The following is a 54385-nucleotide window of genomic DNA, read 5'->3' as shown; positions in this document are numbered from 1 at the left end:
CCGCCCACTCTCGACGCAACAGGCCGTAGAGTGCCGTGTCCTGCCATTCGCCGTCGTTGTACTGCTCTTCGAGGATCGTCGCCTCGCGTCGCATGCCGAGCCGTTCGCACAGCGCCGCGGACGCCGCGTTGCGCGCGTCGAGGAACGCCTGGATGCGGTGCGGATGGAGCGTCTCGAACGCGAAGTCCCTGATCGCGACGGCTGCCTCGCGGGCATAGCCCTTGCCCTGGAAGTCGGGGTGCACGACCCATCCCAGCTCGAGCTGCGCGTGCTTGGCGCTCGAGACGCGCACCATCATGTCGCCGATCACCCGGTCGCGAGCGGTAGCGGCAGCGGAGGCCGACGCGTCGGACCCGGCATCGTCGACCGACGGGGTGCCCGGCAGCGTCATCGCGAGCACGAAGAAGTCACCGTCGCTCTCCAAGACGCGCGCTGCGGCCCGCTTCGCCGTGTGCTCGTACGCCTCGGCCCGGTCGCGCAACGGCCAGGGCAGGTATTTGAGCACGTCGGGGATGCGCTGGTACTCGAAGACGTCGGCGGCGTCGGATGCCTCGAGCGGGCGCAGCACGAGACGCTCCGTGGTGAGCGGGGTCTCGGTCAGCGCAGCAGCATCGAACGGGAACCGAAGTGCGGGCGGGCCGTCGGCGGCTGCCGCGGCAGCGCGGTCGGCTGTGATCGGGGTCGTGGTCGCGAGGTCAGGCGTGGCGTTCTCGTGCATCGTCACGAAGCGTATCGCGCGCCCCCGACGTGCGCGCCGAGGCATCCGCTTCGGGGGTGACGCCGAAGATCGCGGCGATGCCGTCGATCCAGGCCTGCTGCTCGCCGGCTCGGGCGAGCTCGCGCGAGCGCACCATGGGGGTGTGCAGCAGCACGCCCGCCATGTGGCGCAGGGCCTCTTCGGTGCGTCCGTCGGCGTCGCCGCGTGCACGGGCGCGCGCGATCTCGCCGTCGAGCAGGTCGAAGACGTGACGCCGCAGGGCGACGACGGCGGGCGCGACATCCTGCTCTTCACGGGCCTCGCCGAATGCACGGGCCGCGCCGCCGACGATCGCGCGCGCGGCATCCGTCGCACCGAACTCCTCGAGCGGGGCGTGGATGCGGATCGTCTCGAGGTCGAGCAGTTCGACGCCGTGCACCTCGACGACGTCGGGCGCCACGTTGCGGGGGAGCCCGAGGTCGATCACGAGCTGGCGTTCGACGGCGCCCGTGGCGGGTTCGGCGACGAGGCCGAGCGGTCGAGCGGCAGCTGAGGCAGCATCAGCGCCGGCCGTGCCGGCGGAAGTCGAGGCACCGGCAGCGGATGCCGCGAAGCCCGCCCTGCCCGCTTCGAGCAGGGCGCGGTCGACGACGTGGTGCTCGGCCGTGGTGCACGTGACGATGACGTCGGAGGAGGCGGCTGCAGCAGCCACATCTCCACGCCCCACCGCCTCGATGTCGTGGTTCGCCGCGAACTTCGCCGCGCGGCCCGACGGGGAGTAGACGCGCACGTCGGTGACTCCGCGATCACGGAGTGCGGCGAGCGAAGCGCCGGCGAAGCGTCCGGTGCCGACGAGCAGCACCTTCGTTTCAGCCCAGTCGGTGACGCGGCTCTCGGCGAGCTCGAGCGCGAGGCGCACGACCGAGCGGCCCTCGTTGCCGATGCCGGTCTCGTTCTTCACGCGGCGCGAGATCTGCGAGGCGCGCTGGAAGAGCCGTTCGAGGTCGGGTGTCGTGGTGCCCTCGGTGCGGGCGCGCTCGAGCGAGCGGCGCACCTGGCCCGCGATCTCGCCCTCGCCGACGACGACCGACTCGAGGCCCGACGCGACGGCGAACAGGTGGCCGGCGACGGCGTTGCCGTGCACGAAGCCGAACGTCGAGCGCAGTTCTTCGGGTTCGAGGCCGGCGACGGCGCCCACCGAACGGATCGCCTCGTGCACTGCCGGCACGGGTGAGTCGCCCTCTGCCGCGTCGAGGTCGAGGTAGGCCTCGAAGCGGTTGCAGGTGGCGACGACGACGGCACCCTGCACGGAGGGATGGCCCTCGCGGATACGGGGACCGGCGGCGTCCGCGGTCACTGAGAGGCGCTCGAGCATGTCGAACCCGGCGTTCTTGTGACTCGCGGTGAGGCAGATGAGCACGAAGGGATTCTACTCGCCGCCGAATCGGAGTTCGCCCGGAGCGACTCTGAGGGAAACTCAGCGACCGGAGAGCACTGCGTTCTGCGGGATGATCTGGATCGGCGCGGTGAGCGGCGGCAGCTCGAGTCCCTCGGCCGCGAGCGCCTCGCGGTGCTTGGCCTTCCAGCTGCGCACGACGGCGAAGAAGGGGGCGTCGGAGAGCGCGTAGCGGCCCGGTCGCTCCGCCGCGAGCACGATCGGCAGCTCGACGCTCACGCCGCCGCGACGCACGCGCAGCACGAGTACCGAGAGCACCGTCTCGCCGGCGATGATCGAGTCGCTGCGGATGCCGCGGACCTCGCGCCACGCGAAGTGCGCGGCGCGTTTGGGGCGGCGGCCGCCGTTCCAGAACGCGACGCCGAGTTCGTCGGCCACGATCGAGTAGCGGGCCGCGAGCTTGATGTGCTGCGCGTCATCCGCGGTCAGTTCACCCAGTCGCGCGACGAGCTCACGGCGACGGATGCCGCAGCTCACCTCGCCGCGAACGCTGGCCTCGAGTGCTCGGCGACGCGACCGGGCACGGCCCAGTTCGCCGAGGCGCACGAGGAGCCAGATCAGCGCGGCGAGTGCGGCGAGCACCGCGACGCCGAGGGTGATGCGCTCGTCGCCGGGGATCTCGGGCAGTCGGAACATGAAGCGGTCGAGGAATCCGGAGCCTGCGATGAGCGCGCCGATGACGATCGCGGCGGCGGCGGCGACCATGAAGGTGACGCCGGTGCGATGCCTCGCCACCGGGTTCATCGGGCGGCTCGGAGGGACGGGGTGCAGCGCGACGGGTGTGACGAACGCGACGGGTGTGACGAACACGACGGGTGTGACGAACACAGTGGGGGCATGGGCTTCTCCGTGGGTGCGGAGGCGCACGGGCTGGGGGACTCGCGCGTCGTCGTGCTCGGGGGCGCACAACGTCTCGACCTTAGCGCCGATGGGAGCGCGAATGTAAGGCTTCCGAACGAATCGGCCGAGTGGTTCGCCCGGCGCGGGCGAACGCCACCGCGCCGGGCGAACCGCGTGGACCGCGCCTATCCCTCCGCCGCCGCCTTGATCGTGCGCAGCCGGCGCTCCCAGCCCTGGGCGAGGGTGTCGAGGTCACGGGCGAGAGCGCTCAGGCGCGATCCGATCGCGCGGTAGCGCACCTCTCTGCCGTGGATCTCGGTCTCGACGAGCCCGGCCTCGCGGAGCACCTCGAGATGCCGGGCGACGGCCTGCCTGCTGATCGGCTGGTCGGCCGCGAGTGCCGTGGCCGAGGCGGGCGCGGTGCCGAGTCGCTGCAGGAGCTTCCACCGCGTGTCGTCGCCCAGGGCGGCGAACGCGGCGGGGAGGCTCTCGGTGCCCAGGCGCTCGGTGCTCGGCGTCATCGGCCCGCCGCGAGCTCGTTCGCGATGTGGTCGCGCGCGAACCCGAGCTCGATGGCCCAGCCCTCGGTGTTCTCGTCGAACATCCGGCGACGCTCCTCGGAGCTCCGGTCGAGCCCCTCGAAGCCGCTCTCGGCGACGCGCAGCACGACGCCGCCGTCGGCGCGCTCCTCGATCCAGAACTCGACGATCGTCGAGACGCGCGGGTCGCGCTCGGCGTCGGGTTCGGCGGCTGTCGGCGTCGCGTTGAACCAGCGGAAGGCGGCGTACCGCGGGGCGTCCAGCGACTCGATCGCGAGCGTGAACGCGCCGTGCTTCTCGTCGTGCACGACGACGCGCGAGCCCTGCTCCTCGATGCGGTGCTCGACGATGCGGTCGTCGTTGATCCACCAACCGGCGGTCGACACGAGTTCCCACACGCGCTCCGCCGAGGCGTCGATGTCGATCTGCTGTTCGATCCGGTCGAGTGATCCGGTGGTCGTGCCGTTCATGCGTCCTCCTCGAGTGCCGTGCGCGGTGATGTGCAACGCATGTGCAACATGAGTGTTGCACCGATCAGCGAGAAGTGCAATAGATCTGTTGCACGTCGCGTGGGTTCCCCCGCCTGATACGCGACGATGTCAGTTGTCGTTGGTGCTGCATCCGATCGCCGATCTTCACTCAGCCCGATGCGAGACAATGTCAGGCGTGATCCTCTCCCCGCAGCATCCGCTCTCCGCCGGCCTGACCTCCGACTCGCGACTCGTGCGCGCATACCGGGGAGAGCGCGCCGACGCCACTCCCGTCTGGTTCATGCGCCAGGCCGGTCGCTCGCTGCCCGAGTACCGCGACCTCCGCGTCGGCACCCGCATGCTCGACGCCTGCCTCGACCCCGCGATGGCGAGCGAGATCACCCTGCAGCCCGTGCGCCGCCACAAGGTCGACGCGGGCATCTTCTTCAGCGACATCGTCGTGCCGCTGAAGCTCGTGGGAGTCGACGTCGAGATCCAGCCGGGTCGCGGGCCGGTCTTCGGCCGGGCCTACGCGGATGCCGCGGGCGTCGCCGAACTCACGGCGATCGACCCTGCACGGCTCGAGGAGACATCCGCCCCCATCACCGAGGCCGTCGCGCGCACGGTCGCCGAGCTGAACACGACGGTGCCCGCCGGGTCGGTCTCGACCGGCTCGGCCAGCAGGGGGAGCACCCCGCTCATCGGCTTCGCCGGCGCGCCGTTCACACTCGCGGCGTACCTCACCGAGGGCGGCCCCTCGAAGGATCACCTCGCCGCCCGCACCCTCATGCACGCCGACCCCGGAGCCTGGCGTGCGCTCATGGACTGGACCGCCGAGCTCACCGGCCGCTTCCTGCGCACGCAGGTGCTGGCCGGGGCATCCGCCGCGCAGCTCTTCGACTCCTGGGCGGGCGCGATCTCGCTCGCCGACTACGAGACGCACGTCGCCCCCGCATCGGCGGCGGCCCTCGCCCACGTGCACGACCTCGCCTACGAGACGACGGATGCCTCGGGCGCCCCGTCCACCCGCAGCGTGCCCGTCGTGCACTTCGGCGTCGGCACCGGCGAACTGCTCGGCGCGATGCACGGCATCGGCGTCGACACGGTCGGCGTCGACTACCGCATCCCGCTCGACGTCGCCGCGGCGCGCGTGGGCGAGGGCGTGCCGCTGCAGGGCAACCTCGACCCGGCGCTGCTCGCCGCCCCGTGGCCCGTGCTCGAGGCCGCCGTCCGCGACGTGCTGCGACGCGGCGAGGCGGCCCCCGCCCACGTCTTCAACCTCGGCCACGGCGTGCCGCCCGAGACCGACCCGACCGTGCTGACGCGCGTCGCCGAGCTCGTGCACGAGGCCTCGGCATGAGCGACGCGATGACGCCGGGGACGGCACCCGGCGCCGTGCCCGCAGCCGACCCGGCCGCAGCGCCCGTCGTCGAACGCGCGACCGCCGACGTCGTCGTGATCGGCGGCGGCGTCGCGGGCCTCGTCGCCGCACTCGAGTGCGCGAAGGTCGGCCTGCAGGTCACCGTGCTCGAGCGCCGCGACGAACTGGGCGGATGCGTCGGCCGCATCGAACTCGACGGCCTGAGCCTCGACAGCGGAGCCGAGTCGTTCGCGACCCGCGGCGGCACCGTCGCCGAACTGCTCGGGTCCCTCGGCCTCGAGGCCGAGGTCGAGAACCCGAACCCTGCGGGCGCCTGGCTCGTGATGCCCGGCAAGGAGGGCCTCGACGCGGCGCCCCTGCCGAAGACGGGCATGCTCGGCATCCCGTCGAACCCGCTCGGCGACGACGTGCGCCGCATCATCGGCTGGAACGGAGCGATCCGCGCCTACGTCGATCGGGTGAAGCCGATCCTCACCATCGGCCGGGCCCGCAGCCTCGGCGAGCTCGTTCGCTCGCGCATGGGCCAGGCCGTGCTCGACCGGCTCGTCACCCCGATCTCCGCCGGCGTCTACTCCGCGAATCCCGACGACCTCGACCTCGACATCGTCGCCCCCGGACTCAACGAGGCGATGACCCGTACCGGCTCGCTCTCCGGCGGCGTCGGGCAACTCCTCGAGGAGCGCAAGGCCGGCACCGCCGTGCGGGGCATCCGGGGCGGCATGCATCGCCTCGTCGACGCCCTCGAGCGGGAGCTCGCCCGTTTCGACGTCACGATCGTGCGCGGCGCCGAGGTCACCGGGCTCGAGCGTGATGCCGCGACCCGCGAACGCGACACCGCGTCGTCGGACGCGGCATCCGGATGGCGCGTCACCGCGACGACCGAGGCGGGCGGACTGCTCGTGACCGCTCCCGACGTCGTGCTCGCGGCCTCCGGCCACGCGGCCCTCGCCCTCGTCGACGACGCGCTCGACGGCTGGACGCACACGAGCGACTCCGACGACGGAGCGTGGCCCCCCGCGGCATCCGTCGAACTCGTCACCCTCGTGCTCGACGCCCCCGAGCTCGATGCCGCCCCGCGCGGCACCGGCGTGCTCGTCGCCGCCGACGCGCCCGGGGTGACGGCGAAGGCCCTCACGCATTCGACCGCGAAGTGGTCGTGGCTCGCCGAGCAGGCCGGCGGTCGCCACGTCGTGCGCCTCTCATACGGGCGTGCAGGTGCGGCGAACCCGCTCGACGGGCGCTCCGACGCCGAGGTCGCCGAGCTCGCGCTCGCCGATGCCGCACTGCTCCTCGGGGTGCCCCTCGATGAGCGGATGCTCCGCGCCTCGGGTCGCACCGTGTGGCGCGACGCCATCTCGCAGGCGACCATCGGCCAGCGCGAGCGGGTGCACGCCCTCGAGGACGCGCTCGCCGCGGAGCCCGGCATCGAGGCGACCGGATCATGGGTCGCCGGCACCGGTCTCGCCTCGGTCGTGCCGCACGCGCTCGAGGCGGCGCGCCGGATCAGGCACCGTCGCGTGCAGCCCGACGGCAACGCATAGCCGAAACGGAATATTTCGACGCAACCCCCTTGCGCGGCCTCGTGCGGGGTCTACGCTTGAAAGGTCGCTGTGGTGAACCACAGGGGGAGATGGGGTGCACATGAAAGGCAAGATCCTCTTCGTCGTGGGGCTCGGGGTCGGTTACGTGCTCGGTACGCGTGCCGGTCGAGAGCGCTACGAGCAGATCCGCAAGGCGGCTGAGGGCGTGTGGAACACGCCGGCGGTGCAGCAGGGCGTCGACACCGTGAAGGGGTTCGCGGCCGACAAGGTCGGCGACCTCTCCGACACCGTGCTCGACGGCGTGAAGTCGTTCATCGGCAACGCGACCCGCGGCGCGGGCGCCACCAGGAACGACGTCAGCGGCGCGGCGAAGACCGCGAAGCAGAACGTCTCGAAGACCGCTGCCGCAGCGAAGTCCGCCGTCGACAGCGCGGCCTCCGCGCTCGACGACGCGATCGACGACGCCGCAGAGGTCGCTTCCTCCGCAGCATCCGGTGCGAAGAGCACCGCGAAGAGCACGGCGAAGCGCGCCCCGGCGAAGCGCAGCACGACGGGCAAGGCCAAGCCCGCCGCATCCGACTCTTGACCACCGGTGGTGATTTGCGATGACCGCGCCCTCGAACGACGACCGCTCACTCTTCACGCTGATCGGCGACCTGCCCGACACGATCTCGTCGCTCGTGCGCGCCGAGATCGACCAGATCAAGGCCGAGGTCTCCTACAAGGTCAAGCACTTCGGCATCGGCTCGGGGCTCGTGGCGGGCGCCGCCGTCGTCGGCGTCTTCCTGCTGTTCACGCTCATCACCACCGCGATCTTCGCGCTCGCACTCGTGATGCCCGCGTGGGCGGCCGCGCTCACCGTCTCCGGCGTGCTGCTCCTGATCATCGCGATCCTGCTGTGGATCGCCTACGTCAACTTCAAGCGGGGTTCGGAGCCCCTCGAATCGGTCGAGAGCCTGAAGGCCGACCTCGACGCCCTGAAGGGAACGGGTGACTATGACCGCCGCTACTGACGCCCCCGGCCCCCGCCCTTCGAAGCGCGACACCGCCGCCCGTGAGCGCAACCTCACGCGCGTGCAGGCGAAGGTCGCCTCGCAGCAGGCGCGCGCCGAGTTCGCCGAGACGCTGAACGCCCTCGAAGACAAGCTCAACGTGCCGAAGCAGGTCGGCATCCGCACCGAGCGCGCCAGGCGGAAGCTCCGCCGGTTCGCCGACGAGCAGCCGGTGGCGGCGGTCGTCGTCGCCGTCGGCGTCGTGGCCGCCGTCGGCATCGGCGTGTGGCTCGTCGTGCGGTCGAAGCTCGACTGATCGAGCCGACGAGCCGGTACAGAGCCAGAGCGAGCGGATGCCGCGATGCCGATGCCAGCACAAGACCCGGGTGACCCGGGGATGAGCGGGGGCGCCGGGGCGCCCGTGGCAGCCGGCACCGGCACCACCGTGGACCGCGTCGCGGGGCTCATCCGGGCCGAGATCCTGAGCGGGGTGCTCGCCCCCGACACGCCCCTCCGCGAAGAGGCGGCCGCCGAGCAGTTCGGGGTCTCCCGACACACCGTGCGTGCCGCGTTCCAGCGCCTCGTCGCCGAGCGGCTCGCCGTCGCGGAGGCGTATCGCGGTGTGCGGGTCGCGAGCTTCGATCGCGCCCACGTGATCGCACTGCAGCAGCTCCGCGCCGCGCTCGAGGTCGAGGCCGTGCGCATCGCGGGCGAGCGCCACGGCGAAGCTTGGCCCGACGGTGTGCTGGCGCCGGCGCGAGCGACGCTCGACGCGCTCGACCGACTCGCCGCCGCCGACGGCCCCGACGACGCAGGCGGGGGCATCGACTGGCTCGAGGTCGAGCGCCTGCACGCCGAGTTCCATCACGCGATCGTCGCGGCCTCGGCGAGCCCTCGCATCATCGAGGCGCACGCCGCGCTCGGCAGCGAGCTGCTGCTCTTCCTGCTGCACGTGCGCCCGCACTACACGCTCGAGAGCCTCGTCGCCGAACACCGAGCGCTGCTCGACGCGCTCCCGGTGCGGGGACCCGAGGCGGTGCGCGAGCATCTCGAGCACTCCACGAAACTCCTCATCGGCGCCTGACGCGACCGCGCCGGGCCGGAAGGAAGGAGCCGTCGATATGACGGAACAGCCCGACACGACGCCCGCGCCCGGAGACGGCGATGCGACGACGGCCTTCGCGGAACGTGTCTTCGGCGACATGCTCGGAGCGTTCGAACTGCTCAGCATCCACCTCGGCGATCGGCTCGGCTGGTACCGTGCGCTCGCCGACGGAGGGCCGCTCGACCCGCCGACGCTCGCCGAGCGAACGGGAACCCACGAGCGCTACGCACGCGAGTGGCTCGAGCAGCAGGCGGTGTACGGCATCCTCACCGCCGACGACGCCGAGCCCGGGGCATCCGCCCGCCGATTCGCCCTGCCGCCGGCGCATGCCGATGCCCTCGTGAATCCCGACTCGCTCGACTACGTCACTCCCCTCGGACGCTTCATCGCCGCGGTCGGCGCGCAACTCGGGCCGCTGCTCGAGGCGTACCGGTCGGGCGGGGGCGTCTCGTGGGCGCAGCTCGGCGATGAGGCGCGATCGGCGCAGGGCGACATCAACCGGCCGTGGTTCCTGCACCGGCTCGGCGACGCGCTCGCGAGCGTTCCGTCGCTGCATGACGTGCTCTCGCGGCCCGGCGCGCGCATCGCCGACATCGGAATGGGGCACGGCTGGTCGTCGATCGCCCTGGCACGGGCGTACCCGTCTGCGCGGGTCGAGGGCTTCGACGTCGACGCCGAATCGGTCGTCGCCGCTCGCAGGCACGCCGATGAGGCGCACGTCGGAGACCGGGTTCGGTTCCACCACGTCGCGGGCGAGGGGATGCCGCAGGAGGCCGTCTTCGACGCGGCGTTCGTGTTCGAGGCGCTGCACGACATGCCGTTCCCGGTCGAGGTGCTGACTTCGATCAGGCGGGCCGTGAAGCGCGACGGCGAGGTCGTGATCATGGACGAGGCGGTGGCCGAGGCGTTCGCACCCGACGGCGACGACGTCGAGCGCATCATGTACGGGTACAGCGTCTTCATGTGCCTGCCCGATGGGCTGTCCGTGCCCGGGTCCGTCGGCACGGGAACCGTGATGCGCCAGTCGACCCTCGAGCGATACGCCCGCGAGGCCGGGTTCTCCGGCATCGAGCTGCTGTCGATCGAGGAGTTCGCGTTCTTCCGCTTCACGCGGCTGCTCCACTGAGCGGATGCTGCGGCATCGCGGGGTCATGCCGTGATGGCGGCGTACCAGATGAGCAGCATGGTCACCAGGAATCCGACGACGTAGTTGATGGCGAGGAACCATCGCCACCCGGCGTTCGCCCGACCCGACGAGGCATCGGTGACGCCGGCGAACGGCGCGGCCGCGGCGATGTACGGCACCACGAGCACTGCGGCGAGCGGGCCGGGCCATGTCGTGGCGAGCATGAGCACGCCGGCCATGACCCACATGGCGATCGCGAACCGAACGGTGCGGGGCGCCCCGAGCACGGTCGCGATCGAGGCGATGCCCGCGGCCCGGTCGGGTGCCACGTCCTGCACGGCGCCGAAGGCGTGGCTCGCGATGCCCCAGGCCAGGAACGCGAGGAGCAGGGCGAGCAGGGGCGGGGTGAACGCGGCGCCCGCGAGCACGAGCCCGTAGACCGCCGGGCTCACGAAGTGCACGCTCGAGGTGAGCGAGTCGAGGAACGGCACCTCCTTGAAGCGCAGCCCGGGCACCGAGTAGGCCGCGACCGCGAAGAGGCTCACCGCGAGCACGGCCCACGACGCCGGGTCGCCGAGGGCGAGCAGCACGACGACGAACGGCGCGCAGGTCGCGATGGCGGCGACGATCGTCATGCGATGCCGATCCGGCACGAGGAGTGCTCCCTCGACACCGCCCTTGCGCGGGTTCGCGGCGTCGGAGGCGTAGTCGAAGACATCGTTCACGCCGTACATCGCGAGGTTGTACGGCACGAGGAAGAAGAGCGTGCCGACGATGAACGCGACGTCGATCTCGCGGGTCGTGAGCAGGTACGCGGCTGCGAAGGGGAACGCGGTGTTCACCCAGCTCAGCGGACGGGACGCGGTGAGGAGGTCGCCGATCGCGCTGCGGCGGCTGGTCTCAGTCGACATCGGTTCGTGCCCCCACCAGGTTCCAGAGTCCGCTGAGGAGCAGGACCCCGGCGATCGGGTAGGCGAGGTCCTCGACCGGGGCGAGCCAGAGGCGAACGCCCCAGATGTGCGCATCGGCGTAGTCGAACAGCCCCGTCGCGATCATGATCGAGTCGAACGCGATCGTGAGGACGACGAGCACGAGCGCCGAGACGAGCATGGCGCGCCCGTGACCGTGCGGAGCCCGACGCCACCCGAGGGCGGCGACGACGGCCGCCGCCGCGAGGAAGGCGGCCGAGAGCACTGCGTAGGTCACGGGCGCACCTCCCTCGCCGCGATCAGGCGCAGTGCGCCCGTGTAGAGCACCAGTGTCAGGTAGCAGAGGAACCCGAGGAACACGAGCTCCTCGAGCGGCAGCTCGGGGGCGAGCAGGATGCCGGTGCTCACCGCGTTCTCGGCACGGTGGAAGATGCCGAGGCCGATGCCGGCGACATCCCACGCGAGGAAGAACGCGAGTCCGGCGGCGAGCACGACGATGGCCCGCACGCGCCGACCCGACGCCCCGAACACCAGGTGGAATCGGGCGTCGAGCAGTGCCATGCACGCGATTCCGGCGAGCAGCACGCCGAGGTAGACGAGGTTCATGCCGGCACCCGCCGCACCTCGGGCTCGGCCATCGGGCCGGCACCGCGCTCGCCGCGCAGCGCCTTCGCCACGAGCTCGGCGCTGATGAGGCACATCGGCAGGCCGATGCCGGGCACCGTGGTCGCTCCGGCGAAGTACAGGTCCCGCACCGTGCTCGATGCGGTGCGCCCCCGCAGGAAGGCGCTCTGGCGCAGCACGTGCGCCGGTCCGAGCGCCGAGCCGCGCCACGAGTTGAAGTCGGACTCGAAGTCGCCCGGGCCGATGGTGCGGCGCACCACGACTCGGTCCGCGAGGTCGGGCACGCCCGCCCACGCTGCGATCTGGGCGATCGCGGCGTCGGCGATGCGCTCGACCGAAGCATCACCGCCGCCGTCGATGCCCCCGCGGCCGATGGCCGGGTCGGCGGGCACCGGCACGAGCACGAAGAGGTTCTCGTGGCCCCGCGGCGCAACCGACGGGTCGGTCGCGCTCGGCCGGCACACGTAGAGGGAGGCCGGGTCGGGCACCGAGGGCGAGCTGCCGAAGATGCGATCGAAGTTCGCCGCCCAGTCCTCGGTGAACAGCAGCGAGTGGTGCAGCAGCTGCGGGAGCTCGCCGCGCACGCCGAGCATCACGAGCACCGCGCCCGGCCCCGGGTCGCCCCGGCGCCACGAGGCATCCGATCGGCTTCGCGACTCGGGAGGCAGCAGGGCCGTCTCGGTGTGATGCACATCAACCGCCGAGACGACGAGGTCGACCTCGACCTCGTGCGCCGCGCCATCCCGATCGACGTGGACGATGCCGCGCGCCCCGCCCGACTCCACGGTGATGCTCGTGACGCGGGCGTCCGTCACGATGCGGGCCCCGGCCCGCCGCGCCAGTCGGGCGACGCTGTCGATGACCTCGCGGAAGCCGCCCTGCGGGTAGAAGACGCCGTCGTCGAGGTCGAAGTGGCTCATCAGGTGGTAGAGGCTCGGAGCGGCCGACGGGGAGGTGCCGAGGAACACGGCGGGGTAGCCGAGCACCTTGCGCAGGCGATCGTCGGCGAAGCTGCCGGCGATGAAGCGGTCGAGCGGCTGCAGCAGGAGGCGGCCCAGGCGGCCGAGACGCCGCAGCACCGGCGGCACGAGCAGGGTGCCCGGCGAGGAGAAGTCGTTGTAGAGGAAGTGGTCGAGCGCGAGCCGCGTCGTCTCCTCGGCGGAGTCGAGGTACTCCTCGAGGCGTCGCCCGGCGCCCGGCTCGATCGCCTCGAACGACGCAGCGGATGCCTCCCGGTCGGCCACGAGATCGAGCGGCTCCGCCCGGCCCTCGAAGAACACCCGGTAGCCCGGCTCGAGCCGTACGAGGTCGAGCTCGGCAGCGGCGCTCGTGCCCATCAGCCGGTAGAAGTGCTCGAACACCTCGGGCATGAGGTACCACGACGGCCCGGTGTCGAAGCGGAAGCCTCGGGCGTCCCACCGTCCGGCGCGACCGCCGACGCCGTCGTGCGCCTCGTAGACCGTGACCTCGTGCCCGTCGCGGGCCAGCAGCGCCGCGGTGGCGAGGCCGGCGATGCCACCCCCGACGACCGCCACCCTGCTCATGCCGGTGCCCCGGGCAGCGGTGCCCGATCGGCCGCGGGCGTGGGCGTGGTGGCCGGGCGTCGCGGCCGCGTGCCGGCGGCTCTGGCGAGCAGCACGAGCTTCTGCGGCGTCGGCACCCTGATCCTGGTCGTGAGCAGCTCGCGCGCCGGTGTGCGGCGGAGCCGCGCCGACAGGGCGGAGAACAGGGCGTGCGCGGCGGCGACGGCCCTGCGGCATCCGCTCGGCAGTTCGGCGATCACCTCGCCGGCGATCGCGAGGTCGCGATCGAGGTCGTCGAGCAGCCGCAGCTTGTCGGCCTCGCTCAGGTGTGCCGGGTCGATGCCGGGGAAGTAGCGGCGGCCGAGGGAACCGTAGTCGTCGGCCAGATCGCGCAGGAAGTTGACCTTCTGGAACGCGGCGCCGAGGTGGCGGGCGCCGCGCTGCCAGCGCGCGTCGCGCTCGGCGTCGTCGGGAAGTCCCTCGCTGAAGGCACGCAGGCACATCAGCCCGACGACCTCGGCCGAGCCGTGGATGTACTCGCGGAGTTCGGCCTCGTCGAAGTCCACCGGGTCGAGGTCGCGCCGCATCGACGCGAAGAACGGTCGGGTCAGCTCGCGCCCGAACCCCGTGGTGCGTGCGGTGCGGGCGAAGGCGTGCACGACGAGGTTCGAGCTGTACCCGCGCGCGATCGCCTGCTCGGTCTCGACCTCGAGGGCGTCGAGCATCGCGCGCCGCTCGACGGGCGCGAGTCCCGCCTCCTCGGCGGGGCCGTCGACGATCTCGTCGGCGATGCGCACGAGCGCGTAGATGTCGGCCAGGTGGTCGCGCACCGGGCGCGAGCACAGCCGGCTCGCGAGCCCGAACGATGTCGAGTAGTGCGAGATCACCTGTGCGGAGCCGAGGTGCGCGGTGCGGTCGTAGAGGGCCAGCCCGGTCGCCGCGGTCATCGCGCACGCTCCGTGCAGGTGCGGGCCGTCACGGTCAGCGTCTCCCGCAGGCCGTGCGGCAGGCCCGCCGCCGCGATTGCGTCGGCGGCGGCGGCGCAGCGCGCATCGATGAGGCGCTCGACGCGGTCGCGGGCGCCGCTCGACTCGATCGCACGTCGGAGCCGGGCCGCCCCGGCGTCGTCGAGCTCGGGGCTCCCGAATCCGGCGGCGGCGCGATCCCAGTCGGGGTGCACGCGGGCGTAGGCGACGAGCAGCGTCTCCTTGCCCTCGCGCAGGTCGGAGAGCGAGGACTTGCCGGTGACCGTCGCCGAGCCGAAGACGCCGAGCACGTCATCGCGCAGCTGGAACGCGACGCCGAGGTGGCGGCCGACCTCACCGAGTCGTGCGACCGAGGCCGCGGATGCCCCGCCGAGCACCGCCCCGGCCTGGAGGGGCGCGCTGAACGAATACGACGCGGTCTTGTTCTCGATCATGGCGAGGATGTCGCGCTCGCCGGGGGCAGCACCGGCGTGCCGCACGTCGGCATGCTCGCCGGCCGCCGCGAGGAAGACGCACTCGTCGACGATCTCGAGCAGCGTGGCACGCACCGAGCGCGGTGCCTCGAGCTCGGCGACCACCCGCAGCGCGCCGGCGATGAGCAGGTCGCCGGCGAGAATGGCGGATGCCTCGCCGTAGTCGTTCGCCCGATCGACCGGCAGCCCCCGGCCGACCCCGTCGAGCGCGAAGCGGCCGGCGACGTTGGGTGCGCCCCGACGCACGAGATCGTGGTCGATCACGTCGTCGTGCATGAGGAACGCGGTGTGCAGCAGCTCGAACGCCGACGCCAGCCGCACGGACTCCGCCGTGCCCGTGCCGGCGAACGCGGCGTGGGCGGCGAGCACGAGCTCGGGACGGATGCGCTTGCCGCCGGCGGCGCCGTCGCGGGCGGCCACCCAGAGCTGCACGTAGTCGTCGCCGTGCCGCGCCGCGCGTTCGAGCTGTCGGGCGAAGTAGTCGTCGAGGAACTCCGAGACGGCGATGGCGTCGCCGCCGATCCGTCGATCGAGGGTCGTGCCGATCATGATGCGATGGCCTCGCGCCGCTCGAGGGAGCCCCCGAGGAACGGCAGCAGTTGCGCCTGCAGCACGAACCACGGGCTGAACGCCCATGGCGCGTGCTCGATCGCCGAGGCGAGGCGTCGCGGCGGCACCCAGGCGAAGTCCATGACCTCGCCGGGGTGCGGCTCGAGTTCGGATGTCGCGTACGCCGTGTAGACGGGGCAGAGTTCGTTCTCGACGAGCCCCGAGGCATCCGTCGCCCGGTAGTGGAAGAACGGGAGCACCGGCTCGATGCCGTCGAGCGAGAGCCCGAGTTCGAACTCGCCGCGTCGACGGATCGCGTGGACCAGTGTCTCCGCCGGGGCCGGGTGGCCGCAGAACGAGTTGGTCCAGACGCCCGGCCAGGTCTGCTTCGAGAGGGCGCGTCGGGTAACGAGGAGTTCGTCGCGCTCGTTGAAGACGTGGCACGAGAAAGCGAGGTGGCGCGCGGTGTCCGCGCCATGCACGCTCGACTTCGGTGCCCGGCCGATGGCTCGGCCTTCGTCGTCGAGGAGCACGACCTCTTCGATGTCGATGAGGGTCATGGGGACTCCCTCCTTCGCTGCTTTGGCTAGTAGTTAGCTTAGCGAGAAATATACATGACTGGCTAGAATCAACCCATGGCAACCGAGCGGGAGGGGCGGCACGACATCGCGGCCGCGATGCACGACCCCCGCATCTCCGACCACGACGAAGAGCTCGTGAACCGTTCCGGACTCGACGACGAGCAGGTCGACCAGATCGTGCGCGTCATGCAGAGCCTGCGCGGCTGGCACGAGGCGGAGCGCCGCATGAGCGAGGCGTCCAGCCGCTACATGAAGCTCAACCCCACCGACATGCGCGCCCTGCGCTTCCTCATCGCCGCCCGCAACCAGGGCGAGATCGCCACCCCCGGCGCGATCAGCGAGTACCTCGGCATCTCGAGCGCGTCGACGACCAAGCTCCTCGACCGCCTCGAGCGCGGCGGCCACATCGTGCGAGCACCGCACCCGAGCGATCGCCGCGCGCTCGCCATCTCGGTGACCGACGCCACCCGCATCGTCGCGCGCGAGTCGGTGGGCCGCCTCCACGCCCGGCGCTTCGACGCCGCGGCGGCGCTGGCCCCCGACGAGCGCGAGGTCGTGATCCGTTTCCTCGACGCGCTCACCGCGACGGAGCGCGATCACGACTGAGCGAGTCCAGCGATCAGCGATCACGACCGCGTCGATCAGCGCCGGGGCGGTACGCCGTCCGCGGTCGGCGGGGCCGCGCGCTCCCATGATGCGACGGGCCCATCGACGACCGTGAAGAGCGGATGCGGGTCGGGCAGCTCGATGCCCGACCACTGCGCAGCCAGTTCAGGGGTCCTGACCGACAGCTTCCTGAACAGGTGCTCCCACTCGAGCGCGAGCTGCCCGGTCGTGACCTCGAGCTCCACCCGGGGCTCGCTCCGCCGGTGCACCTTGCTCCCGTCGAAGCGGTAGCCGCGAGCGGTCGCCTCCTCGGCGATGCCGGCGAGGTGGTCGCCGATCGCACCGAGCGGGTCGGGCGCAGCGCGGAACCGCTCGAGCTGCGGGTGCCGGGTGTAGCCCCGGGTCGCGCCCTCGAGCACCGCCTGCGCGAGCAGGGTCTCCCGCCAGCAGGCCGTGAGCCCCTGCCGATCGAGGTAGCGCGGATGCAGCGACCAGATCCTCATCCGACGAGCGTACGTCGCCCCAATCCTCCGTGGCGGCTCCTCGGGCCGCGGCGCGTGGAGTCTCTGCGCGTGGACTCTCTTTTGGCCGATCACGCGGAAAGGGGGAGACTGGAGGCATGTCTTCCCCCGCTGCCGAAGCGGCAGCCGACGCGCTCCGTCCCGAATCCGAAACCGCCGATTCTCCCGAGGGCTTCACGGTTTTCGCCGTGCTCCGCCGGGATCCGGCAAAGCCCGACGACTACGACGGCCACGACGTGCGCCGTGTCGTCGAAGAGCTCGACGGCGTCATCTCGCTCGTCGAGAACGAAGGGGTCACCCTTCGCGGCATCTACGACGTCTCGGGCCTCCGCGCCGACGCCGACGTCATGCTGTGGCTGCACGGCCCGACCGCCGAGGGCCTGCAGTGGGCGCTCCGCGAGCTCCGCCGCGCGCGCATCCTGAAGCACCTGCTGCCGACCTGGAACGCCATGGGCGTGCACCGCGACGCGGAGTTCAACAAGTCGCACGTGCCCGGCTTCCTCCGCGGCATCGAGCCCAAGTCGTGGCTCACGGTGTACCCCTTCGTGCGCAGCTACGAGTGGTACCTCCTGCCCGCCGAGGAGCGCAGTCGCATGCTCGCCGACCACGGCCGCAAGGGCGCGGCGTTCCGCGGGGCGATCGCCAACACGGTCAGCGCCTTCGCGCTCGGCGACTACGAGTGGCTGCTGCCCATCGAGTCCGACGAGCTGACCGAGCTCGTCGACCTCATGCGCGAGCTCCGCGACACCGACGCCCGACGCCACGTGCGTGAAGAGGTGCCCTTCTACACGGGCCGCCGCATCACGACCGCCGAGCTCGTGGAGGTGCTGCAGTAATGGCCGCGGTCAACCTCGGCTCGGACGCCGCGCCGGCACCGTCCCGCGGACGCAAGCCGGCCCCCGCAGCATCCGCACCGTGCGCCCTCGGGGCGATCGTGCCCGGTGCGACCCCGGCAGCGCAGGCCGGGCCGGAGCACGTCACCGAGCCCGTCGCCTACGACGGCATCCTGCTCGCCGGCTTCGGCGGACCCGAGGGACAGGACGACGTCATCCCGTTCCTGCGGAACGTCACGAGCGGCCGCGGCATCCCCGACGAGCGCCTCGAGGAGGTCGCCCACCACTACCGCCACTTCGGCGGCACGAGCCCGATCAACCAGCAGAACCGCGAGCTGAAGGCCGCGCTCGAGGCCGAGCTCGCGAACCGTGGCATCGACCTGCCCGTCTACTGGGGAAACCGCAACTGGGACCCCTACCTCAACGACGCGCTCGCCGAGGCGAAGGCCGCGGGCCACGCCCGGCTGATCGCCATCGCGACGAGCGCCTACAGCTCGTACTCGAGTTGCCGGCAGTACCGCGAGGACTTCGCGGATGCGCTCGCCGACACCGGACTCGGCGACGAGGTGCAGATCGACAAGGTGCGGCAGTTCTTCGACCACCCAGGTTTCGTCGCCCCGTTCGTCGAGGGTGTGCGCGACGGTCTCGCGGGCCTCGAGGCATCCGGCGACCTGAATCGCACCACCGAGATCGAGGTGCTCTTCGCGACGCACTCGATCCCGTCGACCGATGCCGCCAAGTCCGGGCCCGCTGAGCGCGGCTTCGGCGAGGGCGGCGCGTACGCCGCGCAGCACCGTGCGGTCGCCGAGGTCGTCATGACCAAGGCGGGGGCGGCGGATGTCCCGTGGCAGCTCGTCTACCAATCGCGCAGCGGCCCCCCATCGATGCCGTGGCTCGAGCCCGACATCAACGACGCCATCGAGGAACTGCCCGCGGCGGGCCGCAAGGCCGTCGTGATCGTGCCGCTCGGCTTCGTGAGCGACCACATGGAGGTGCTCTGGGACCTCGACAACGAGGCGCTCGAGACCGCCGAGCAGCAGGGCCTCGCGGCCGTGCGGGTGCCGACGCCCGGCACGCACCCGGCTTACGTCGCCGGACTCGTCGACCTCGTGCTCGAGCGTGTCAATGGCACGCCGGTCGCCGAGCGCCCCGCCGAGACCGAGCTCGGTCCCTGGTACGACGTCTGTCGCCCCGGGTGCTGCGAGAACGTCCGCCTCGGGTTCCGACCCGCGCTCGCCGGGATCGCGCCATGAGCCAGGTCATCCGCGTCGGAACCCGTGGCAGCGCGCTCGCGATGGCCCAGACCCGCCAGATCTCCGAGCGGCTCGCCAAGGCCGCGAACGCCGAGATCGAGCTCGTGCCGATCACGACGCAGGGCGACACCTCCCGCGCCTCGCTCGCGTCGATCGGCGGCACGGGCGTGTTCGCCGCCGCGCTCCGCGAGGCACTCCTCGCCGGGGAGTGCGACGTCGTCGTGCACTCCCTGAAAGACCTGCCGACCGCCGAGCACGAGGGGCTCCGCCTCGGCGCGGTGCCGAAGCGGGCCGACGCCCGCGATGCGCTCTGCGCCCGCGACGGGTTCACGATCGCGACGCTGCCCGAGGGCGCGCGCGTCGGCACGGGGTCGCCGCGCCGCATCGCCCAGCTCGGCGCCGTGCGCCCCGACGTGATCGCCGTCGACCTGCGCGGCAACATCGACACCCGCCTCGGCAAGGTCGAGTCGGGCGAGCTCGACGCCGTGCTGCTCGCCGCAGCGGGCCTCGGCCGACTCGGTCGCTCCGACGCGGTGACCGACCTGCTGCCGCTCGGCGACTGGCCGACCGCACCCGGCCAGGGCGCACTCGCGATCGAGGTGCGCCGCGAGGTGGGCGATCGCGCGCTCGAACGCGCACTCGACGCCGTCGACCACACGATGACGCGTGCGACGGTGCTCGCCGAGCGGCTCGTGCTCGCCGGTGTCGAGGCCGGTTGCTCGGCCCCCATCGGCGCGACGGCGTTCATGGAGGACGAACTTCTGTTCCTGTCGGCGAGCGTGTACAGTGCCGACGGGGCCCGGCGACTCGTGAGTTCGCACGCGGCCACCCCCGACAGCCGCTCGGCCGCCGACCTGGCGGATGCGGCACGCGACCTCGCCGAACGCGTCGTCGCGGAACTCCTCGGCAACGGCGCCGCTGATCTTGCACCACCAGAGGAGTCGCTGTGAGCGAATTCGAATCGATGACGGGTGCCATCAACCTGCCTGCCTCCGCCGGCAAGCCGCTCGCCGGTTGGCGGGTGCTCGTGCCGCGCGGCGGGCCCTGGGGTGACGGCGTCGCCGCCGCCCTGCGCGCCCGCGGCGCCTCGCCCGTGGTCGCCCCGCTGATCAACTTCGCACCGAGCGACGACCAGCCGGCCCTCGAGGCGGCGCTCGCGAAGCTCGCCGCGGGCGGCTTCGACTGGCTCACCGTCACGAGCGCGACGACGGTCGACGTGCTCTCGACGTACAGCGCCGTCATCCCCGAGACGACGAAGGTCGCTGCGGTCGGCGAGACCACCGCAGCCGCGCTCATCGCAGCGGGGTACCAGGCCGACATCGTGCCCTCCGAGGACAACTCCGCCCGCGGCATGCTCGAGGAGTGGGAGGCCGCGACCGACGGCGCACCCGGACTGAAGGTGCTCGCCCTGCGTTCGGCCATCGCCAAGCAGGTGCTCTCGATCGGCCTCGAGCGCATGGGCCATCACGTCGAGGCCGTCGTGGCCTACCGCACGATCGGCGTCCCGGTCTCCGCGAAGGTCGCCGAAGACGTGCGCTCCGGCCGGGTCAACGCGGTGCTCGTGACCTCGGGCAGCGTCGCCGAGCAGGTGCAGCAGCAGCTCGGCCCGATTCCCGAGTCGATCCTCGTGGCCGCGATCGGCCCGCAGACCAAGAAGGACGCGGCACAGGTCGGCCTCCGGGTCGACGTCGTCGCGCGCGAGCGCACTGCAGAGTCGCTCATCGACGCAGTGGTCGACGCCGCCACCGCCAAGGCCTGACCCGCAGCCGGGTCATCGGCGCCTGACCGGCAGCCAGGTCGCAGCGTCAGCCGTGTCACCGCGCATGCGCCGCGGAGGCCCCGGATGCCGGTTCCGTGTCGCCAGCCTTCGCGACGACGCCACGCATCACCGACCAGTACCAGACGGGGGCGAGCCGCGTCGCGATGTCGGCGAGTCGTGCGTCGCGTCCGATGAACACCCGCGGTCGGCGTCGTTCGATGCCGTCGACGATGCGCGCGGCGGCCTCCTGCGCCGTGGTGCGATACAGCGATGCCTGTGCGTCGGCGGCTCGCGCTGCGGTGTCGGCAGGTACTCCCTCCGCGACCCGTGCGTTGTGGATGATGGCCGTCCGCACTCCTCCCGGGTAGACGGCGGACATCGTGATGCCAGTGCGCTCGAGCTCGTGGCGCAGCGCGTCGGTGAAGCCGCGCACGGCGAACTTCGAGGTGACGTACGGCACCCGACCGGCCGGAGCGCCGAGCGCGTAGAGGCTCGCGACGTTGGCGATGTGCGCTGCGGGCCGCCGCGCGAGCGCTGGCAGGAACGCCTTGTTCATCGCGACCGTGCCCCAGAGGTTGATGTCGACGACCCAGCGGAACTCGTCGAGGCTCAACTGCTCGAAGCGCCCGAGCATCGAGACTCCAGCGCAGTTCAGGAGGACATCGACGCGACCGTGGGTGGCGAGCACCGCGGCCGGCAGCGCCTCGATCGCGTCGGTTTCGCGCAGGTCGATGACGTGCATGCTGACCGTGGTGCCGCCCGCCCGCAGTTCGACGGCGAGGTCGTGCAGCGCCGCGCCATCGCGGTCGACGATCACGAGTTCGGCGCCGCGCTGGGCGAGGAGGCGGGCGGACTCGAGCCCCATGCCGCTCGCCGCGCCAGTGACGACGCAGACGGCGTCACGGAGCTCGAGGCGCGCGCGGCGGGAACGGTAGGCGGGGTTGATGCGTGGCATGGTCGGGTTCCTTCGTGGCGACGACCTCGGCGCCGGTTCGATCCGGGAATCTATCACGTCAGCGACCGTCCAGCGGGGCGGACGTAGGCTGGTCTGGTGAGCTCCACGCCCGTTCCCCGTGTCCGCCCGCGCCGACTGCGTGAGACCCCGGCGCTGCGCCGCCTCGTCTCCGAGACCCGGTTGCACCCCGCCGAGCTCGTGCTCCCGATCTTCGTGCGCGAGGGGGTCTCCGCCCCGGTGCCGATCGGCTCGATGCCGGGTGTCGTGCAGCACTCCCTCTCGAGCCTGCCCGAGGCGATCGAGCAGGCCGCGGCCGCGGGCGTCGGCGGCGTGATGCTGTTCGGCGTGCCCGAGGTGCGCGATGCGCGCGGCTCGGGTGCCACCGACCCCGACGGCATCCTCAACGTCGCGACGACGGTCGCCGCCGAGGCATCCGCGGGCCGGCTCGTCGTGCAGACCGACCTGTGCCTCGACGAGTTCACCGACCACGGGCACTGCGGCGTGCTCGACGAGCGGGGCCGCGTCGACAACGACGCCACCCTCGAGCGGTACACCTCGATGGCGCTCGCGCAGGCCCGGGCGGGCTCCGAGCTGCTCGGCCTCTCGGGCATGATGGACGGCCAGGTCGCCGCGGTGCGCGACGCCCTCGACGACGCGGGGCATCACGACACGGCGATCCTCGCCTACTCCGCGAAGTACGCGAGCGCCTTCTACGGTCCGTTCCGTGACGCCGTCGAGTCGACCCTCGAGGGCGACCGCCGCTCGTACCAGCTCGACCCCGGCAACCGCCGCGAGGGGCTCCGTGAGGCGATGATCGACATCGACGAGGGCGCCGACGTCGTCATGGTGAAGCCCGCGGGCAGCTACCTCGACGTGCTCGCCGACGTCGCCGCGGCATCCGAGGTGCCGGTCTGGGCCTATCAGGTGTCGGGGGAGTACTCGATGATCGAGGCCGCCGCCGCGCACGGCTGGATCGACCGCAAGCGCGCCGTCGTCGAGTCGGTGCGCGGCATCCGCCGGGCGGGCGCCGACGCCGTGCTCACGTACTGGGCCGTCGAACTGGCCGAGTGGATCCGGAACGGAGACGCGGCATGACCCTTCGACAGGCTCAGGGCGGCGCCGCCCCCACGAACGACGAGCTCTTCGCCCGCGCGCAGGCCGCGATCCCGGGCGGAGTGAACTCGCCCGTGCGCGCGTTCCGCTCGGTCGGCGGCACGCCGCGCTTCCTCGTGAGCGCCCGCGGCCCGTACGTCACCGATGCCGAGGGCCGCGAGTACGTCGACCTCGTTGCCGGCTGGGGCCCCGCGATCCTGGGTCACGCCGATCCGCGGGTCATCGAGGCGGTGACGGATGCCGCGGCGCGCGGCCTCTCGTTCGGTGCGTCGACCCCGGCCGAGACCGAGCTCGCCGAGCTCGTCGAGGCGCGCGTCGGCCCGGTCGAGAAGCTGCGCCTCGTCTCCACGGGCACCGAGGCGACGATGAGCGCGATCCGGCTCGCCCGCGGGTTCACGGGGCGCGACCTGCTCGTGAAGTTCGCCGGGCACTACCACGGCCACTCCGACGGCCTCCTCGCCGAGGCCGGTTCGGGCCTCGCGACCTTCGCGCTGCCGGGTTCGGCGGGCGTGCCGGCCGACATCGCAGCGCTCACCCTCGTGGTGCCCTACAACGACCTCGACGCGCTCGCCGCGGTGTTCGCCGAGCACGGCGACCGCATCGCTGCGGTCATCACCGAGGCGGCTGCGGCCAACATGGGCGTGGTGCCCCCGGTGGCCGGATTCAACCGCGCCGTCGTCGAGCTCGCCCACGCGCACGGCGCCCTCGTCATCTCCGACGAGGTGCTCACGGGCTTCCGCGTCTCCGCCGCCGGCTGGTGGGGCCTCGAGGACGGCACCGACACGGCGTACACGCCCGACCTCATGACCTTCGGCAAGGTCATCGGCGGCGGCATGCCGGTCGCCGCGCTCGGCGGTCGCGCCGAGATCATGGAGCAGCTCGCGCCGCTCGGCCCCGTCTACCAGGCCGGCACGCTCTCGGGCAACCCCGTCGCGGTCGCCGCCGGCGTCGCCACCCTCAGGGCGGCGGATGCCTCGGTGTACCGCACGCTCGACGCCACCGCCGAGGCCATCGGCGACGCGGTCTCCGCCGCCCTCGACGCCGAGGGGGTCGCGCACCGCGTGCAGCACGCGGGCAACCTCTTCAGCTTCGTGTTCGGCGAGGAGGCCGCGGCCGCACCCGTGCGCGACTACGCGACCGTGCAGCGCCAGGAGTCGTGGCGCTACGCCCCGTTCTTCCACGCGATGCTCGACGCCGGCGTCTCGCTGCCGCCGAGCGTGTTCGAGGCGTGGTTCGTCACCGCGGCCCACGACGACGCCGCGATCGCCCGGGTGTTCGAGGCCCTTCCGGCAGCGGCGCGCGCCGCGGCATCCGCTCGGCCGCGGTAACCCCTCTTGCGGGTTGAGCCTGTCGAAACCGCCCGGGAGAGGTTTCGACAGGCTCGCCCCACCGAGTGTCCGAGCAAACCGTTATGGCTTTGTGGGGCGTCGACTGGGCACCCGGCGCGCGACTCGGGCAGGATGGAGGCATGGCGAAACTGCGCGTGCACACCGACCGGATCGAGGTTCACCTCACCCCGGCCGAGAAGTCGCTCGCGCTCCGCAGCGCCGACCTCGTGGTGCAGCGCGACGACATCCGTTCGGCCACCATCACCGACGACCCGTGGATCTGGATCCGCGGCATCCGTCGTCGCGGCACCGAGGTGCCGCTCGTCGTCGCCGTCGGCGTGTGGAAGTACCACGGCGGCAGCGACTTCGTCATCGTCAAGGGCAAGCGTCAGGCGGTCGTGCTCGAGCTCGCCGCGGGCGAGTTCACCCGCATCATCCTGAGCACGAATCACGCCGCAGAGCTCATCGACCGGTTGAAGCTCACGGCGACGCCTGACATCGTCGAGGGCGACTGACCGCTCACGCCCGGCGAGCACCGCGGCAACGGCTCGCTCGGTCCTCTGCTCAGGCGAAGGCGAAGAGCACGAAGCCGATGAGCGGCAGCGTGCCCTGCACGAGCGCGGGCTTCAGGTACCCGCGCCCGGTCGTCGTGAGCACCGCGGCCGCGAGGAACATGCACGCCGTCGCGAACAGCACGAGCGTCTTGCCGACCGGCATCGCGCCGGCCCAGTAGAGCACGAGGCCGATCGCGGCGCCGAGGCCCAGGAAGAGGTTGTAGAAGCCCTGGTTGTAGGCCATGGGCTTCGTGATGTCGGCCGCGGCCTGGTCGGCGACGCCGAAGCGCTTCCAGGTCGAGGGCCGGGTCCACCAGACGCTCTCCATGAGGAAGATGTAGCCGTGCAGCAGCGCGGCGAGGGCGACGAACACGGTTCCGATGACGGCCATGCCGCGATCGTAGCGGGGCAAGCCCTCGGGCGCCGTCAGCTCACGCCGCGAACCGCTCCGCCGTCGTGAAGCGGCGCGCCGCCGCGAGTGTCGCGTCGAGCGCCGCCCGGTGAGCGCCGTCGACATCGACGCCCACGACCGTCGGTGCGAAGTGCACCTCCTCGACGTCGGTGATGCCGACGAAGCCCAACCAGTCGCGGAAGAACGTGGTCGTGAAGTCGGCGCCGAACGACGGCGGCAGCCCCTCGGCGTACACGCCGCTCGTGTAGACGACGAAGGCCCGCTTGCCCTCGAGCAGCCCGCGGTACCCGGACTCCGGCGAGAACGCGAAGGCCCAGCCCGGCTGGGTGATGACGTCGACGAGCTGCTTCAGGGGATACGGCACTCCGGCGTTCCAGAAGGGCACGTTGAACACATAGGCGTCGGCGGCGGCGAAGCGGTCGAACACGGCGCGCGCCTCGGCCCAGGCCCGCTCCTCTTCGGCGGTGCGGCCCTGGCCGGCGAACGTGGCCATCTTCGCGCCGGCCGCGACCGTGCCGAATTCGGGCAGCGAGCCGTCGAAGACGTCGAGGCGTTCGACGGTCAGCCCGTCGTCGATCGTCTCGAGCTCGCCGATGAAGCGGGTCGCCAGCTCGAGCGAGCGGCTGGCGTCGCCCCTGGCGGAGGCGTTGACGTGCAGGAGGTGGGTCATCAGGGTTCCTTCACTGGTGTTCGGCGCGGGATCCGGGAATGGATGGCGCCCCGTGGCGGTTTCGATCGTCACATCGCCCGGAATCCGGCACCAGCAGGCACTTCTAAGTGCCGTGGGATACCGGAGGTGCCCATCCGCCCGTCGCCGACCGAGAGCTTGGAGCCCCAGTGACCCTGACCGCCGACCAGCAACGTGCCGCCGCGAAGGACGCCTACGCGTCGTACCTCGCCGAATGCCCCTCGCGCCAGGTGCTCGACATCCTCGGCTCGAAATGGACGACGCTCGTGCTCCTGCCGCTCGAGGAGGGACCTCAGCGGCACTCGCAGCTGCGCGCCCGGGTCGCGGGCGCCAGCCAGAAGATGCTCACCGAGACGCTGCGCCTGCTCGAACGCGACGGGCTCGTCACCCGAGAGGTGAAGCAGGTCTACCCGGCCCACGTCGAGTACTCGCTCACCGCCCTCGGCGCGAGCCTGATGGCGATCGTGCACCACATGAAGGACTGGGCCGACGCGAACATGGCGGAGGTCGAATGGCACCGTCGCGCCGCCGGGTCGTGACCCCGATCGCGACCCCGGGCGGCGCGCCCCGGGTCAGTCGGCCGCCGGTTCGCGCTCGACGGTCACGGGCGCGCCGAGGAACCGCTCGACCTCGGCGACGGATGCCTCGAGCCCGCGTTCCTCGCGGGCAGAGAGCGCGCGCCACGGCACGAGCCTGACGACCGCCCTGCGCCCCGAGGTGACGGGCGCCCAGCGGCCGCCCATCACGCCGTCGGCCATGAGCGCGTGCATCGGGAACTCGGGGTGCACGGGGTCGCTGCGCCCGGGCGGCTGCAGGAACGAGCGGGGCGCGGCGTAGCCCATGATGTATTCGTCGAAGGCCTGCAGCAGGTCGACGACGCCGGCCGGAGGGGTGGGAGCATCCATCGCGCTCGCCGTCACCTCGGTGTCGTGCCAGTACGTCGCGCCGTCGATCTCGAGGGTCTCGACCGGGCCGCCGCCACCGGCGCCGTCACCGTCGACGACCGCCGCGAACGCCTGCCGCGTGTCGCCGAGCGTGAACCCCGACCATGCCGCGAAGTCACGGTCGGTCACCGGCCCACGCGAGCGGATGAATCGCGCGGCCAGTTCGACGAGCGCCGCCTCGCGCGATTTCGGGGCCGACGCGGGCACGCGCTCGTCGAATGCCGCGTAGGTGCGCTGCTTGCCGACGTTCGCCCCGCTGATCGCGACCCGTTCGAGCTCGGCGAGCATGAGCACGTAGGTGAAGCCCAGCCCGGTCGACGGCTGCCCCGCGGCGTCGAGCGCCGCGGCGAGCTCGGCCCGCGTGCGGTGGCCGCCCGCGAGCGACGCGGCGACGACGTCGAGTGCGCGCGCTCCGGCCTCGCCGTCGACGCCCGTGCGGCGGTAGTAGGTCGCGTTCGCCCGGTGCACCCGCTCTGCCGAGAGTTCCATCAGCCACCGGGCATCCGCAGGGTCGACGAAGTGCCACGTCGGGCGCAGCACGTGCGTGCGCAGGATCTCGCCGCGGTCGAGCGCCGCGGTGACCCCCGCGAGATCGGGGCGGCGTTCGGCCGGCACCCGCATCGCGAGACCCCATTGCGCGGGAATGAATTCCTGCGACTGCACCGCGACGAAGTCGCGCACGACGCCGGCAGCCGAGGTGGCGCGCACCTCGCGCAGCCCCTGCACCTGCAGGCGGATGCGTCGCAGCTCGGCGAGCTCCACTCCTACGACACGTCCCGTCGCCAGGTCGTCGCCCCGCCGATCACCGTCGCCACGACCGCGATGCCGAGCAGCACGAGCCCGCCCTGCCACCATTCGAGGGTGTCGGTCGACCCGAGTGAGGCGATGTTGTAGAAGGATGCCCCGACGAGCGCGTCGCTCGCGGCGCCCGGCAGGAACCGGCCGATCGAGGCGGTGACGTCGCTGAGCGAGGCCACGACCCGCAGGATCGGTTCGACGAACTGGGTGAAGGCGATCACGATGACGATCGCGGCGACCTGGTTGACGACGAGCACGCCGAGGCCGACGCCGATCGCGCCCCAGAGTGCCATGGCGAGCACGCCGCGGCCGATGAGCGCCCACGTGTCGCTCGAGTCGAGCCCGGTGTCGAGGCCGAAGCCGGCGAGGGCCGCCGCGCCGGCGCCGACCGAGACGGCGAACGCGATGACGCCGAGGCCCGCGCCGACCACGAGCTGCGAGATGAACTTGGCGCTCAGCACGACCGTGCGGTGCGGTTCGGCGAGGAAGGTCGGCGTGAGGGTCTTGTGCCGGAACTCGCCGGTCACGGCGAGAGCGCCGAGCAGCACCGGGAACACGTAGCCCACCGACGACGCGAAGCTGTAGATGAGCGGTGCGAGCTCGGTGCCGGGCGGCACGGTGGTGTTGCCGCCGGCGGATGCCGCGGCATCCGGATTCTCGGTCGCCCAGCCGAGGAAGGCGCCCAAGCCGCCCGCCATGAACGCCACGTAGGCGGCGAGGAGGATCGCGAGGAGCCACCACATGCGCGTCGTGAAGACCTTCTGGAACTCGGAGCCGATGGCGCGCACGAGGTTCACGACTCGTCACCTCCGCCGACCAGCGAGAGGAACGACTCCTCGAGCCCCGATCTCAGGCGATGGAGGGCGGCGAGCTCGACGCCGCCGACGAAGGCGGCGTGGCCGACCCTGGCGGGGTCGGGTTCGTCGACGATGAACCCGTTGCGCCCCTCGGTGTACTGGAGGCCGGCGGCGTCGAGCGCGGCCGCGAGGGCTTCGCGATCAGGGGAGTCGGCGATCGTGCGCGGCGCCGAGTCGAGTTCGAGGCTCGCGAGGGTGCCGGTCTTCATGAGCCGGCCCTTCGCGATGATGACCACCTCGTCGACGCTCTGCTGCACCTCGCTGAGCAGGTGCGAGGAGACGAGCACGGTGCGACCCTCGCGGGCGAGGTTCTGCAGGAACCCGCGGATCCACTTGATGCCCTCGGGGTCGAGTCCGTTGATCGGCTCGTCGAGCACGAAGACGCCGGGGTCGCCGAGCAGCGTGTAGGCCAGGGCGAGCCGCTGGCGCATGCCGAGCGAGTAGCCGCCGACGCGGCGGTCGGCGTACTCCGACATGCCCACCTGCTCGAGCACGGCGGGCACCCGGGCCGACGACAGGCCCGCGGCGGTCGCGTAGACCTTGAGATGGTTGCGGGCCGTGCGCCCCGGGTGGAAGTTCGCGTCGAGTGCCGCGCCCACGGTCTCCAGCGGTCGCGGCAGCGCCGAATAGGGCGTGCCGCCGAAGGTCGCGGTGCCGGCGCTCGCGTGCTCGAGCCCGAGCAGCACCCGCAGCGTCGTGGTCTTGCCGGCCCCGTTCGGGCCGAGGAATCCGGTGACCTTGCCCGGTTGCACCGTGAAACTCAGGTCGTCGACCGCGGTCACGGGGCCGAAGTGCTTTCTGAGCCCCGAGATCTCGATGGGGATGCCGCTCGCCATGCGCTCTCCTCACAGTGGGGGCGAGCTCGGTCGCGCAGGCCGCACCCCCGCACGACCCGGGCAGCCAGGCCGCCTCACGCTCACCCTAGCGAGCAAGCGGGGCCGGATGCATCCGTCACGCGGGGGATTCGCGGAATCGCGTGTCGGGCAGACCAAGGTCGGCCCGACACGCGAGCACTCAGTTCAGCGGGCGGATGCCGTGCGGGGGCACGCCGCCCGCGTACAGCACGACGGCGGCGTCCTGCAGGGCGCCGAGCGCGATGCGCTGCGTGTACGGACCGTAGGAGACACGTGCGACGCCGAGCTCTTCGAGCCGTGCAGGAGGCGGCACGGAGGGCAGGCCGATGACGCTCACCCGGCGGTGGCCGATGCCGGCGACGAGCTGCTCGACGACGTCGTCGCCGAAGTCGCCGGGCACGAACACGCTCGTCGCGCCGGCGTCGAGGTAGGCGCGGCCGCGCTCGATCGCATCGGCGATGTTGACGTCGAGCGGACGCTCGCGCCCGCGGAGGAATGCGTCGGTGCGCGCGTTCAGGGCGAACGGCACGCCCTCGGCGTCGCCGGCGGCCACCGCTGCGGCGACCGCGGCGACCGAGTCGGCGAGCGGCTTCAGCTGGTCCTCGAGGTTCGCACCGGCGATGCCCTCGCCGATGGCGCGGCGGATCGTCTCGCCGGCATCGCCGTATCCGGCCTCGAGGTCGGCGCTCACCGGCACGTCGACGGCGCGTGCGATGCGCCCGCACATGTCGAGCATGAGCTCGACGGGGATCTGCTCGCCGTCGGGGTAGCCGAACGTGGCGGCGATCGAATGGCTCGCGGTGGCGATCGCGCGGGTCTGCGGCAGGGCGGCGACCGCGGTGGCGCTCACGACATCCCAGACGTTCACCACCTGGAGCAGTTCGGGGTCGGTGTGCAGGCGGCGGAGTTCGGCGGCGGTGTCGGCGAGGGTCATGATGCCAGCGTATGGCGACGGATCGGCGGCGGGCGCCGATCGGCCGGGTGACGTCCGGATCCCGCCGATTCAGACGAGCGCCGCGGCGAGGCCGTCGAGCAGTCGTTCGACGTCGTTCGCGTCGTTGTACGGCGCGAGCCCGACCCGAAGCCCGCCGGCATCGCCGAGTCCGAGGCGCCTCGAGGCCTCGAGCGCGTAGAAGTTGCTGCTCGGTGCGAGCACCCGGCCCTCGGCCAGCCGCTTCGTGACCTCGGATGCCTCGTGGCCGTCGAACGTCATGAGCAGCGTGGGCGTGCGGCGCGGTGCGCGCGACCACACGGTGACCCCGGGCAGCTCGGCGAGCCCGGCCTCGATGCGGGTGCGCAGCTCCTCCTCGTGCTCGTGCAGCGCCGCGTACGACGCGACGAGCCGCGCACGGCGCGAGCCCGCGGCATCCGCTTCGGGCAGGTCGGCGAGACCGGCCAGCGCGTCGACCGCCGCCGTGCCGCCCGCGAGCAGCTCGTAGGGCAGCGTGCCGAACTCGAACCGCTCGGGCACGACGTTCGTCGACGGCGCCAGCTTGTCGGGCGCGATGGACTCGAGCAGCTCGGGGGCCGCCGCGAGCACCCCGAAGTGCGGACCGAGGAACTTGTACGGCGAGCAGGTGAAGAAGTCGGCGCCGAGGGCCGCGACGTCGGGCAGTTCGTGCGCCGCGTAGTGCACGCCGTCGACGGAGACGAGCGCGCCGACCGCGTGCGCGGCCGCGGTGATCGCGGCGATGTCGGGCATCGTGCCGATGAGGTTCGACGCCGCGGTGACGGCGACGAGCCGGGTGCGTTCGGAGAGCATCGCGGTGACGGCCTCGACCGGCAACTCGCCGGTGGCCGGGTCGAAGTCGGCCCAGCGCACGACGGCGCCGACGCGCTCGGCGGCCTGCACCCACGGGCGCACGTTCGAGTCGTGGTCGAGCCGGGTGACGACGACCTCGTCGCCGGCTGCCCACTGCTTCGAGAGATGCCGCGAGAAGTCGTAGGTGAGCTGTGTGGCACTGCGCCCCTGCACGATGCCGCGCGGGTGCCCGTTGACGAGATCGGCCATCGCGAGCCGGAATCCGTGCACCGCAGCCTCGGCGCGCTCTTCGGAGACCCCGGTCGTGCCGCGGTTCGAGAGCGGGCCGGTGAGCACGGATGCCACGGCCTCGCCGACCGACCGCGGCGTCTGCGTGCCGCCGGGGCCGTCGAACTGCGCCCACCCGCTCTCGAGCGAGGGGAACTCGGACCGGATTCGCACGACGTCGTAGGCCATGGAGCGAGGATAGCCAGTCGGGGCGCCCGGCGCGGATAGCATGCAGGCATGGGCGAGGTGGGGGCCGAGGCATCCGGTGACCCGATCGACGGAGGGCAGGTCGACGGAGGGCCGCCCCCGGTCGTGCGCCGACGCAGGGTCTCGTTCAACGCGCTGCTCGACGGCTTCTTCTTCGTGTACGCGGGCATCGCGGCGGTCTGGCTCGCGTGGCTCGTGCTCACCGAGTCGTTCGAGTTCGGATGGTTCGGCATCCTCTTCTTCGTGGCCTTCTGGCTGGTGCTCGCCTATCTCGTGCTGCCGCGGCTGCACCGGATCCTCACGACGATCTACGTGCCCGACTACTTCATCGGACGGGCGCGCACGAGCGACGGCCTGCTCGGCGACCCCGTGAACCTCGCCTTCGACGGCGACGAGGCGGCGCTCCACGCCGCGATGCGCCGGGCCGGCTGGACCCGCGCCGACGACGTCACCGGGGCGTCGAGCTGGCGCATCGTCTCCTCGACGATCACCCGTCGCAGCTACGACGAAGCACCGGTCAGCCCGCTGTTCCTCTTCGGCAGGCAGCAGGACTTCGCCTACCAGCAGGAGGTGGCCGGCAACCCGGCGCGCCGGCACCATGTGCGGTTCTGGCGCACTCCCGACGACTGGCTGCTGCCCGGAGGCCGCCGCGTCGACTGGCTCGCGGCGGGCACCTTCGATCGGGCCGTCGGCTTCTCGCTCTTCACCCTGCAGATCACGCACAAGATCGACGCCGACATCGACATCGAGCGCGACCACATCGTCGACACCGTGCTCGGCGCGAACCCCGAGGCGCGGGTCGAGATGCTCGCCGACTTCTCGACGGGCTACCACTCGAGGAACGGCGGCGGCGACACCATCAGCACCGACGGCGATCTCCCGGTGGTCGAGGTCGGCGCGGTGCCGAGCGGCACGGTGCCGAGCGGGACGGAGGTCACCCGATGAGCGTCGAGAAGCGGCCGGCGTTCGAGTCGCCCGCGGCGCTCGTGAGCCGCCAACCCGACCCGCCTGCGATGCGACGCCCGGTCGCGACGACGTTCGGCGCCGTGCTCGTGGTGCTCAGGGTGATCGCCGGCGTCGTCTGGCTCATCTCGCTCGGGCTCCTCTGGCGCAAGACGCTCGTCGAGGACCTCGGGATCCCGCTCGACTCCGACGATGCGGCAGAGGCCGGGTCGAACCTCGCGCTCGTCGTCGTGCTCTGCCTCGGGGGGCTCGTGCTCGCGATCGAGCTCGTGTTCGCACTGCTGATCTTCCGCGGCAGCAACTGGGCTCGCATCACCGTGATGATCTTCGCGACGATCAGCATCACGGGGTCGGCGTTCGACTACTTCGGGGCCGATGCCGAGATCACGCTGCGCACGACGCTCATCACGCTCGCGCTCGACATCCTCGTGCTGCTCGCGCTCTCGAGCCGCAACGCTCGAACCTACGCACGCCGCCACCGTCGGTGAGTGATGCTCATCTCGGTCTGGGCGCACGCGTGATCGGGGAGTAGCGTGAGCGCCGGCGGAGGGCGAGCCGGCAAGGGGGTGCGACCGGATGTCGCGTGCGGTGGCGGTCTCGATGTGGTCGGTCGTCTTCCTGCTCATCGCGATCGTGCTCGTCTTCGCGGGCATCCGGTTCGGAACCGACGGGCCGCTGATCCTGACCGGCACCGACGCCGAAGGCGACACCTTCGAACTGCGCTATGTCGCCAACCCGTGGCTCGCCTACCTGCATATCGTGCCCGGCGTGCTCTACCTCGTGGGCGCGCCCCTGCAGCTCTGGCGGCGATTCCGGGAGCGGCACTTCAGGTTCCACCGCCGCTTCGGACGGGTGCTGCTCTCGCTCGGACTCGTGAGCGGCGTGTTCGCCCTCGCGTTCGGAGTGCCCTTCTCCTACGGCGGCGCCTGGCAGTCGCTCGCCGCGGCCGTCTTCGGCAGCTGGTTCCTCGTCGCACTCGTGCTCGCGTTCCGGGCGATCCGCGGGGGCGACGTGCGGATGCACCGGCGCTGGATGATCCGCGCGTTCGCCGTCGGACTCGGCGTCGGCATGATCCGCGTGTGGGTCGGCATCTTCGCGGGCTTCCAGATCCTCTCGCTGGAGGAGAGCTTCGCCCCGGCGTTCTGGCTCGGGCTCACGATGCATGTCGTCGCCGGCGAGCTCTGGCTCTGGTGGCGGCCGAACGAGGACGGGCTGCCGCGCGGCGCGCGTGCCTCCGTCGCGACGTGACCCGGCGGAGGCGGCCCAACGAGTTCCAGTGGCGGCGCCTCAGGCCCGAAGCCACCGATCGGCGACGAGTTCGCCCACGAGCACCTCGGTGAGTGCGGCGACCTCGTCGCGCTCGTCGCCGGGGAAGCGGATCGTGAGTTCGGCTCCCGGCAGGTCGCGACCGATGGAGGCGAAGCGGGAGCCGCGCTGCTCCATCCAATCGAGCGCCTGGGCGTCCCACACCGAGCCGGCGAACACGAGCGACCGGTAGTCCTGCGTCTTGGTGAGGTACACGTCGACGTGCGACCAGTCGCCCGTCTCCGAGGCGTAGGCGGCGCGGCGGGGCACCTCGCGCAGCATGAGCGCGGACTGCTGCGCGCTCGAGGCGCGCTCGGCCGGGGCGAGCGCCCAGGTGCCCATCGGCGCGGCGAGCAGCTCGGCGAGGGGAGGCAGCCAGCCGGTCGCGGTTGCGAACAGCTCGCGGGTCGCGGCGGCGGCGTCGCGCACGGATGCCGCGTCGAATCGAGCGGCCGGCGCGGTGCCGAGCAGGGCCTCGAGCACCGCGTCGAGCACCGGGAACGTCGCGCGGAACGTGCGGCAGGCGACGCCGGACGCCTCGACGCCCGCGAGGAGCGGCACGACCACGTCGGCGAGCCGGCCGAGCTCGGACTCCGGCCGGTTCGTGACCGCCACGAGGCGGCCGGTGCCGCGATAGCGCGCAACGGCTCGCAGCACCTCGGCGCTGCCCCCGGTCGCCGAGACCGCGACGACCGCGAGATCGGGCGCCGCCGGCGGCAGCAGCTCGGCGCTCGCGAGTTCGACGACGACGGTCGCGCCGATCGCACGGTAGCGGCGCGCCACGACGTCGGCGGCGTAGCGGCTCGAGCCCATGCCGAGCACGAGCACGCGCGAGGCACCGAGCACGGGGAGCCGTTCGAGGCCGGGCAAGCCCGCGTCGAGGGCGTCGGCCAGTGCGTCGAGCGTCTCGGGGATCAGCTCGAGATCTGCTCGGAAAGCGGCGGTGTCCACGGTTCCTCCGGATGTTCGTTCGTCGACGGGTGGCGGTGCGTGATCGCGGCATCGGGCGCGTAGATCCAGGCGGGCAGGAAGCGGTCGGCGTAGCGCAGCTCGGCGACGAGCTGCTCGGCCTCGAAGCCGGGCAGCAGCGCCTCGTCGAGCAGCTCGCCGTTCGGCACGTGCGTGCGGTAGGCGTCGAGGAAGTCGCGGCGCGCGCGGTCGGCCCACGCGAAGGTGCGAGCGTCGGCGCGCTGCAGTCGCTTCTGGGCGACGGCCGCGACGAGGTCGAACGAGACGAGCATGTGCGCGATGTCGCGCGCCGCGGCATCCGGCGCCTCGCGCTCTTCGGCGGCCAGCTGCGGGTCGCCGTCGAAGTCGATGACCGTGTAGCGGGGGGCGTCGGCGTCGGCGCCGGGGGAGCGCAGCACCTGCCCGACGTGCAGGTCGCCGTGGATCGGGAACTCGACGCCGGGGCCGGTCGTGCCGAGCGAGCGGATGTCGCGGGCGAGCGACTCGTGGCGGTTGCGCAGGCGCGCCCCGGCGTCGCCGCCGGCGAGGCGCAGCGCCGATCGCAGCGCGGTGGACGCACGATCGGCCCTGGCTGCCGGGGCCTCGGCCTCGGAGCGCACGGCGTCAGCGCCGAGCACGCCGTGGATGCGGGCGATGCGCTCGCCGAGGAGTGCCGGCCACTCGGGCTCGGGCCCGGCGCTCAGTGCGGCGACGACGTCGTCGACGGCCCAGGTCCAGCCGTCGACCGCGCCGGGCAGGTACTCGGTCACGACCGCGAGCGTCGAGGTGCCGAGCGTGGGATGGCGCCACTCGACGCGCCCGACGAAGCGGTCGACGTCGTCGGACCCGGCGGCGGCGAGCTGCTCGAGCAACGCGGCGGCGCGGTCCGCGGCGCTCCAGCGGCCGACGAGCTTGACGATGAGCCGTTCATCGACGATCACCGAGGTGTTGGTCTGGTCGACGGTGATGGCGCGCTCGGGGGCATCCGTCGCGACGCCGTCGTCGACGAGTCGCGAGATCGCCCGCGCGATGCCGTCACCGGCCGTCGGCCGCTGGTCGCCGGCGAGCACCCGGCCGTCGGCGTCGACGAGGAGCGCATGGTCGCCGACGACGATGCGTTCGCCCTGCAGTATCGAGTTCATTGAATTCGGATTGTAACTATTCGGCAACCGTCATACCAGCCTGTTCACTGAACCATTGCGGTTTCTTGATTCGTGGTGCAACAATCGCTCAACCTTTCCCGACTGCCCCTGGAGGTACCACATGACCACGACGCGACGTATCGTGGCGGCCGCGGCCGGCACGATCGCCCTCGCCTTCGCCGTCTCATCCTGCTCCTCCGGCGGCGGTGACGCCGTCGAGACACTCGATCCCAACGCCGACCTCAGCGAGCAGACGCTCACGGTCTCGATCTGGGCCGACTACTCGCCCGAGGACCTCGCCGAGAAGTTCGAGGCCGAGACGGGTGTGAAGACCACGATCGTCAACCACACCACGAACGAGGACATCGTGGCCAAGCTCACCGCGAGCGCCGACTCCGGCATCGACGTCGCCTTCGTCTCGGGGCAGTACGCGCAGGCGCTCGGCGAGCAGGGCCTGCTGGCCGAGCTCGACAAGGGGCTCATCCCGAACGAGGAGAACCTCTACCCCGAGGCCCTCGAGCTGGCCTACGACCCGGGCAACGTCTACTCGGAGCCCTACGCGTGGGGCACGACGGGCCTCTGCTACCGCCCCGACCTCACGGGCTACGACCCCACGTCGTGGAACGACCTGCTGAACCCGAAGCCCGAGCTCGTCGGCAAGACCACGATGCTCTCGACCGACCGCTGGCTCGCCGAGCCCGCGCTCAAGGCCGCCGGCAACTCCATCAACACGACCGACGACGACGAGCTCGCCGCGGCCAAGGAGCAGCTGCTGAAGACCAAGTCCACCCTCCTCGCCTACGACGACACGACCTTCTACTCGAAGCTCGTCTCTGGCGAGGCCGCGATGGTGCAGGCATGGGACGGCTGGTGCAACTATGGCATCGCCGAAGACCCGTCGATCAAGTTCGTCGTGCCCGAAGAGGGCTCGGACCTCTGGGTCGACACCATGACGGTGCTCGAGTCGTCGAAGAACAAGGAGGCCGCGATGGCCTTCCTGAACTACATCCTCGACCCCGAGGTGCAGACCTGGGTGGCCGAGAACATCCTCTACAAGGTGCCCAACAAGGCGGCCATGGAGGCCCTCGACCCCGCGCTCATCGAGTCGTACCCGACGCTCGGCATCACCGTCGACGAGCTCATGGAGCAGGAGGCGATCGTCGACCTCGGTGAGGACACGCTGAAGTACGTCGACCTGAACGCCGAAGTGCTCGCCACGAACTAGCGCCGTGACCTCGACGAACCACCCGGCAGCCCCCGCCGCACGCACGGTGCGGCGGGGGCTCGCCCCCGTTCCGTTCCTCGCGCCGGGCATGATCTACCTGATCCTGTTCATGGCGCTGCCCGTCGGCCTCCTCGCGTTCTACACCTTCTTCAAGCGCGGGCGCTTCGGCGGCATCGTGTTCGAGTTCACCTTCGACAACTGGGCGAAGCTCCTCGAACCGCTCTACGTCGGCGTCATCCTGCAGTCGATCGTGCTCGCCGGCATCGTGACGCTGCTCGCGCTCCTCATCGGCTACCCCATGGCGTACGCGATCGCGGGACTCTCGCCGAAGTGGCGCACGGTCGCGCTCATCGCGGTGGTGCTCCCGTTCTGGACGAACTTCCTGATCCGCACCTACGCCTGGATCCTGCTGCTGAACAACGCCGGCTGGGTCAACCAGTGGCTGCAGGGGCTCGGCATCACGGATGCCCCGATCAGCATGCTGTACACCCCGCAGGCGATCGTCGTCGGGCTCCTGTACATGTACCTGCCGCTCATGGTGCTGCCGCTCTACGCCTCGCTGCAGCAGCTCGACCCCTCGCTCCGCGAGGCGGCCACGAACCTCGGCGCCACGCCCTGGCGCGCGTTCCGCACGGTCACCCTGCCGCTCTCGATCCCGGGCGCGCTCACCGGCTGCATCTTCGTCTTCGTGCCCGCGATGTCGAACTTCGTGATCCCCGAGCTCATCGGCGGCGGCAAGACGATCATGGTCGGCAACCTCGTGCGCGACCAGTTCTTCGAGGCCCGCGACTGGCCGTTCGGCGCGACGCTGGCGCTCCTCCTCACGATTCTGCTCGTCATCGTCATCGTCGTGCAGACCGCGGTGTCCCGCCGCCTCACGGAAGGACCGCGCCGTGGTTGACACGACTGCGCCGACGACCACGGCGATGCGAGAGCTCGAGCCGACGGCCCGCCCTCGCGCGGTGCGAAAGCCCCGCGGCATCCTCGTGCCGCTCTGGCTCGGGTACGTGTTCCTGTACCTGCCGATCCTCATCGTCGTGATCATGAGCTTCAACGCCTCCGAGAACCTCTTCGTCTGGAAGGGCTTCTCGCTGCGCTGGTACCCCGAGCTCTTCGCCGACGAGAAGATCATGCAGGGCCTCGGCAACACGCTCATCGTCGCGACGGGCGCCACCGCGATCGCGACCGTGCTCGGCACGCTGCTCGCCTACGGCATCCAGCACTACACGCGGGGCGGGCTCATCCGCGCGTTCGCGATCGCCCCGGCGATCCTGCCCGACCTGCTGCTCGGCATCGGACTGCTCACGTTGTTCTCGCTCGCGAGCATCACCCTCGGGCTGCACTCGGTGATCCTCGCGCACGGCGTCTTCGCGACGGCGTTCGTGACGGCCATCGTGCTCGCCCGCATGGCGAACCTGGACCCGAGCCTCGAAGAGGCATCGCGCGACCTCGGCGCCGGGGCCCTGCGCACCTTCATGCGGGTGACCCTGCCGCAGCTCGCGCCCGGCATCGTCGCTGGCGCGCTGCTCGCCTTCACCCTCTCGATCGACGAGTTCGTGATCGCGTTCTTCACGACCGCGCCCACGCAGCCCACCCTGCCGATCGTCATCTACTCGATGGTGCGGTTCGGCGTGACCCCCGAGGTCAACGCCCTCGCCACCATCCTCCTCCTCGTGAGCGTCGTGACGGTGATCGCGGCGCAACGACTGACCCGACTGACAGGAAGCACACGATGAGCTCCGCCCCCCTGCTCCGCGTCGACGGCGTTCGCGCCGTGTACGGCGACACCGTCGCACTGCACGGCGTCTCGCTCGACATCGCCCACAACGAGTTCTTCGCGCTGCTCGGCCCGTCGGGCTGCGGCAAGACCACCCTGCTGCGCTCGATCGCCGGATTCGAGACGCCGGCCGAGGGTCGCATCGAGGTCGACGGCGAAGACCTGCTGCGCCTGCCCGCCCACAAGCGGCCCGTCAACATGATGTTCCAGAGCTACGCGCTCTTCCCGCACATGAGCGTGGAGAAGAACGTCGCCTACGGCCTCGAGGCCGATGGCGTCGGCGCGGCCGAAGTGCGCTCGCGCGTCGCCGACGTGATGGACGTCGTCGGGCTCGGCCCGCTCGCCAAGCGCCGGCCCACGCAGCTCTCGGGCGGCCAGCGCCAGCGCGTCGCGCTCGCCCGGGCGATCGTGAAGCGGCCGAAGCTGCTGCTGCTCGACGAACCGCTCTCGGCGCTCGACCGCCAGGTGCGCGCCTCGATGCAGCTCGAGCTGAAGCGCCTGCAGCACGAGGTCGGCCTCACGTTCGTCGTCGTCACGCACGACCAGGAGGAGGCCATGTCGATGGCCGACCGCATCGCCGTGCTTCGCGACGGGCGCCTCGAGCAGCTCGCCTCGCCGCAGGAGCTCTACGCGCACCCCGCCTCGCGCTTCGTCGCGTCGTTCATCGGCACGGCGAACCTGCTCGACGGCACGGCCACCGCCGACGGCGTCGCGGTCGACGGCTTCGGCGCCGTCGTCGCCTCGCACGCGCTGGTGGCCGGTGCGCCGGCGACGGCGGTCGTGCGCCCCGAAGACGTCGAGCTGACGACGGATGCCGCGACCGGCCTGTCCGGAACGGTCGTCGACACCTACTTCCTCGGCGGGGCCACGACCATCTCGGTCGAGGTGCCCGGGCACGCCGAACCGCTCCTCGCGACGGTGCACGGGGCGACCCGGCTCGAGCGCGGCGCACGCGTCGGTGTGCGGTTCGGGCGCGCGACGGCGGTCGCCCGCGAGGCCGGCTCGGACGCCGAGGCATCCGACGCCGCGCAGGTGCCGCCCGCCGCGCCCGAGGCGCCGGCGCCTCAGGACGTGAGCGCGTGACCCGTCGCGAGTCGTGCGTACGCGAGCAGCAGCTCGCGCGCCGCGGCGTGGTCGAGCGTCGGGTGCTTGGCGATGATGCGGTAGCCGTAGGCGTCTTCGAGCGCGACCAGGTTGCGGGCGATCACGAGCGAGGGCTGCGCGAGGGCGAAATGGCCTCGGGCCGCGCCCTGCTCGAGTACGACCTGGTACATGCCGACCTGCCGGTCGTAGAGCGTGGTGAGCAGCGACGCCATGAGCGGGTTGCGGCCGGCCGAGCCGCCGAGCTCGCAGAGCAGTCGCACCTCGGTGTCGTCGGAGCCGCGCGGCAGTCCCGAGTCGACGAGCGCCGTGAGGCGCAGCACGGGGTCGTCGTCGAGGGCCTCGAGCATGCGCACGCGCTCCTCGTAGAACCGCTCCATGCCGGCGCGGTTCGCCTCGAACATGAGCTCGTCGATGTCGGGGTAGTAGTAGAGCACGGCGCCAGAGGTGAGGCCCGCCTCCTCGGCGACGCGGTTGAGCCGCGCCCCGTCGGGCCCGTGCGCTGCGATGGCGCGCTGCGCCGCAGCCACCAATTGGCTGCGCCGTTCCTCCTGGCGCTTCGGCCTGGCCATCGTGCTCCTTCCAGATCAGACAGATTGTCTGCATCGATGGTCAATATTAGGCCGAACTGACTTGAAAACATATGGGTTCAGCCCGGAAGAATTCTCTCTATCCACCTGCAAGGAATTGTCGAATGGAGTCACCGATGACTGAAGAGCGCCGCACGTTCCTGTTCATGCCCGAGAGCGCCTACGGGCCCACGAACAACTGCATCGGCATCGGCGACGAACTGCTCCGCCGCGGTCACCGGGTCGTGTTCGCCGCCGAGCGGTCATGGGAGGGCAAGCTCACCGCCCTCGGCTTCGAGGAGGACCTCGTCGACCTCGCCCCCGCACCGGAAGAGGTCGTGGAGCAGGACGCCGGGCAGTTCTGGAAGGACTACATCAAGGAGATCTCGCCCGAGTTCCAGAAGACCACCTCCGAGCAACTCGAGACCGTGGTGCTGCCGATCTGGGAGGCGCTCGTCGACGGGGCCAAGTACTGCGAGCCCCAGTTGAAGGCGATCATCGAGCGGGTGCAGCCCGACGTCATCATCGAAGACAACGTGCTGAGCTTCCCGGCCCTCGAGACGGCCGGCCGGCCGTTCGTGCGCATCGTCTCGTGCAACCCGCTCGAGGTGCCGGGCGACGGAATCGCGCCCGCCTTCTCGGGTCTCGCCGCCGACGACCGCGAGGGCTGGGCCGAGTTCCGCGCCGAGTACGACCGCACGCACCGCGCCCTCTGGCAGGCCTACGACGCCTGGGTGCAGGAGCAGGGCGCCGCGCCGCTGCCCGACCTCGAGTTCATCGGCCACGGCGACGCCAACGTGTACGTCTACCCCGAGGCCCTCGACTACGACGCCGAGCGTCCGCTGCCCGCGGGTTGGCACCGTGTCGACTCCTCGGTGCGCGAGACCGAGAGCGAGGTGCCCGAGCTCCCGGCCTCGTTCACCGACGGCTCCCGGCCGCTCGTGTACTTCAGCCTCGGCTCGCTCGGCTCGGCCGATGTCGACCTCATGCGCCGCGTCATCGCCGCGCTCGCCGACCAGCCGGTCAACGTCATCGTCTCGAAGGGTCCGCTGCACGACGAGTTCGACCTCGCCGACAACATGTGGGGGGCCGAGTTCCTGCCGCAGACGAAGCTCCTGCCGCTCGCCGACCTCGTGATCACGCACGGTGGCAACAACACGACCACCGAGGCGCTGCACTTCGGCAAGCCGATGATCGTGCTGCCCCTCTTCTGGGACCAGTACGACAACGCCCAGCGCGTGCACGAGAAGGGCTTCGGCCTGCGCGTCGACCCGTACCGCTTCACGCCCGAAGAGCTCGCGAGCGCCGTGCAGACCCTGCTCGGCGACGCGGAGCTCCGCGAGCGCACGGCCGCCGTCGGCGCCGACATCCGCTTGCGCAGCGGTCTCGCGAGCGCCGCCGACGTGATCGAGCGCGTCGCAGTCTCCGAGCGCGTGTGAACGCGTCGCAGCAGGTGGCGGATGCCGCGGCAGCCGCCCTCGTCGGCGCCGCCCCGAAGCCGTACTGGATGGACCGGGCCGATGCGCCTGCGCTCGGCGCGCCGCTCAGTGAGCGGGTCGAGGCCGACCTCGTCGTCATCGGCGGAGGCTTCACCGGGCTGTGGACGGCGTGGCGCGCGCTCGAGCGCGACCCCGGGGCATCCGTCGTCGTGCTCGAGGCCGACCGCGTCGCCCACGGCGCCACCGGGCGCAACGGCGGCTTCGTCGCGAGCTCGCTGACTCACGGCCTCACACACGGCACCGCGATCTGGCCCGACCAGGTCGCCGCGCTCGCCGAGGAGGGCGATCGCAACCTCGCCGAGCTCATCGCGACGATCGAGGCTGCGGGAATCGACTGCGACCTGCGCCGCTCGGGCAAGACCACCCTCGCCGTCGAGGAGTGGCAGCTCGCCGGCCTCCGCGAGGCGCAGGAGCTCGGCGCCCGGCACGGGGTGCACCTCGAGCTGCAGTCGCGCGATGAGGTGCAGGCCGACGTGCATTCGCCGAGCTACCTCGGTGGCCTCCGCGACCGCACGGGAACCGTGCTCGTCGACCCGGCGCGACTCGCGTGGGGGATGGCCGCCGACCTCCGGCGTCGCGGCGTGCGCATCTTCGAGGCATCCGCCGCGACCGGAATCGAGACGAACGGCGCCGGCGTGCGCGTGCGCACCGCGCTCGGCCACGTCGACGCCCGCCACGCGGTCATCGCGACCGCCGCCTACCCGGCGCCGCTCAAGCGCCTCGGCTCGTACATCATGCCGCTCTACGACCACGTGCTCATGACCGAGCCGCTCACCGAGGCGCAGCAGGCGTCGATCGGCTGGGGCGAGGGGCAGGGGCTCACCGATGCGGGCAACCAGTTCCACTACTACCGGCCCACCGCCGACGGCCGCATCCTCTTCGGCGGATGGGACGCCGTCTACTACTACGGCGGCAAGGTCGACGCGAGCCTCGAGCAGCGCGACAGCTCGCACGAGCTGCTCGCCCGGCACTTCTTCGAGACCTTCCCGCAGCTCGGCGGACTGCGGTTCACGCACCGCTGGGCGGGCCCGATCGACTCGACCACCCGGTTCACGGCCGCCTACGGCACCGCCCGCGGCGGCCGGGTCGCCTACGCGGTCGGGCACACCGGCCTCGGCGTCGGCGCGTCGCGGTTCTCGGCGGATGTCGCGCTCGACCTGCTCTCGGGCGAGCCGACGTCGCGGCTGCGCTACGACATCGTGCGGCGCCGGCCGTTCCCGATCCCGCCCGAGCCGTTCCGCAATCCGATCATCCAGTTCACCCGGCACTCGATCCTCTCCGCCGACGCGCACGAGGGTCGGCGCAACCTCTGGCTCCGCACCCTCGACCGCTTCGGACTCGGCTTCAACTCCTGAGCAGCACCGGCACGCGGCATCCGTCGCGGCCCGAAAGGAACACCATGACCACCGGCACCTTCATCGGCGAGTACCGCAGCGGATCGGGCGGCGACACCGTCATCACGAACCCCGCGACCGAGCAGGAGGTCGCGGCGTTCACCGCCTCGGGCGTCGCCGACGTCGACGAGGCCGCGGCCGCCGCACGCGCCGCGCAGCCCGAGTGGGCCGCGAAGACCCCGGGGGAGCGCTCGCTCGCGCTGCTCCGCCTCGCCGACGCGCTCGAGGCCGACGCCGAGCACCTCGCGAAGCTCGAGGTCGAGGACTCCGGCAAGCCGTGGACGACCGCCTTCGACGGCGAGCTGCCGTTCGGCATCGACAACCTGCGCTTCTTCGCGGGTGCCGCCCGCTCGCTCGACGGCACGGGCGCCGGCACGCTCTCGAACGGGTACACCTCGATCATGACGCGCCGCCCGGTGGGCGTCGTCGCCGGCATCACGCCCTGGAACTTCCCGCTCATCATGGCGATCTGGAAGGCCGGCCCCGCGCTCGCCGCGGGCAACGCCGTCATCGTCAAGCCCGCGCCGGCCACGCCGCGCACGACCCTGCGCTTCGCCGAGCTCGCGGTGCAGGCCGGCCTGCCCGCCGGCATCTTCAGCGTCGTCACCGGCGACGCCGAAGTCGGCCAGGCGCTCGTCACCCACCGCGAGGTCGACATGGTGAGCGTCACCGGCTCGACCCAGACCGGCAAGGCCGTCATGCGCGGCGCCGTCGAGGGCGTCAAGCGCGTGCACCTCGAGCTCGGAGGCAAGGCGCCCGTGATCGTCTTCAAGGACGCCGACCTCGGCGCCATGGCGCACGCCGTCGCCCTCGGCGCGACGTACAACACCGGCCAGGACTGCACCGCGGCGACCCGCGTCTACCTCGAGCGCTCGGTGTACGACGACGGCGTCGCGGCACTCCGCGCGGCCATCTCGGGCATCGTCGCCGGCGACCCGATGGACGCCGACACCCACATCGGCCCGCTCATCTCGAAGACCCACCTCGAACGCGTCTCGGGCTTCGTCTCCCGTGCCGTCGCCGAGGGCGCCGAGGCGCTCGCCGGCGGCCACGCGATCGACCGCGTCGGCTCGTACTTCGCACCGACGCTGCTGGTCGGCGCCGCGCAGTCCTCCGAGATCGTGCAGGGAGAGGTGTTCGGGCCCGTGCTCGTCGTGCTCCCGTTCGACGGCGAGGCCGAGGGCATCGCGCTCGCGAACGACAGCGCCTACGGGCTCGCCTCGTCGGTGTGGACCTCGGATGTCTCACGCGCCCTGCGCGTCAGCCAGTCGCTCGACGTCGGCGTCACGTGGGTCAACGACCACCTGCCGATCGCGTCGGAGGCGCCGCACGGCGGCGTGAAGGGCTCGGGCTTCGGCAAGGACATGTCGATCGAGCCGATGCTCGACTACTCGGTCACGCGCCACCTCATGATCCGGCACGCGCCGCCGCCCGAGACCACGGGCTTCCGCCCGGCCTGACGCATCAGTTGGTCGTCGGTCGAGTAACGGAGCGTATCGAGACCATTCGTCGGGGTCTCGATACGCTCCTTCGTCGCTACTCGACCGGCGTAGCGTGCACCGGGGCGGGCGCGGTCACGGGGAGGGGCAGCTCGGCCTGGTTCGCGGCGAACATCCGCTTCACGATGGGGCGGACGGGCTTCGAGAGCATGAGGCCCGTCATCGCGCGCGACATCAGCGCCTCGAAGCGGTTCGCGGGCACCATGCGCTCGATGCCGCCGCCCATGAGGTGCTTGCCGGCTTCGGCGAATGGCGCGAGGTCGCTCGCGTACTGCCGTGCAGCGGCGACCGGGTCGCCGGGTGTCTCGGCGATACGGGCGGCGAGCAGGTAGGCGCCGATGAGCGCGGTCGCGGTGCCCATGCCCGACATCGGCGAGCCGCACGCCGCGGCGTCGCCGACGAGCACGACCCGGCCGTTCGCGGGCTCGGCGACGTCGATGCGCGCCAGCTCGTCGAAGTAGAAGTCGGATGCCGCGGGCATGGCGTCGAGCACCGTGGAGGCGTGCCATCCGGCGCCCTCGAGCGACCGGCGGACCAGCGCCTTCTGCGCGGCCCGGTCGCCGCGCAGTGCGGGGTCGCGGTCGACGCGAAGCGTGATGATCGCCTTGGAGGTCGACGGGTCGAAGTCGGGGCGGATGCCGAAGGTCGCACCCGGCACGAACCGCATCGAGAACCAGCCCGGCTCCACATCGGCCGGCGTCGGCATCGTGAAGAACGCCATGTAGCCGCCGAGGTACGTCGAGACCTCCTCCTCGGGCCCGAACGCGAGGCGGCGGGTCGCCGAGTGCACGCCGTCGGCGCCTACGACGAGGTCGAACCGCTCGTCGGGGGCGTGCTCGAAGGCGACGTCGACGCCGTCGGCATCCTGCGTGATCGCGGTGATGCGGTCGCCGTAGCGGAGGTCGAGCAGGCCGGGCGCGGCCGCGCTCACCGCCGCGAGTCGGTCGCGCAGCACCTCGTCGAGGTCGCCGCGGGCGATCTCGATCTCGGCGACCGCCCCCTTGCCGTCGAAGTCCTCCATCGACATGCGGCCGAACACGCGGCCCGCGCCGTCGACGTAGGAGAGCCCCAGTTCATGCAGCAGCCGCGCCCGGATGCCGGGCATGAGGCCCATGCGCTCGGCGACCTCGCGGCTGGCTCCGCGGAGGTCGACGGCCTGGCCGCCCGGGCGGGGAGTGTCGGCGCGCTCGACGACGGTGGTGCGGATGCCGCTGCGTACGAGCTGCAGGGCGAGCGCGTGCCCGGCGATGCCGCCGCCGGAGATCAGGATGTGCGGGTTGGTGTTCGTGGTCATCGCCGTGCCTCTCCTCGATTCAGACGTTTGTCTCATACGTATGTCTAACAATGATTGAGACGAATGTCTAGTACGAATGTCTGAATCGTTCGCGTACGATCGACGCATGGGCAATCGTGAAGACCTGCTGGCGGGGGCGCGCCGGGTGATCGTGGAGCGCGGGGTCGCGAAGGCGACCGCACGTGACATCGCGACCGAAGCGGGCGTGAGCCTTGCCGCGATCGGCTATCACTTCGGCTCGAAGGAGCAGCTCATCACCGAGGCGCTCATGGCCTCGCTCGGCGACGGCATCGGCGACAGCATGGAGGCCGTCGTCGGCGAGACTGCGGCGATGCCGATGCTCGACGGCTTCGCCGAACTCTGGAACCGCATGCCCGAGGTGTTCGCAGCGAACCGCGAGCCGCTGCTCGCGAGCCTCGACAACACCGTGCGGGTGCTGCGCGACCCCGAGGCCGCTCGCCACCTCGCCGAGGCGGCGGGGGAGGGCTACCTGGGCATCGCCGAGCAACTCCGCGCCGCGCGCCCCGAGCTCTCCGACGAGCAGGTCGACGCGGTCGCGAAGCTCGACTTCGCGCTCGTGCAGAGCCTCGGCATCCTGTGGCTGCTCGCCCCCGATCGTCTGCCGAGCGGCGACGACCTCGCCCGCGCGGTCGCCGTCATCGCCGGCGCCGAACCGCCGGCAGGGCCCGCGCGGGTCGAGTAGCTCAGCGTATCGAGACCACCGCCCCGTGCCGGTCGACGTGTCGAACGCATCGGGGCCACTCGACGCGTCCCGATACGCTCCTTCGTCGCTACTCGACCGGCGGGTCCGCCGCTAGTCGAGCGACGAGGTCGCGTGCAGCTCGCACGTCGCGGCGTCGCACGACTCGCACAGCACGAACTCGGCGTCGCACGAGGCATCCGTGCAGTTGGCGGTGCGGTTCGTCGCGGTGCCGCAGCGCGCGCACGTGCCGATGACGGCGGCATGGTCGCTGAAGTCGATCGAGCCGCGCTGGTCGAACACGTAGAGCGAGCCCTGCCAGAGGCCGTCGTCGCCGAACCGCTCACCGTAGCGCACGATGCCGCCCTCGAGCTGGTAGACCTCGCCGAATCCGCGGCTCGTCATGAGGCTGGAGAGCACCTCGCAGCGGATGCCGCCGGTGCAGTAGGTGACGACGGGGCGGCCTTTCAGTTCGTCGTACTTTCCGGAGTCGAGCTCCTCCACGAAGTCGCGGGTCGTCTCGACGTCGGGCACGACGGCGCCGACGAAGCGGCCGATCGCCGCCTCGAGCGAGTTGCGGCCGTCGAAGAAGACGACCTCGTCGCCGCGCTCGGCCATGAGCTCGTGCAGTGCGTCGGGGCTCAGCTTCGTGCCACCGCCGACGACGCCCTGCTCGTCGACGCTCAACTCGCCGGGTGCGCCGAACGAGACGATCTCGTCCCGCACCTTCACGCTGAGCTTCGGGAAGTCGACGCTCGCACCCTGCTCGTCGAGGCCGGCGCCCTCGCTCCACTTGAAGTCGATGTGCTTGAACGCGGGGTACTCGCGGGTCTTCCGCACGTAGCGCTTCAGCGCCTTCATCTCGCCGCCGAGCGTGCCGTTCAGGCCGTGCTCCGAGATCAGGATGCGCCCGCGCAGTCCGAGCGACTCGGCGAGGTCGCGCTGCCACAGCCGCACGGCGTCGGGGTCGGCGAGCGGAGTGAACACGTAGTAGAGGAGGATCTTGGCGAGGGCCACCCAGAGATCATACGGGCGCTTGCTCGGGGTCGCGTGTGAGGGTGCTTGCTTAACTCGTACTTTCATATACTGTTTATGTCAGTACTAGTAAAGCAATCCACACGAAGGAGCACTCGATGACCGAAATCGCTGCCCGCCGCTTCGGCGGTCGCACCGCCATCATCACGGGCGCCGGCTCGGGCATCGGCCGAGCCGCCACCCGCATCCTCGCCGCAGAGGGGGCCACGGTGATCGCCTCGGACATCGCGGCAGACCGGCTGCAGGAGCTCGCGGAGGAGCTGGGCGAGTTCGACGTGCGCACCGTGGTCGGTGACGTGACCCGGGAGGAGACGGTGCGCGAGCTCATCGACGCCGCGGCCGGCAGGGTCGACGTGCTCGCCAACATCGCCGGCATCATGGACGGCGTCCTCCCCGCCGACGAGGTCGACGACGCCACCTGGCAGCGGGTGTTCGACATCAACGTCACCGCCGTGCTCCGCACGACACGCGCCGTGGTTCCGCTCATGCGCGAGCGGGGGGCAGGTGCGATCGTCAACATCGCCTCGGAGGCCTCCTTCCGCGGGTCGGTGGGCGGCGCCGCCTACACGGCGTCGAAGCACGCCGTCGCCGGCCTGACGAAGAGCACTGCGTTCATGTACGGACCACAGGGCATCCGCACGAACGCGGTGGCGCCGGGAGCGGTCGTGACCGGGCTCGACGTGTCGTGGAGATCCGAGTACGGCGCGGCCCGCACGGGCCCGGTGCTGCAGGCGACGATGTCGGCTCCCGCCTCGGCCGAGCAGATCGCCGGCACGGTGGCCTGGCTCGCGAGCGACGAGGCCGCCAACATCAACGGCGTGATCCTCGCCTCGGACGGCGGCTGGTCCGCCGTCTGATCGTGGTCGCGGGCCGGGTCGGCGCGTGGTGCGCGCCGACCTCCCGCATAGGCTGGCTGGATCGAACGGAAGGGGCGGCAGTGGCCGACGACACGGTGGTCCCGGAACTGCCGAGGGGGATCGCGCTGGCCTGGGGTGCGGTGCCGCCGCCGCAGCGAGGGCCGAAGCGGGAGTTCAGTCTCGCCCAGGTGCTCGATGCCGCCGTCGTGCTCGCCGATGCCGACGGCATCGATGCCGTGACGATGCCCGCCGTGGCCAAGGCGCTCGGTCTCACCGCGATGTCGCTCTACCGGTACGTGGCCTCGAAGGAGACGCTCCTGCTCCTCCTCCAGGAGCAGGGCATGGGTCTCCCGCCCGGGTCGATCGCCGAGGCCGAGGGGTGGCGGGCCGGGCTCGAGTCGTACGCCGAGGCATCCGGCGCGGTCTACCGACGCCACCCGTGGATGCTGGACATCGCGATCACGGGCGTCGCGAGTACGCCCAACAACCTCGCGTGGCTCGAAGCCGGGCTCACCGCGCTCGCAGGCACCGCGTTGTCGCGGCAGGAGCGGGTCGCCGTCGTGCTGCAGGTCAGCGGCCACGCCAGGTTCCGTGCGCTCGTCGAGCGCGGCTACGCCGACCGCGCCGACGAGGCGGGGGAGCAGCTCTCGGGCGTCGTGCTCTCCGAGGCGCGACTGCTCGGCCGTCTGGTCGCCGAGGATCGGTTCCCCGAGCTCCACGCGACGCTCGACGCCGGCGCGCTCGTCGACCCGTCGTTCGACAACTTCGACTTCGGCCTCGCGCGCCTGCTCGACGGCGTCGCCCACTACCTCGACCGGTCTGCCTGAGTCCGACCCGTCGGGGTGACCTGAACCCCATCGGGTAGCGTGTGAGCATCATGCGCCCGATGCCGCTCGAGCCCAACAGTCGCCGTGTCGCGATCGGCTCCCGCCTGCGCGCGGCCAGGCAGGCGCAGCAGCTCACCATCGACGAGGTCGCCCGCGTCACGGGCCTCACGAAGGGGTTCCTCTCGCGCGTCGAGCGCGACATGACCTCGCCGAGCGTCTCGTCGCTCATCACCCTCTGCGATGTGCTGTCGATCTCGGTCGGCTCGCTGTTCGAGGCGCCCGACGTGCAGTTCGTGCCGGCGGGCACCGGCCCCCGCGTCAACCTCGGCGGCGTCGACACCGAAGAGCGGCTGCTCTCGGCGCGCGGCGAGTCCAAGGTGCAGGTGATCCGGTCGGTGATCCAGCCCGGCGGGCACGGCGGCGACGAGCTCTACGCGGTCGCGGCCGAGGTCGACGTGCTGCACGTGCTGTCGGGCACGATGCAGGTGCGGTTCTCCGACCAGGACTGGGAGCTCGGCCCCGGTGACAGCCTGACCTTCAACGGCCACGAACCGCACAGCTGGCGGGCCGTCGGCGACGCCGGCGCCGAGGTCATCTGGGTGCTCGCGCCCGCGCTCTGGAGCGCCTGACCCGCACTGTTGATCGAGTAGCGAGCGCCAGCGAGCGTATCGAGATCTCGCGATGGGTCTCGATACGCTCCTTCGTCGCTACTCGACCGACCCGTTCATGATCCGCTTGACGCGCCCACGCGACGGCGCTATCTTGTCATCCAGTCCTAGATGCCTAGGAAGAAACAAAAGATTCCCGAGAAGCAACAAGGAGGTTGCGAGATGACGCAGCCGATCGGTCCCGTCGACAGCTCCAAGACGCCGCGCTACGCCGGCCCCGCGGGGTTCGCGCGCCTGCCCCGGCTCGACCAGGTCGAGCACGCGGACATCGTCGTGGCGGGCGTTCCGTTCGACAGCGGCGTCTCCTACCGCTCGGGGGCGCGGTTCGGGCCGACGCACATCCGCGAGGCCTCGCGCCTGCTGCGTCCGTACAACCCGGCGCTCGACGTCTCGCCCTTCGAGGTCGCCCAGGTCGCCGACGCCGGCGACATCGCGGTGAACCCCTTCAACATCGGCGAGGCGATCGACTCGATCCAGGCCGCCGCGCTCGAGCTCACCGAGGGCGGCACCCGCCTCGTGACCCTCGGCGGCGACCACACGATCGCGCTCCCGCTGCTCCGCGCCGCGGCCGAGCGTCACGGCCCGGTCGCACTCCTCCACTTCGACGCCCACCTCGACACGTGGGACACCTACTTCGGCGCCGAGTACACGCACGGCACGCCGTTCCGCCGGGCCTTCGAAGAGGGCATCATCGACACCGAGGCGCTCAGCCACGTCGGCACCCGCGGCCCGCTCTACGGCAAGAAGGACCTCGAAGACGACCGGCGCTTCGGCTTCGGCATCGTCACGAGCGCCGACGTCTACCGCCAGGGCGTCGACGAGGTCGTCGCGAAGCTCCGCGACCGCATCGGCGACCGCCCCCTCTACATCTCCATCGACGTCGACGTGATGGACCCGGCCCACGCACCCGGCACGGGCACCCCCGAGGCCGGCGGCATCACGAGTCGCGAGCTGCTCGAGATCCTGCGGGGCTTCGTCGGGCTGAACCTCATCGGCGCCGACGTCGTCGAGGTCTCCCCGCCCTACGACCACGCCGAGATCACGGGCGTCGCGGCATCGCACCTCGGCTACGACCTCGTCTCGCTCCTCGCCCTCCGCCACGAGGCATCCGCTCATGCCTGAGCACGTGCGCAATGGCGGCGACGTCGTCGTCGAGACCCTCGAAGCACTCGGCGTCTCGCACGTCTTCGGCATCCCGGGCCAGCACGCGCTCGGCCTGTTCGACGCGATCCGGCGCAGCGACCTCGAGTTCGTGAGCTCGCGCGTCGAGAACAACTCGGCGTTCGGCGCCGACGGGTACGCGCGCGCCACCGGCGAGGTCGGCGTGCTGTTCCTCTCCACGGGCCCGGGTGCGCTCACCGCGCTCGGCGCGCTGCAGGAGGCGTACGCCACGGGCGTGCCGCTGCTCGTGATCACGAGCCAGGTGCCGCGCCGCGGACTCGGCGGCACCCGCAAGGGCCTGCTGCACCAGCTCGACGACCAGCAGCGCAGCGCGCAGAACGTGACGAAGAGCACGGCCGTCATCCGCGAGGCCGCGCACATCCCATCGGCGCTCGCCGATGCGTGGGCGCTCGCCCAGGCGGCTCCGGCCGGTCCCACCTGGGTCGAGATCCCCGAGGACGTGCTGCTCGAGGCGACGCATGTGCCGCCCGTCCGCTCGGCGGTCACCTCGATCGCCGAGCGGATGCCGCGGGCCGAACTCATCGACGAGGCGGCCGCGCTCCTCGCCGGGGCGCGCCTGCCCGTGATCCTCGCGGGCGGCGGCGTGCGCCGCTCGGAGGGCGGTCGCGCGGCGCTGCGCCGTCTCGCCGAGGCGCTCGACGCCCCGGTCGTCTCGACCGTCGGCGGCAAGGGCGCCATCGCCTTCGACCACCCGCTCTCCGCGGCATCCTGGATCGAGGACCGGCACACGACCGAACTCCTCGAGGAGGCCGACGTGCTGCTCGCCGTCGGCACCTCGATCGGCGAGGTCACGAGCAACTACTTCACGTTCGCGCCGCGCGGCCGGCTCATCCAGGTCGACGCCGAGCCGCGCGTGCTCGAGTCCAACTACCCCGGCCTCGGCATCCACGCCGATGCCGCGCTCGCCCTGTCGGCCATCGCCGATCGGTTGCCGGCCAGGCCCGCGGATGCCCCGGCGCGCGGCGCCGACATCGCCGCCAGGCTCCGTGCCGACGTCGAGGCGCGACTCGCCGCACAGGACCTCGGCCCCGAGCTCTCGCTCATGGCCGACGTGCGGGCAGCGGTGCCCGCCGACGCCCACACCTTCTGGGACATGACGATCGCCGGCTACTGGGCGTGGTCGGCATGGGACCCGAAGCAGGGCGAGTTCCACTCCGCGCAGGGGTCGGGCGGCCTCGGCTTCGCGTTCCCCGCGGCGCTCGCGGCGTCGATCGGCTCGGGTCGTCGCACGCTCGCGGTCTCGGGCGACGGCGGGGCGATGTACTCCATCGCCGAGCTCGCCACCGCCCGCCAGCACGACGCCGACGTGACCTGGCTCATCATCGACGACGGAGGTTACGGCATCCTCCGCGAGTACATGACGGAGGAGTTCGGACAGGCCACCGCCACCGAACTCGCCCGCCCCGACTTCGCAGCCCTCGCACGCTCGTTCGGCGTGACGGCCCACGAGTCGACCCTCGAAGACGTGGGCGCGACCATCGCCCGCACCTTCGACGAGCCCGGCCCGGCCGTCGTGGTCGTGCCCGCACTGCTGCGCATGTTCGCGGCGACGCACCTGTACTGATGCACACCCGGATGGCGCGGCGCCCGCCCGCGGCATCCGACTGATCCACCCGACCCAATACCCGACCGAACCCTGACGCAAAGGATCCAACGATGGATATCGCGATCATCATCATCTACCTGGGAGCGATGCTGCTCTTCGGCTGGTGGGGCAAGAGCCGCACCAAGAACTCGGCCGACTTCCTCGTCGCCGGCCGCCGCCTCGGCCCCGGCCTCTACACCGGCACCATGGCCGCGGTCGTGCTCGGCGGTGCGTCCACCGTCGGCGGCGTGGGCCTCGGCTACAAGTACGGCATCTCGGGCATGTGGCTCGTCGTCTCGATCGCCGTGGGCCTCTTCCTCCTCAGCATCCTGTTCGCCTCGCGCATCCAGAAGCTGAAGGTGTACACCGTCGCCCAGATGCTGAAGCTCCGCTACGGCATGAACGCCACGAGCTCCTCGGGCATCGTGATGATGGCGTACACGCTCATGCTCTCGGTGACGTCGACCATCGCCTACGCGACGATCTTCAACGTGCTCTTCGGCACCGACCGCACGATCTCGGTCATCATCGGCGGCGGCATCGTCATGCTGTACTCCTCGATCGGCGGCATGTGGTCGATCACGCTCACCGACATGGTGCAGTTCGTGCTGAAGACGATCGGCGTCTTCTTCCTGCTGCTGCCGTTCGCGTGGGCGAACGCGGGCGGGTACGAGGGCATCGTCGACCGCCTCGGCGCAGCCGCGTTCGACCTGGGCGCGATCGGCGTCGACACGATCATCACCTTCTTCGTGATCTACACCTTCGGCATGCTCATCGGCCAGGACATCTGGCAGCGCGTGTTCACCGCGCGCTCGCCGAAGGTCGCCAAGTGGGGCGGCACGGCTGCGGCCGTCTACTGCCTGCTCTACGGCGTCGCCGGTGCCGTCATCGGCATGTCGGCCGCGGCGTTCCTGCCGGGCATCGAGGCGAGCGACGACGTGTACGCCGCGATCACGCAGCAGATCCTGCCCGTGGGTCTCAGCGGCATCGTGCTCGCGGCGGCCGTCGCCGCGATGATGTCGACCGCTTCGGGCGCACTGATCGCGACCGCGACGGTGGCCCGCGCCGACGTCATGCCGCTCGTCAAGCGACTCTTCGGTCGCAGTGCAGCGGATGCCGCGGCCAACGCGAACCCCGAGCACGACGTGCGCTCGAACCGCCTGTACGTGATGGTGCTCGGCATCGCCGTGATCATCGTGGCAGCCCTGCTGAACGACGTGGTCGCGGCGCTCACCGTCGCCTACGACATCCTCGTCGGCGGGTTGCTCGTGGCGATCCTCGGCGGATTCGTC

Annotated in this window: 59 protein-coding genes (2 of these 59 cut by a window edge); 33 read left to right on the top strand and 26 right to left on the bottom strand. The window is 71.6% G+C overall.

Annotated features, from left to right (window positions below):
- From JOE59_RS15110 to JOE59_RS15090, 5 genes are all read right to left on the bottom strand, one after another.
- A protein-coding gene (locus tag JOE59_RS15110) for a GNAT family N-acetyltransferase (protein ID WP_239560300.1) crosses the window boundary here: on the bottom strand, positions 1-718 show its 5' portion. Its footprint begins 14 nt before the window's first position; 718 of the gene's 732 nt are visible here — the first part of the coding sequence; it begins with the start codon at positions 716-718; the stop codon falls past the left edge of the window.
- Entirely contained in the window at positions 696-2117 is a 1422-nt protein-coding gene (locus tag JOE59_RS15105) for a glutamyl-tRNA reductase (protein ID WP_204461821.1), read from the bottom strand. The genes JOE59_RS15110 and JOE59_RS15105 overlap by 23 nt, the downstream gene beginning before the upstream one ends.
- Before the next feature lie 57 nt (positions 2118-2174).
- A complete protein-coding gene (locus JOE59_RS15100; protein ID WP_204461819.1) occupies positions 2175-2981 on the bottom strand; it encodes a hypothetical protein in 807 nt (268 codons plus the stop codon).
- 197 nt (positions 2982-3178) lie between these two features.
- Positions 3179-3514 carry an ArsR/SmtB family transcription factor gene (locus tag JOE59_RS15095; RefSeq protein WP_204461817.1) on the bottom strand — a complete coding sequence of 112 codons (336 nt, stop codon included), beginning with the start codon at positions 3512-3514 and terminating at the stop codon, positions 3179-3181.
- Positions 3511-4002 (bottom strand): SRPBCC family protein, encoded by a 492-nt coding sequence (locus tag JOE59_RS15090; protein ID WP_204461808.1) that lies wholly within the window; start codon positions 4000-4002, stop codon positions 3511-3513. Before JOE59_RS15090 ends, JOE59_RS15095 begins: the two co-directional genes overlap by 4 nt.
- Positions 4003-4189: 187 nt before the next feature.
- Here JOE59_RS15090 and hemE point away from each other — a divergent pair, with 187 nt between their 5' ends.
- The 7 genes from hemE to JOE59_RS15055 all read left to right on the top strand — a co-directional run bounded on the left by hemE (position 4190) and on the right by JOE59_RS15055 (position 10147).
- Positions 4190-5362 (top strand): uroporphyrinogen decarboxylase, encoded by a 1173-nt coding sequence (gene hemE, locus JOE59_RS15085; protein ID WP_204461806.1) that lies wholly within the window; start codon positions 4190-4192, stop codon positions 5360-5362.
- On the top strand, positions 5359-6924 hold the full coding sequence (hemG, locus tag JOE59_RS15080; RefSeq protein WP_239560298.1) for a protoporphyrinogen oxidase: 1566 nt from the start codon (positions 5359-5361) through the stop codon (positions 6922-6924). The genes hemE and hemG overlap by 4 nt, the downstream gene beginning before the upstream one ends.
- A 100-nt stretch (positions 6925-7024) precedes the next feature.
- On the top strand, positions 7025-7510 hold the full coding sequence (locus JOE59_RS15075; protein WP_204461804.1) for a hypothetical protein: 486 nt from the start codon (positions 7025-7027) through the stop codon (positions 7508-7510).
- Between the two features lie 19 nt (positions 7511-7529).
- Entirely contained in the window at positions 7530-7937 is a 408-nt protein-coding gene (locus tag JOE59_RS15070; protein ID WP_204461802.1) for a phage holin family protein, read from the top strand.
- On the top strand, positions 7921-8232 hold the full coding sequence (locus JOE59_RS15065) for a DUF3618 domain-containing protein (RefSeq protein WP_204461800.1): 312 nt from the start codon (positions 7921-7923) through the stop codon (positions 8230-8232). Before JOE59_RS15070 ends, JOE59_RS15065 begins: the two co-directional genes overlap by 17 nt.
- 45 nt (positions 8233-8277) lie before the next feature.
- Positions 8278-9000, top strand: coding sequence for a GntR family transcriptional regulator (locus JOE59_RS15060; protein WP_239560290.1), 723 nt, complete (start codon positions 8278-8280; stop codon positions 8998-9000).
- 37 nt (positions 9001-9037) lie between these two features.
- Positions 9038-10147 (top strand): class I SAM-dependent methyltransferase, encoded by a 1110-nt coding sequence (locus JOE59_RS15055; RefSeq protein ID WP_204461798.1) that lies wholly within the window; start codon positions 9038-9040, stop codon positions 10145-10147.
- A gap of 23 nt (positions 10148-10170) precedes the next feature.
- Here JOE59_RS15055 and JOE59_RS15050 read toward each other — a convergent pair whose 3' ends face one another.
- Genes JOE59_RS15050 through idi form a run of 7 tightly spaced genes read right to left on the bottom strand, consistent with a single transcriptional unit; the run spans position 10171 to position 15791 of the window.
- Positions 10171-11058, bottom strand: a complete 888-nt coding sequence (locus tag JOE59_RS15050) for a prenyltransferase (protein WP_204461796.1) — start codon at positions 11056-11058, stop codon at positions 10171-10173.
- Positions 11048-11353 (bottom strand): lycopene cyclase domain-containing protein, encoded by a 306-nt coding sequence (locus JOE59_RS15045; RefSeq protein WP_204461794.1) that lies wholly within the window; start codon positions 11351-11353, stop codon positions 11048-11050. The genes JOE59_RS15050 and JOE59_RS15045 overlap by 11 nt, the downstream gene beginning before the upstream one ends.
- On the bottom strand, positions 11350-11682 hold the full coding sequence (locus JOE59_RS15040) for a lycopene cyclase domain-containing protein (RefSeq protein ID WP_204461785.1): 333 nt from the start codon (positions 11680-11682) through the stop codon (positions 11350-11352). Before JOE59_RS15040 ends, JOE59_RS15045 begins: the two co-directional genes overlap by 4 nt.
- A complete protein-coding gene (gene crtI / locus JOE59_RS15035; protein WP_204461783.1) occupies positions 11679-13244 on the bottom strand; it encodes a phytoene desaturase family protein in 1566 nt (521 codons plus the stop codon). Before crtI ends, JOE59_RS15040 begins: the two co-directional genes overlap by 4 nt.
- Positions 13241-14170, bottom strand: coding sequence for a phytoene/squalene synthase family protein (locus tag JOE59_RS15030; RefSeq protein WP_204461781.1), 930 nt, complete (start codon positions 14168-14170; stop codon positions 13241-13243). Before JOE59_RS15030 ends, crtI begins: the two co-directional genes overlap by 4 nt.
- Positions 14167-15231, bottom strand: coding sequence for a polyprenyl synthetase family protein (locus JOE59_RS15025; protein ID WP_204461779.1), 1065 nt, complete (start codon positions 15229-15231; stop codon positions 14167-14169). Before JOE59_RS15025 ends, JOE59_RS15030 begins: the two co-directional genes overlap by 4 nt.
- Entirely contained in the window at positions 15228-15791 is a 564-nt protein-coding gene (gene idi, locus JOE59_RS15020; protein ID WP_204461777.1) for an isopentenyl-diphosphate Delta-isomerase, read from the bottom strand. The genes JOE59_RS15025 and idi overlap by 4 nt, the downstream gene beginning before the upstream one ends.
- Before the next feature lie 75 nt (positions 15792-15866).
- Between idi and JOE59_RS15015 the strand changes: the two genes are divergently transcribed.
- Positions 15867-16418 (top strand): MarR family winged helix-turn-helix transcriptional regulator, encoded by a 552-nt coding sequence (locus tag JOE59_RS15015; protein ID WP_239560288.1) that lies wholly within the window; start codon positions 15867-15869, stop codon positions 16416-16418.
- Positions 16419-16453: 35 nt separating this feature from the next.
- Here JOE59_RS15015 and JOE59_RS15010 read toward each other — a convergent pair whose 3' ends face one another.
- A complete protein-coding gene (locus JOE59_RS15010) occupies positions 16454-16921 on the bottom strand; it encodes a pyrimidine dimer DNA glycosylase/endonuclease V (protein WP_204461775.1) in 468 nt (155 codons plus the stop codon).
- A gap of 116 nt (positions 16922-17037) precedes the next feature.
- Here JOE59_RS15010 and hemQ point away from each other — a divergent pair, with 116 nt between their 5' ends.
- The 4 genes from hemQ to JOE59_RS14990 are packed head-to-tail and all read left to right on the top strand — an operon-like array spanning position 17038 to position 20784.
- Positions 17038-17775, top strand: a complete 738-nt coding sequence (gene hemQ / locus JOE59_RS15005) for a hydrogen peroxide-dependent heme synthase (RefSeq protein ID WP_204461768.1) — start codon at positions 17038-17040, stop codon at positions 17773-17775.
- Positions 17775-19025, top strand: a complete 1251-nt coding sequence (locus JOE59_RS15000; RefSeq protein WP_204461766.1) for a ferrochelatase — start codon at positions 17775-17777, stop codon at positions 19023-19025. The genes hemQ and JOE59_RS15000 overlap by 1 nt, the downstream gene beginning before the upstream one ends.
- Positions 19022-19975: a hydroxymethylbilane synthase gene (gene hemC, locus JOE59_RS14995; protein ID WP_204461764.1), complete on the top strand. Its 954-nt coding sequence runs from the start codon at positions 19022-19024 to the stop codon at positions 19973-19975. The genes JOE59_RS15000 and hemC overlap by 4 nt, the downstream gene beginning before the upstream one ends.
- Before the next feature lie 14 nt (positions 19976-19989).
- On the top strand, positions 19990-20784 hold the full coding sequence (locus tag JOE59_RS14990; RefSeq protein WP_204463424.1) for a uroporphyrinogen-III synthase: 795 nt from the start codon (positions 19990-19992) through the stop codon (positions 20782-20784).
- 55 nt (positions 20785-20839) lie between these two features.
- Here JOE59_RS14990 and JOE59_RS14985 read toward each other — a convergent pair whose 3' ends face one another.
- On the bottom strand, positions 20840-21739 hold the full coding sequence (locus JOE59_RS14985) for an SDR family NAD(P)-dependent oxidoreductase (RefSeq protein ID WP_204461757.1): 900 nt from the start codon (positions 21737-21739) through the stop codon (positions 20840-20842).
- A gap of 96 nt (positions 21740-21835) precedes the next feature.
- On the opposite strand from JOE59_RS14985, the gene hemB reads away from it, so the two are divergent.
- From hemB to JOE59_RS14970, 3 genes are all read left to right on the top strand, one after another.
- Entirely contained in the window at positions 21836-22834 is a 999-nt protein-coding gene (gene hemB, locus JOE59_RS14980; RefSeq protein ID WP_374191128.1) for a porphobilinogen synthase, read from the top strand.
- Positions 22831-24180, top strand: coding sequence for a glutamate-1-semialdehyde 2,1-aminomutase (hemL, locus tag JOE59_RS14975; RefSeq protein WP_204461749.1), 1350 nt, complete (start codon positions 22831-22833; stop codon positions 24178-24180). The genes hemB and hemL overlap by 4 nt, the downstream gene beginning before the upstream one ends.
- A gap of 140 nt (positions 24181-24320) precedes the next feature.
- Entirely contained in the window at positions 24321-24695 is a 375-nt protein-coding gene (locus JOE59_RS14970) for a hypothetical protein (protein ID WP_056006597.1), read from the top strand.
- Between the two features lie 49 nt (positions 24696-24744).
- Here JOE59_RS14970 and JOE59_RS14965 read toward each other — a convergent pair whose 3' ends face one another.
- Both JOE59_RS14965 and JOE59_RS14960 read right to left on the bottom strand, forming a co-directional pair.
- Positions 24745-25125, bottom strand: a complete 381-nt coding sequence (locus JOE59_RS14965; protein ID WP_204461747.1) for a DUF1304 domain-containing protein — start codon at positions 25123-25125, stop codon at positions 24745-24747.
- A gap of 40 nt (positions 25126-25165) precedes the next feature.
- Positions 25166-25816: an FMN-dependent NADH-azoreductase gene (locus JOE59_RS14960; RefSeq protein ID WP_204461745.1), complete on the bottom strand. Its 651-nt coding sequence runs from the start codon at positions 25814-25816 to the stop codon at positions 25166-25168.
- Between the two features lie 167 nt (positions 25817-25983).
- On the opposite strand from JOE59_RS14960, the gene JOE59_RS14955 reads away from it, so the two are divergent.
- A complete protein-coding gene (locus JOE59_RS14955; protein WP_204461738.1) occupies positions 25984-26373 on the top strand; it encodes a winged helix-turn-helix transcriptional regulator in 390 nt (129 codons plus the stop codon).
- A 33-nt stretch (positions 26374-26406) separates the two neighbouring features.
- On the opposite strand, the gene JOE59_RS14950 is transcribed toward JOE59_RS14955, so the two are convergent.
- The 5 genes from JOE59_RS14950 to JOE59_RS14930 all read right to left on the bottom strand — a co-directional run bounded on the left by JOE59_RS14950 (position 26407) and on the right by JOE59_RS14930 (position 31505).
- The gene (locus tag JOE59_RS14950; protein WP_204461736.1) at positions 26407-27540 is read right to left on the bottom strand and encodes a winged helix DNA-binding domain-containing protein; all 1134 of its coding nucleotides are present in this window, start codon (positions 27538-27540) and stop codon (positions 26407-26409) included.
- Positions 27541-27542: 2 nt separating this feature from the next.
- A complete protein-coding gene (locus JOE59_RS14945) occupies positions 27543-28373 on the bottom strand; it encodes an ABC transporter permease (RefSeq protein ID WP_204461734.1) in 831 nt (276 codons plus the stop codon).
- Positions 28370-29269, bottom strand: coding sequence for an ATP-binding cassette domain-containing protein (locus JOE59_RS14940; RefSeq protein WP_204461732.1), 900 nt, complete (start codon positions 29267-29269; stop codon positions 28370-28372). The genes JOE59_RS14945 and JOE59_RS14940 overlap by 4 nt, the downstream gene beginning before the upstream one ends.
- A 178-nt stretch (positions 29270-29447) precedes the next feature.
- Positions 29448-30221 carry an isocitrate lyase/PEP mutase family protein gene (locus JOE59_RS14935; RefSeq protein WP_204461722.1) on the bottom strand — a complete coding sequence of 258 codons (774 nt, stop codon included), beginning with the start codon at positions 30219-30221 and terminating at the stop codon, positions 29448-29450.
- 69 nt (positions 30222-30290) lie between these two features.
- Positions 30291-31505 carry a cysteine desulfurase-like protein gene (locus tag JOE59_RS14930; RefSeq protein WP_204461720.1) on the bottom strand — a complete coding sequence of 405 codons (1215 nt, stop codon included), beginning with the start codon at positions 31503-31505 and terminating at the stop codon, positions 30291-30293.
- Between the two features lie 48 nt (positions 31506-31553).
- On the opposite strand from JOE59_RS14930, the gene JOE59_RS14925 reads away from it, so the two are divergent.
- The 3 genes from JOE59_RS14925 to JOE59_RS14915 all read left to right on the top strand — a co-directional run bounded on the left by JOE59_RS14925 (position 31554) and on the right by JOE59_RS14915 (position 33734).
- Positions 31554-32468: an LssY C-terminal domain-containing protein gene (locus JOE59_RS14925; protein ID WP_204461718.1), complete on the top strand. Its 915-nt coding sequence runs from the start codon at positions 31554-31556 to the stop codon at positions 32466-32468.
- The gene (locus tag JOE59_RS14920; protein ID WP_204461716.1) at positions 32465-32974 is read left to right on the top strand and encodes a hypothetical protein; all 510 of its coding nucleotides are present in this window, start codon (positions 32465-32467) and stop codon (positions 32972-32974) included. Before JOE59_RS14925 ends, JOE59_RS14920 begins: the two co-directional genes overlap by 4 nt.
- Positions 32975-33062: 88 nt before the next feature.
- Complete coding sequence (locus tag JOE59_RS14915; RefSeq protein ID WP_204461714.1) at positions 33063-33734, top strand: DUF2306 domain-containing protein; 672 nt, start codon at positions 33063-33065, stop codon at positions 33732-33734.
- 39 nt (positions 33735-33773) lie between these two features.
- Here the strand turns inward: JOE59_RS14915 and JOE59_RS14910 are convergent, their stop codons facing one another.
- Positions 33774-34742 (bottom strand): SIS domain-containing protein, encoded by a 969-nt coding sequence (locus tag JOE59_RS14910; protein WP_204461706.1) that lies wholly within the window; start codon positions 34740-34742, stop codon positions 33774-33776.
- Positions 34706-35881, bottom strand: a complete 1176-nt coding sequence (locus JOE59_RS14905) for a hypothetical protein (protein WP_204461698.1) — start codon at positions 35879-35881, stop codon at positions 34706-34708. Before JOE59_RS14905 ends, JOE59_RS14910 begins: the two co-directional genes overlap by 37 nt.
- A gap of 121 nt (positions 35882-36002) precedes the next feature.
- Between JOE59_RS14905 and JOE59_RS14900 the strand changes: the two genes are divergently transcribed.
- Genes JOE59_RS14900 through JOE59_RS14885 form a run of 4 tightly spaced genes read left to right on the top strand, consistent with a single transcriptional unit; the run spans position 36003 to position 39966 of the window.
- On the top strand, positions 36003-37106 hold the full coding sequence (locus tag JOE59_RS14900) for a polyamine ABC transporter substrate-binding protein (RefSeq protein ID WP_204461695.1): 1104 nt from the start codon (positions 36003-36005) through the stop codon (positions 37104-37106).
- 4 nt (positions 37107-37110) lie between these two features.
- Positions 37111-38007: an ABC transporter permease gene (locus tag JOE59_RS14895; RefSeq protein ID WP_204461693.1), complete on the top strand. Its 897-nt coding sequence runs from the start codon at positions 37111-37113 to the stop codon at positions 38005-38007.
- Positions 38000-38842: an ABC transporter permease gene (locus tag JOE59_RS14890; protein ID WP_204461691.1), complete on the top strand. Its 843-nt coding sequence runs from the start codon at positions 38000-38002 to the stop codon at positions 38840-38842. Before JOE59_RS14895 ends, JOE59_RS14890 begins: the two co-directional genes overlap by 8 nt.
- Positions 38839-39966, top strand: a complete 1128-nt coding sequence (locus JOE59_RS14885) for an ABC transporter ATP-binding protein (protein WP_204461689.1) — start codon at positions 38839-38841, stop codon at positions 39964-39966. The genes JOE59_RS14890 and JOE59_RS14885 overlap by 4 nt, the downstream gene beginning before the upstream one ends.
- Here the strand turns inward: JOE59_RS14885 and JOE59_RS14880 are convergent.
- Entirely contained in the window at positions 39948-40556 is a 609-nt protein-coding gene (locus JOE59_RS14880) for a TetR/AcrR family transcriptional regulator (protein WP_204461687.1), read from the bottom strand. The genes JOE59_RS14885 and JOE59_RS14880 overlap by 19 nt on opposite strands.
- 134 nt (positions 40557-40690) lie before the next feature.
- Between JOE59_RS14880 and JOE59_RS14875 the strand changes: the two genes are divergently transcribed.
- From JOE59_RS14875 to JOE59_RS14865, 3 genes are read left to right on the top strand one after another with little or no spacing between them, the layout of a single operon-like run.
- On the top strand, positions 40691-41992 hold the full coding sequence (locus JOE59_RS14875) for a glycosyltransferase (RefSeq protein ID WP_239560286.1): 1302 nt from the start codon (positions 40691-40693) through the stop codon (positions 41990-41992).
- A complete protein-coding gene (locus JOE59_RS14870; protein ID WP_307837088.1) occupies positions 41989-43407 on the top strand; it encodes an NAD(P)/FAD-dependent oxidoreductase in 1419 nt (472 codons plus the stop codon). The genes JOE59_RS14875 and JOE59_RS14870 overlap by 4 nt, the downstream gene beginning before the upstream one ends.
- A 44-nt stretch (positions 43408-43451) precedes the next feature.
- Positions 43452-44906 (top strand): aminobutyraldehyde dehydrogenase, encoded by a 1455-nt coding sequence (locus tag JOE59_RS14865; RefSeq protein WP_204461682.1) that lies wholly within the window; start codon positions 43452-43454, stop codon positions 44904-44906.
- A gap of 76 nt (positions 44907-44982) precedes the next feature.
- On the opposite strand, the gene JOE59_RS14860 is transcribed toward JOE59_RS14865, so the two are convergent.
- Complete coding sequence (locus JOE59_RS14860; protein WP_204461680.1) at positions 44983-46239, bottom strand: FAD-dependent monooxygenase; 1257 nt, start codon at positions 46237-46239, stop codon at positions 44983-44985.
- A gap of 106 nt (positions 46240-46345) precedes the next feature.
- Here JOE59_RS14860 and JOE59_RS14855 point away from each other — a divergent pair, with 106 nt between their 5' ends.
- Entirely contained in the window at positions 46346-46942 is a 597-nt protein-coding gene (locus tag JOE59_RS14855) for a TetR/AcrR family transcriptional regulator (RefSeq protein WP_204461671.1), read from the top strand.
- Between the two features lie 111 nt (positions 46943-47053).
- Here the strand turns inward: JOE59_RS14855 and trhO are convergent, their stop codons facing one another.
- Entirely contained in the window at positions 47054-47956 is a 903-nt protein-coding gene (gene trhO, locus JOE59_RS14850) for an oxygen-dependent tRNA uridine(34) hydroxylase TrhO (protein ID WP_204461669.1), read from the bottom strand.
- 116 nt (positions 47957-48072) lie between these two features.
- On the opposite strand from trhO, the gene JOE59_RS14845 reads away from it, so the two are divergent.
- The 6 genes from JOE59_RS14845 to JOE59_RS14820 all read left to right on the top strand — a co-directional run.
- A complete protein-coding gene (locus JOE59_RS14845) occupies positions 48073-48831 on the top strand; it encodes an SDR family NAD(P)-dependent oxidoreductase (protein WP_204461666.1) in 759 nt (252 codons plus the stop codon).
- Positions 48832-48911: 80 nt separating this feature from the next.
- The gene (locus JOE59_RS14840) at positions 48912-49658 is read left to right on the top strand and encodes a TetR/AcrR family transcriptional regulator (protein WP_204461652.1); all 747 of its coding nucleotides are present in this window, start codon (positions 48912-48914) and stop codon (positions 49656-49658) included.
- A 50-nt stretch (positions 49659-49708) separates the two neighbouring features.
- Positions 49709-50287, top strand: coding sequence for a helix-turn-helix domain-containing protein (locus JOE59_RS14835; RefSeq protein WP_204463421.1), 579 nt, complete (start codon positions 49709-49711; stop codon positions 50285-50287).
- A 201-nt stretch (positions 50288-50488) separates the two neighbouring features.
- Positions 50489-51448, top strand: a complete 960-nt coding sequence (gene speB / locus JOE59_RS14830; protein ID WP_204461645.1) for an agmatinase — start codon at positions 50489-50491, stop codon at positions 51446-51448.
- Positions 51441-53072 carry a thiamine pyrophosphate-binding protein gene (locus JOE59_RS14825; protein WP_204461641.1) on the top strand — a complete coding sequence of 544 codons (1632 nt, stop codon included), beginning with the start codon at positions 51441-51443 and terminating at the stop codon, positions 53070-53072. The genes speB and JOE59_RS14825 overlap by 8 nt, the downstream gene beginning before the upstream one ends.
- A gap of 92 nt (positions 53073-53164) precedes the next feature.
- Positions 53165-54385: the 5' portion of a sodium:solute symporter family protein gene (locus JOE59_RS14820; protein ID WP_204461640.1), read on the top strand. It continues 321 nt past the right edge of the window; 1221 of the gene's 1542 nt are visible here — the first part of the coding sequence; its start codon is at positions 53165-53167; its stop codon lies off the right edge, out of view.

This window comes from Agromyces cerinus, assembly GCF_016907835.1.
Taxonomy (GTDB): domain Bacteria; phylum Actinomycetota; class Actinomycetes; order Actinomycetales; family Microbacteriaceae; genus Agromyces; species Agromyces nitratus.
This window is presented reverse-complemented; position numbering and strand designations above follow the sequence as displayed.

Coding starts and splice junctions, on each gene's coding strand:
- speB (WP_204461645.1), top strand. CDS start 50,489: ATGACGCAGCCGATCGGTCCCGTCGACAGCTCCAAGACGCCGCGCTAC.
- JOE59_RS14845 (WP_204461666.1), top strand. CDS start 48,073: ATGACCGAAATCGCTGCCCGCCGCTTCGGCGGTCGCACCGCCATCATC.
- JOE59_RS14855 (WP_204461671.1), top strand. CDS start 46,346: ATGGGCAATCGTGAAGACCTGCTGGCGGGGGCGCGCCGGGTGATCGTG.
- JOE59_RS15010 (WP_204461775.1), bottom strand. CDS start 16,921: ATGAGGATCTGGTCGCTGCATCCGCGCTACCTCGATCGGCAGGGGCTC.
- JOE59_RS14925 (WP_204461718.1), top strand. CDS start 31,554: ATGGGCGAGGTGGGGGCCGAGGCATCCGGTGACCCGATCGACGGAGGG.
- JOE59_RS14970 (WP_056006597.1), top strand. CDS start 24,321: ATGGCGAAACTGCGCGTGCACACCGACCGGATCGAGGTTCACCTCACC.
- hemQ (WP_204461768.1), top strand. CDS start 17,038: ATGTCTTCCCCCGCTGCCGAAGCGGCAGCCGACGCGCTCCGTCCCGAA.
- JOE59_RS14880 (WP_204461687.1), bottom strand. CDS start 40,556: ATGGCCAGGCCGAAGCGCCAGGAGGAACGGCGCAGCCAATTGGTGGCT.
- hemE (WP_204461806.1), top strand. CDS start 4,190: ATGTCAGGCGTGATCCTCTCCCCGCAGCATCCGCTCTCCGCCGGCCTG.
- JOE59_RS15030 (WP_204461781.1), bottom strand. CDS start 14,170: ATGACCGCGGCGACCGGGCTGGCCCTCTACGACCGCACCGCGCACCTC.
- JOE59_RS14825 (WP_204461641.1), top strand. CDS start 51,441: ATGCCTGAGCACGTGCGCAATGGCGGCGACGTCGTCGTCGAGACCCTC.
- hemG (WP_239560298.1), top strand. CDS start 5,359: ATGAGCGACGCGATGACGCCGGGGACGGCACCCGGCGCCGTGCCCGCA.
- JOE59_RS15055 (WP_204461798.1), top strand. CDS start 9,038: ATGACGGAACAGCCCGACACGACGCCCGCGCCCGGAGACGGCGATGCG.
- JOE59_RS15075 (WP_204461804.1), top strand. CDS start 7,025: ATGAAAGGCAAGATCCTCTTCGTCGTGGGGCTCGGGGTCGGTTACGTG.
- JOE59_RS15050 (WP_204461796.1), bottom strand. CDS start 11,058: ATGTCGACTGAGACCAGCCGCCGCAGCGCGATCGGCGACCTCCTCACC.
- JOE59_RS14915 (WP_204461714.1), top strand. CDS start 33,063: ATGTCGCGTGCGGTGGCGGTCTCGATGTGGTCGGTCGTCTTCCTGCTC.
- JOE59_RS15065 (WP_204461800.1), top strand. CDS start 7,921: ATGACCGCCGCTACTGACGCCCCCGGCCCCCGCCCTTCGAAGCGCGAC.
- JOE59_RS14935 (WP_204461722.1), bottom strand. CDS start 30,221: ATGACCCTCGCCGACACCGCCGCCGAACTCCGCCGCCTGCACACCGAC.
- JOE59_RS14885 (WP_204461689.1), top strand. CDS start 38,839: ATGAGCTCCGCCCCCCTGCTCCGCGTCGACGGCGTTCGCGCCGTGTAC.
- JOE59_RS14865 (WP_204461682.1), top strand. CDS start 43,452: ATGACCACCGGCACCTTCATCGGCGAGTACCGCAGCGGATCGGGCGGC.
- JOE59_RS15025 (WP_204461779.1), bottom strand. CDS start 15,231: ATGATCGGCACGACCCTCGATCGACGGATCGGCGGCGACGCCATCGCC.
- crtI (WP_204461783.1), bottom strand. CDS start 13,244: ATGAGCAGGGTGGCGGTCGTCGGGGGTGGCATCGCCGGCCTCGCCACC.
- JOE59_RS15040 (WP_204461785.1), bottom strand. CDS start 11,682: ATGAACCTCGTCTACCTCGGCGTGCTGCTCGCCGGAATCGCGTGCATG.
- JOE59_RS15090 (WP_204461808.1), bottom strand. CDS start 4,002: ATGAACGGCACGACCACCGGATCACTCGACCGGATCGAACAGCAGATC.
- JOE59_RS14920 (WP_204461716.1), top strand. CDS start 32,465: ATGAGCGTCGAGAAGCGGCCGGCGTTCGAGTCGCCCGCGGCGCTCGTG.
- JOE59_RS14860 (WP_204461680.1), bottom strand. CDS start 46,239: ATGACCACGAACACCAACCCGCACATCCTGATCTCCGGCGGCGGCATC.
- JOE59_RS14930 (WP_204461720.1), bottom strand. CDS start 31,505: ATGGCCTACGACGTCGTGCGAATCCGGTCCGAGTTCCCCTCGCTCGAG.
- idi (WP_204461777.1), bottom strand. CDS start 15,791: ATGACCCTCATCGACATCGAAGAGGTCGTGCTCCTCGACGACGAAGGC.
- JOE59_RS14990 (WP_204463424.1), top strand. CDS start 19,990: ATGACGGGTGCCATCAACCTGCCTGCCTCCGCCGGCAAGCCGCTCGCC.
- JOE59_RS15000 (WP_204461766.1), top strand. CDS start 17,775: ATGGCCGCGGTCAACCTCGGCTCGGACGCCGCGCCGGCACCGTCCCGC.
- JOE59_RS14835 (WP_204463421.1), top strand. CDS start 49,709: ATGCGCCCGATGCCGCTCGAGCCCAACAGTCGCCGTGTCGCGATCGGC.
- JOE59_RS15095 (WP_204461817.1), bottom strand. CDS start 3,514: ATGACGCCGAGCACCGAGCGCCTGGGCACCGAGAGCCTCCCCGCCGCG.
- JOE59_RS14965 (WP_204461747.1), bottom strand. CDS start 25,125: ATGGCCGTCATCGGAACCGTGTTCGTCGCCCTCGCCGCGCTGCTGCAC.
- hemC (WP_204461764.1), top strand. CDS start 19,022: ATGAGCCAGGTCATCCGCGTCGGAACCCGTGGCAGCGCGCTCGCGATG.
- JOE59_RS14900 (WP_204461695.1), top strand. CDS start 36,003: ATGACCACGACGCGACGTATCGTGGCGGCCGCGGCCGGCACGATCGCC.
- JOE59_RS14940 (WP_204461732.1), bottom strand. CDS start 29,269: ATGGCGAGCGGCATCCCCATCGAGATCTCGGGGCTCAGAAAGCACTTC.
- JOE59_RS14960 (WP_204461745.1), bottom strand. CDS start 25,816: ATGACCCACCTCCTGCACGTCAACGCCTCCGCCAGGGGCGACGCCAGC.
- JOE59_RS14905 (WP_204461698.1), bottom strand. CDS start 35,881: ATGAACTCGATACTGCAGGGCGAACGCATCGTCGTCGGCGACCATGCG.
- hemL (WP_204461749.1), top strand. CDS start 22,831: ATGACCCTTCGACAGGCTCAGGGCGGCGCCGCCCCCACGAACGACGAG.
- JOE59_RS15070 (WP_204461802.1), top strand. CDS start 7,530: ATGACCGCGCCCTCGAACGACGACCGCTCACTCTTCACGCTGATCGGC.
- JOE59_RS15015 (WP_239560288.1), top strand. CDS start 15,867: ATGGCAACCGAGCGGGAGGGGCGGCACGACATCGCGGCCGCGATGCAC.
- JOE59_RS14875 (WP_239560286.1), top strand. CDS start 40,691: ATGACTGAAGAGCGCCGCACGTTCCTGTTCATGCCCGAGAGCGCCTAC.
- JOE59_RS15060 (WP_239560290.1), top strand. CDS start 8,278: ATGCCGATGCCAGCACAAGACCCGGGTGACCCGGGGATGAGCGGGGGC.
- JOE59_RS14985 (WP_204461757.1), bottom strand. CDS start 21,739: ATGCCACGCATCAACCCCGCCTACCGTTCCCGCCGCGCGCGCCTCGAG.